39 protein-coding genes and 1 riboswitch (1 of these 40 only partly in view) are annotated in these 57,671 nt (G+C 39.2%); of the genes, 21 read left to right on the top strand and 18 right to left on the bottom strand.

Annotated elements, in window-relative coordinates; all coding sequences use genetic code 11:
* The first annotated feature begins 732 nt into the window (after positions 1–732).
* The 4 genes from ACH30E_RS15035 (at position 733) to ACH30E_RS15020 (ending at position 7,357) form a co-directional block, all read left to right on the top strand.
* Positions 733–1,707, top strand: a complete 975-nt coding sequence (locus ACH30E_RS15035; protein WP_490825483.1) for a TolB family protein — start codon at positions 733–735, stop codon at positions 1,705–1,707.
* Between the two features lie 311 nt (positions 1,708–2,018).
* A complete protein-coding gene (locus ACH30E_RS15030; protein WP_490825482.1) occupies positions 2,019–5,078 on the top strand; it encodes a SusC/RagA family TonB-linked outer membrane protein in 3,060 nt (1,019 codons plus the stop codon).
* Positions 5,079–5,094: 16 nt separating this feature from the next.
* On the top strand, positions 5,095–6,570 hold the full coding sequence (locus tag ACH30E_RS15025; protein ID WP_490825481.1) for a RagB/SusD family nutrient uptake outer membrane protein: 1,476 nt from the start codon (positions 5,095–5,097) through the stop codon (positions 6,568–6,570).
* Between the two features lie 73 nt (positions 6,571–6,643).
* Positions 6,644–7,357, top strand: a complete 714-nt coding sequence (locus ACH30E_RS15020) for a hypothetical protein (RefSeq protein WP_490825480.1) — start codon at positions 6,644–6,646, stop codon at positions 7,355–7,357.
* Between the two features lie 28 nt (positions 7,358–7,385).
* Here ACH30E_RS15020 and ACH30E_RS15015 read toward each other — a convergent pair whose 3' ends face one another.
* Together ACH30E_RS15015 and ACH30E_RS15010 are read right to left on the bottom strand one after the other, a co-directional pair.
* Positions 7,386–8,102, bottom strand: coding sequence for a LytR/AlgR family response regulator transcription factor (locus ACH30E_RS15015; protein WP_294996615.1), 717 nt, complete (start codon positions 8,100–8,102; stop codon positions 7,386–7,388).
* Positions 8,089–9,147, bottom strand: a complete 1,059-nt coding sequence (locus tag ACH30E_RS15010) for a sensor histidine kinase (RefSeq protein ID WP_490825479.1) — start codon at positions 9,145–9,147, stop codon at positions 8,089–8,091. The genes ACH30E_RS15015 and ACH30E_RS15010 overlap by 14 nt, the downstream gene beginning before the upstream one ends.
* A 498-nt stretch (positions 9,148–9,645) precedes the next feature.
* Between ACH30E_RS15010 and ACH30E_RS15005 the strand changes: the two genes are divergently transcribed.
* Genes ACH30E_RS15005 through ACH30E_RS14995 form a run of 3 tightly spaced genes read left to right on the top strand, consistent with a single transcriptional unit; the run spans position 9,646 to position 14,472 of the window.
* Positions 9,646–12,084 (top strand): glycoside hydrolase family 2 TIM barrel-domain containing protein, encoded by a 2,439-nt coding sequence (locus ACH30E_RS15005; protein WP_490825478.1) that lies wholly within the window; start codon positions 9,646–9,648, stop codon positions 12,082–12,084.
* Positions 12,085–12,101: 17 nt separating this feature from the next.
* Positions 12,102–13,280 (top strand): alginate lyase family protein, encoded by a 1,179-nt coding sequence (locus tag ACH30E_RS15000; RefSeq protein ID WP_490825477.1) that lies wholly within the window; start codon positions 12,102–12,104, stop codon positions 13,278–13,280.
* Positions 13,281–13,299: 19 nt separating this feature from the next.
* Entirely contained in the window at positions 13,300–14,472 is a 1,173-nt protein-coding gene (locus tag ACH30E_RS14995) for a glycoside hydrolase family 88 protein (protein ID WP_490825476.1), read from the top strand.
* 6 nt (positions 14,473–14,478) lie between these two features.
* Here ACH30E_RS14995 and ACH30E_RS14990 read toward each other — a convergent pair whose 3' ends face one another.
* A complete protein-coding gene (locus ACH30E_RS14990; RefSeq protein WP_490825475.1) occupies positions 14,479–15,486 on the bottom strand; it encodes a LacI family DNA-binding transcriptional regulator in 1,008 nt (335 codons plus the stop codon).
* A 141-nt stretch (positions 15,487–15,627) separates the two neighbouring features.
* On the opposite strand from ACH30E_RS14990, the gene uxuA reads away from it, so the two are divergent.
* The 10 genes from uxuA (at position 15,628) to ACH30E_RS14940 (ending at position 33,952) form a co-directional block, all read left to right on the top strand.
* Complete coding sequence (gene uxuA, locus ACH30E_RS14985) at positions 15,628–16,806, top strand: mannonate dehydratase (RefSeq protein ID WP_490825474.1); 1,179 nt, start codon at positions 15,628–15,630, stop codon at positions 16,804–16,806.
* Entirely contained in the window at positions 16,796–19,744 is a 2,949-nt protein-coding gene (locus tag ACH30E_RS14980; protein WP_490825473.1) for a triple tyrosine motif-containing protein, read from the top strand. The genes uxuA and ACH30E_RS14980 overlap by 11 nt, the downstream gene beginning before the upstream one ends.
* 190 nt (positions 19,745–19,934) lie before the next feature.
* The gene (locus tag ACH30E_RS14975) at positions 19,935–23,072 is read left to right on the top strand and encodes a SusC/RagA family TonB-linked outer membrane protein (RefSeq protein WP_490825472.1); all 3,138 of its coding nucleotides are present in this window, start codon (positions 19,935–19,937) and stop codon (positions 23,070–23,072) included.
* Between the two features lie 12 nt (positions 23,073–23,084).
* Positions 23,085–24,740 carry a RagB/SusD family nutrient uptake outer membrane protein gene (locus ACH30E_RS14970; RefSeq protein WP_490825471.1) on the top strand — a complete coding sequence of 552 codons (1,656 nt, stop codon included), beginning with the start codon at positions 23,085–23,087 and terminating at the stop codon, positions 24,738–24,740.
* Between the two features lie 17 nt (positions 24,741–24,757).
* The gene (locus tag ACH30E_RS14965; RefSeq protein ID WP_490825470.1) at positions 24,758–25,267 is read left to right on the top strand and encodes a hypothetical protein; all 510 of its coding nucleotides are present in this window, start codon (positions 24,758–24,760) and stop codon (positions 25,265–25,267) included.
* Between the two features lie 161 nt (positions 25,268–25,428).
* Positions 25,429–27,168, top strand: a complete 1,740-nt coding sequence (locus ACH30E_RS14960) for a cellulase family glycosylhydrolase (RefSeq protein ID WP_490825469.1) — start codon at positions 25,429–25,431, stop codon at positions 27,166–27,168.
* A gap of 4 nt (positions 27,169–27,172) precedes the next feature.
* Positions 27,173–29,815, top strand: coding sequence for a glycoside hydrolase family 2 TIM barrel-domain containing protein (locus tag ACH30E_RS14955; protein ID WP_490825468.1), 2,643 nt, complete (start codon positions 27,173–27,175; stop codon positions 29,813–29,815).
* 22 nt (positions 29,816–29,837) lie between these two features.
* The gene (locus ACH30E_RS14950; protein WP_490825467.1) at positions 29,838–31,349 is read left to right on the top strand and encodes a hypothetical protein; all 1,512 of its coding nucleotides are present in this window, start codon (positions 29,838–29,840) and stop codon (positions 31,347–31,349) included.
* 177 nt (positions 31,350–31,526) lie between these two features.
* Positions 31,527–32,882 (top strand): Gfo/Idh/MocA family protein, encoded by a 1,356-nt coding sequence (locus tag ACH30E_RS14945; RefSeq protein ID WP_490825466.1) that lies wholly within the window; start codon positions 31,527–31,529, stop codon positions 32,880–32,882.
* A gap of 5 nt (positions 32,883–32,887) precedes the next feature.
* Positions 32,888–33,952 (top strand): phosphotransferase enzyme family protein, encoded by a 1,065-nt coding sequence (locus tag ACH30E_RS14940; protein ID WP_490825465.1) that lies wholly within the window; start codon positions 32,888–32,890, stop codon positions 33,950–33,952.
* On the opposite strand, the gene ACH30E_RS14935 is transcribed toward ACH30E_RS14940, so the two are convergent.
* Positions 33,947–34,987, bottom strand: a complete 1,041-nt coding sequence (locus ACH30E_RS14935) for a sensor histidine kinase (RefSeq protein WP_294996627.1) — start codon at positions 34,985–34,987, stop codon at positions 33,947–33,949. The two genes, ACH30E_RS14940 and ACH30E_RS14935, sit on opposite strands and share 6 nt — an antisense overlap.
* A 147-nt stretch (positions 34,988–35,134) precedes the next feature.
* On the opposite strand from ACH30E_RS14935, the gene ACH30E_RS14930 reads away from it, so the two are divergent.
* On the top strand, positions 35,135–36,601 hold the full coding sequence (locus ACH30E_RS14930; protein WP_490825464.1) for a M28 family peptidase: 1,467 nt from the start codon (positions 35,135–35,137) through the stop codon (positions 36,599–36,601).
* A 59-nt stretch (positions 36,602–36,660) separates the two neighbouring features.
* Here the strand turns inward: ACH30E_RS14930 and ACH30E_RS14925 are convergent, their stop codons facing one another.
* The 4 genes from ACH30E_RS14925 to ACH30E_RS14910 form a co-directional block, all read right to left on the bottom strand.
* Positions 36,661–37,923, bottom strand: coding sequence for an alkaline phosphatase family protein (locus ACH30E_RS14925; RefSeq protein ID WP_490825463.1), 1,263 nt, complete (start codon positions 37,921–37,923; stop codon positions 36,661–36,663).
* A gap of 66 nt (positions 37,924–37,989) precedes the next feature.
* Complete coding sequence (locus tag ACH30E_RS14920; RefSeq protein WP_490825462.1) at positions 37,990–38,592, bottom strand: phosphatase PAP2 family protein; 603 nt, start codon at positions 38,590–38,592, stop codon at positions 37,990–37,992.
* Between the two features lie 62 nt (positions 38,593–38,654).
* On the bottom strand, positions 38,655–39,911 hold the full coding sequence (locus tag ACH30E_RS14915) for a homoserine dehydrogenase (RefSeq protein WP_294996639.1): 1,257 nt from the start codon (positions 39,909–39,911) through the stop codon (positions 38,655–38,657).
* 4 nt (positions 39,912–39,915) lie between these two features.
* On the bottom strand, positions 39,916–41,097 hold the full coding sequence (locus ACH30E_RS14910) for a trans-sulfuration enzyme family protein (RefSeq protein ID WP_490825461.1): 1,182 nt from the start codon (positions 41,095–41,097) through the stop codon (positions 39,916–39,918).
* Between the two features lie 187 nt (positions 41,098–41,284).
* Positions 41,285–41,401, bottom strand: a riboswitch (SAM riboswitch).
* A gap of 189 nt (positions 41,402–41,590) precedes the next feature.
* Between ACH30E_RS14910 and uvrA the strand changes: the two genes are divergently transcribed.
* Positions 41,591–44,470, top strand: coding sequence for an excinuclease ABC subunit UvrA (gene uvrA, locus ACH30E_RS14905; protein ID WP_490825460.1), 2,880 nt, complete (start codon positions 41,591–41,593; stop codon positions 44,468–44,470).
* A 24-nt stretch (positions 44,471–44,494) separates the two neighbouring features.
* Here the strand turns inward: uvrA and ACH30E_RS14900 are convergent, their stop codons facing one another.
* Entirely contained in the window at positions 44,495–44,944 is a 450-nt protein-coding gene (locus ACH30E_RS14900; protein ID WP_490825459.1) for a GNAT family N-acetyltransferase, read from the bottom strand.
* A gap of 101 nt (positions 44,945–45,045) precedes the next feature.
* Between ACH30E_RS14900 and ACH30E_RS14895 the strand changes: the two genes are divergently transcribed.
* Positions 45,046–46,527, top strand: a complete 1,482-nt coding sequence (locus tag ACH30E_RS14895) for an NAD(P)/FAD-dependent oxidoreductase (protein WP_490825458.1) — start codon at positions 45,046–45,048, stop codon at positions 46,525–46,527.
* A 186-nt stretch (positions 46,528–46,713) separates the two neighbouring features.
* Here ACH30E_RS14895 and ACH30E_RS14890 read toward each other — a convergent pair whose 3' ends face one another.
* The 9 genes from ACH30E_RS14890 to ACH30E_RS14850 form a co-directional block, all read right to left on the bottom strand.
* Positions 46,714–48,033, bottom strand: coding sequence for a Gfo/Idh/MocA family protein (locus ACH30E_RS14890; protein WP_490825457.1), 1,320 nt, complete (start codon positions 48,031–48,033; stop codon positions 46,714–46,716).
* Positions 48,034–48,051: 18 nt separating this feature from the next.
* Positions 48,052–48,999 carry a formylglycine-generating enzyme family protein gene (locus ACH30E_RS14885; RefSeq protein ID WP_490825456.1) on the bottom strand — a complete coding sequence of 316 codons (948 nt, stop codon included), beginning with the start codon at positions 48,997–48,999 and terminating at the stop codon, positions 48,052–48,054.
* Positions 49,000–49,067: 68 nt separating this feature from the next.
* A complete protein-coding gene (locus ACH30E_RS14880) occupies positions 49,068–50,087 on the bottom strand; it encodes an FAD:protein FMN transferase (RefSeq protein WP_490825455.1) in 1,020 nt (339 codons plus the stop codon).
* 191 nt (positions 50,088–50,278) lie between these two features.
* Positions 50,279–51,634, bottom strand: a complete 1,356-nt coding sequence (locus ACH30E_RS14875) for a M20/M25/M40 family metallo-hydrolase (RefSeq protein ID WP_490825454.1) — start codon at positions 51,632–51,634, stop codon at positions 50,279–50,281.
* Between the two features lie 220 nt (positions 51,635–51,854).
* The gene (locus ACH30E_RS14870; RefSeq protein WP_294997138.1) at positions 51,855–53,132 is read right to left on the bottom strand and encodes a replication-associated recombination protein A; all 1,278 of its coding nucleotides are present in this window, start codon (positions 53,130–53,132) and stop codon (positions 51,855–51,857) included.
* 28 nt (positions 53,133–53,160) lie between these two features.
* Entirely contained in the window at positions 53,161–53,700 is a 540-nt protein-coding gene (locus ACH30E_RS14865) for a hypothetical protein (RefSeq protein ID WP_490847353.1), read from the bottom strand.
* Complete coding sequence (locus ACH30E_RS14860) at positions 53,681–54,619, bottom strand: transglutaminase family protein (protein WP_490825452.1); 939 nt, start codon at positions 54,617–54,619, stop codon at positions 53,681–53,683. The genes ACH30E_RS14865 and ACH30E_RS14860 overlap by 20 nt, the downstream gene beginning before the upstream one ends.
* Positions 54,620–54,631: 12 nt before the next feature.
* Entirely contained in the window at positions 54,632–55,573 is a 942-nt protein-coding gene (locus tag ACH30E_RS14855) for an alpha-E domain-containing protein (RefSeq protein ID WP_294997132.1), read from the bottom strand.
* Positions 55,574–55,613: 40 nt separating this feature from the next.
* Complete coding sequence (locus ACH30E_RS14850; RefSeq protein ID WP_294997129.1) at positions 55,614–57,071, bottom strand: circularly permuted type 2 ATP-grasp protein; 1,458 nt, start codon at positions 57,069–57,071, stop codon at positions 55,614–55,616.
* Positions 57,072–57,514: 443 nt separating this feature from the next.
* Here ACH30E_RS14850 and ACH30E_RS14845 point away from each other — a divergent pair, with 443 nt between their 5' ends.
* Positions 57,515–57,671 carry the start of a PadR family transcriptional regulator gene (locus ACH30E_RS14845; protein WP_294997127.1) on the top strand. It continues 176 nt past the right edge of the window, so 157 of the gene's 333 nt are visible here — the first part of the coding sequence; the start codon lies at positions 57,515–57,517; its stop codon lies off the right edge, out of view.

Raw genomic sequence — 57,671 nt, 5'->3', positions numbered from 1 at the left:
TCACAATATATCACCTAATATAATTGTTATTTCAGTAATGTGGTAATCTTTTCGCAGTAAATATGTCAGTTGCTTTAATCCAGAAAATTGCTTCGGGTATTTTAAAGTGTCGTTTTGTTTGTTGCATACAAATTTGCAAAATGGGTCAGTTTAATAGACTGATTTGCAGTTTCTTGTCAAGACCTGGTCAGCTACTCAATTATTAAAATTGCTTTTTTTGTGTAAAAAAATTTTCTTCAGTTGCATTAGTTTACTATAAATGGATTGAAATAATGCAAATGATTTCTTTTGCTGTCAATTAAGCAATTGTCTGAAAGCCGTATGCCGGCCATACTCTCGTATATACTTTCTGGTTGTACTTTTTGGGAGCTGGTAGATTTTTATAAATCTCTTTATAACTCGCTTTTACATTTACAGTAATCCAGATAAATATCAACACCACTTAACTGATAAATGCTGGAATAGTACAAGTCAATTTTTCTCATGTGTTTTATAAAAAATGCAAAGCGACCCGGATTTCTATCCGGGTTTTTTAGTAAAAAGCAAAGCAGGAATTGATTTTTATAAAATCTATTTACTAAAACATTGACCACAGAATATGAATAACCTGAATCTAAGTGAGTATTCATTCGGCCGCTGATTTTGGCTTTCGATCTTATGATTACTGTTATTGATGTTTTTTTAGCATAAGCAATAATCGTGAGAGCTATTTTGGATTAAAATCAATGTTGTATGAAATATTTTTATGCTTTTTTACTTCAAGGTATTTTTCTTTTGGCTATTTCTTCTTCTCAGGCACAGGTAAAAATTTCATTTGAGAATCCGCCTCCTGAACCAGCCATATTTTTTCCAGGTGTGATAAGTACCGGATTGGCTGAAAGGGATTTTGCCTTATCACCTGATGAAACTGAAATATTCTATACTATTCAATCACCATTGGGTTATTTCCAAACCATCGTTCACATGAAATTGGGAAAAGACGGATTATGGAGCAAAGCAGAACTGGCACCTTTTGCCGGTAATTATAGTGACCTTGAACCATCTTTTTCTCCTGATGGAAAAAGGCTTTATTTTTCTTCTAATAGACCTGTCAGTGGCGATAAACTAAAGGACTATGACATTTGGTATATTGAGAAGAAGGATGGCATGTGGTCAGCTATCCCTGTTAATCTTGGAACACCTGTAAATACCGAAGCCAATGAGTTTTATCCTTCCTGTACAAAATCTGGTAACCTGTATTTTACTGCATCGTATAAAAACGGAGTAGGAAGGGAAGATATTTTCGTGGCAATTAATGAAGATGGGAAATTTAAGGAACCGGTTGCCCTTGATACTGCCATAAATTCTGTATTAGATGAGTTCAATGCGTATGTATCTCCCGAGGAAAATTTTATTATGTTTACTTCCTATGGTCGGAAAGATGATATGGGCAGAAGCGATTTGTATATGAGCCAGAAAGATGCCACTGGTAAGTGGACCAAAGCAGTGCATCTTCCATTCTTAAATTCGGTAAGAATAGACTACTGTCCTTTTTTAAGCTTTGATAAAAAGAAACTTTTTTTTACAAGTGAACGAAATCAGTTAAAACAAATATTTGAACCAAGAACTTCGCTTGATCAGTTAAAAAAATTATTTGGATCTCCACAAAATGGCACCGGAGATATTTATTGGGTGAATTTTGAAAAGGTTTTGGCAAGTATCAGGTAATTCTTCTCATTGAAATATTTAAAACAGGAGTAATAGCTAAAATTACAGTTTATTACTCCTGTTGTTATTTACCAACTACAGTTTGCTGCGTTTGAAATACAGTTTTTTAGTCAGCAGTGATTTTTACTTCAATTACTTCCTCTTGTAGACAGATTCCTGCTGTTGGTTGAAAAGAAATTTTTTTAAGCAATAGATGGCAAAAATTTACTGTCAACTAAATAATGTCTTGATGTAAAGAATGAACAGCACAGTTCTTCTCATGCATACAAAAGACAGCATGAAAACTATTTTCTGAAACTAAAACTTACTCTATGAGAAAAGGAATTGTTTTATGGTGTTTTGCGCTACTCAGCAGTTTATGCTTGCTTGCGCAAACACGTATCGTCAAAGGAAGGGTTACCGATGAAACGGGTAATCCGATTGCTGGCGCATCTGTTCAGGTCAAAGGTACCCAGAATGGTGCTACTACAGACGGCGATGGTAATTTCTCTATTTCAGTACCGGCTACCGCAAAACTTTTTGTTGTATCATCCCTAAACTTTATCAAAAAGGAAGTTGCTATTGGGAAAGGAACTTCACTAACCATCGCATTAAAATCAAGCGATGCGAGTTTGGAGGAAGTGGTAGTTATGGGATATTCAACTGTTCGAAAGACAAATCTTTCGGGATCAGTTGCAAAAGTTTCAGGTGCAGAAATTGAGAATCGTCCAAACCTGAGTTTTGATCAGGCTTTAACTGGTAAAGCTGCGGGGGTACAAGTAAATACCTCTTCAGGCTTAATTGGTGCACCGGTTAATATTCGTGTAAGAGGAACTTCATCCATTTCTTCAGGTAGCCAACCTTTAATTGTAATGGATGGTGTACCGCTTATTCAGGGTGATAACGGTCAGTTGTATAACCCAACCAATGCATTGGCAGATATTAATCCCAATGATATAGAAAGTGTTGAAGTATTAAAAGACGCTTCTGCAGCATCTATATATGGAAGTCGTGCTTCAGGTGGTGTACTAATGATCACAACAAAAAAAGGTAAATCTGGTGCTCCGCGAATTACCTACAATGCTTATTTCGGATATAGTCAACCATCCCGGTTAATGAAAGTGCTTGATGGTCCTCAGTACACTTCAGTAATTAACACAATGAGAACAAATGCGGGATTAACAGCTTCGGCAGCCAATGGCGACTTTAATGGCGATGGGATAACAGATAATACCGATTGGCAGGAACAGGTTTATAGAAAAGGTATTACACACGATCATCAAATCGGCATAAGCGGGGGCTCGGAAAAAACAACCTATTATGCTTCTTTAGGATTCAATGATTTTGAAAACTATATCATTGTTAACAGACAAAAAAGAGCTTCTGCACGTTTAAACCTAACCACAAAAGTTACCAATTGGTTTGAAATTGGCATTAAAACACAGTTTACCAGAACAACTCTATATGGCTTAGGTTCTGGTACTGGTGGAGCATTAAGTGGCGTTCCTTTTGGTCCTTTAACTGCTTACCCCAATGTACCTGTATATGATGCTACCGGAGCTTATTATGTAGGCAACGGAGGTAATACAGTGGCGCAGAATACACCCAACCCCGTTGCTGTACAAAACCTGAATTATGATACAAGGGATAACAGAAGATTTATCAACAGTGTATATGGTGAGTTGACACTGTTAAAGGGACTAAAATTAAAATCTCAGTATAATACAGATATGCAGATTGGTTTTACCGATCAGTATTGGGATCCTTCAGTAGGTGATGGTCAAGGCCTTGCAGGTTTGGGTCAGACGGTAGCTACAGATTCCAGGGTATGGAGCTGGTTCAACACGCTTAATTATAATAAGAAATTCGGAGACCATGATCTGGGCGTATTAGCTGGTGCTGAATACACTAAGAGCTATGCAACATTTAATTACGCTTTTGGTATTGGTCTGAATGATCCACTAATCAGGATCATCGATCCTGCAAATTTCGCTACAAGTGGTGGTCAGAATGGGATTGATATCAATAATGGGTTGGCTTCCTATTTCGGAGGATTCAATTATGGTTTCAAAGGAAAATATTTGGCGAGTTTTAATATCAGGAGCGATGCTTATTCAGGATTTGGTCGCACCAACCGTTGGGGATACTTCCCATCAGGTTCTGCCGCCTGGAAAATATCGCAGGAAGATTTTTGGAAATCCAGGTTAATATCCGACCTGAAATTACGTGCCAGTTATGGTATTACCGGTAACTCAAATATCGGGAACTATCCTAGTCTTGCAACTTTTGCGCCAACTCAATATGCAAATATTGCATCCTTAAACCTGAACAATCCTGGTAACAGTAATCTTCGTTGGGAACAAACTGGTCAGTTCGATGTAGGGGTTGATTTGGTAATGGGTAAGGGGATCAATATTGTGTTGGATTATTATCGCAAAAAGACCAAGGATCTTATTCTTAATAATCCCATTCTGGCTACCGTAGGATTCCCGGGTAATACCATCACTGAAAATATCGGAAGCATAGAATCATCAGGATTCGAACTTTCGTTGAATGTACCAGTAATTAATAAACGCGACTTTAAATGGGATATCAGTTTTAATGGTGCTACCAATAAAGCAAAAGTTATTTCAACCAATGCTTTTGGAAATGATATACTTGGCGGACAGAGCATTGTACGTCCAGGTTATAATATGAGTGCCTTTTACCTGATACGCTGGGCAGGGGTTAATAGTGCAAACGGGTTACCAACATTCCTTGATGTAAATGGCGTATTGAAGCAATATGATCATGCGGCACCGGCAGCTAACAGGTGGACCAGGGTAAGTGATGGTGCTGTAACCACTGCTATTACGGCTGCTGACCGTGTTGTGTTGAATGATAAAACACCTTATCCAAAATTCTTTGGAGGATTATCGCAGCATTTTAGCTACAAGCAAATGGATCTTTCTTTTGATATGCAATATTCTTTTGGCGCCTACACTTTTAATAATACCATGCAAAACCTACTGCTTATGACGGGTACGCGTAATAAGAGTACAGAGATCTTAAGAGCATGGACAAAAGCAGGTGACCAGACAGATGTTCCCAAATTGTTTTTTGGTGAAAATCAATCAACCCTTGGCTCTACCAGATTTCTTGAGAAAGCTGATTTTGTAAGGATGAGGAATATTCAGCTTGGGTACACTTTACCAAAGAAATTGCTGGAGAAAGCGCATATTTCAAACCTGAGGGTATATGCTCAAATACAAAACGCATTTACCATTACTGGCTATAAAGGTATTGATCCGGAAAGTAATGCGAATGGCAATGTAAATATTGGATTAGGTATTGATGGCTTCAGACCATATCTGGCCCGCACATTCACTTTTGGTATCAACTTAGGACTCTAACATTAAATTTTTTATCATGAAAAAAATCATATTTAATGCATTTTTTGTGGCAACCATTCTTCTGGTTTCCTGTCAGAAAGAAGTGACTGAAATAGTACCGCCTGATCGTTTGTCGTCGGATTTGGCTTTCAGCACAGCACAAAAGGCGGAAGCCTCTGTAATGGGAGCTTATAACGGACTGCAGGATGCAAATTTTCTTTCAGGAAGGGCATTGGTTTATGTTGATCTTTTAGGAAACGATATTTATGATCGTACCAATTTTTTTGGAGATATGCCTCGTTATAACCTGCTTTCCAATACCGGGTTTTCAGCAGGTTTATGGAATGCGGGTTATATTTCAATTGCCACTGCCAATCGTGCCATTGCAGGTATTGCGGCAAATTCTGGCGTAGTAAGTTCAGCAAAAGCAAAAGAATTGACTGCGGAATGTTTGTACGTACGTGCAGTCAGTAATTTTTATCTGGTGAACTTTTTTGCGCAGCCTTATAACTTTACGGCGGGTGCAACGCATTTGGGTATACCTATTGTTACAGAAAATTTCACCAGTAATGATCCTGCAGCTAATAAACCACGCGCCACAGTAGCCCAGGTTTATACATCCATCATTAGTGATTTAACGGCAGCTTTGGCAGATCTTCCCGCAACTTATGGAGCAGCCAATTCTTATGCATCCAAAACAAGGGCTACAAAAGCAGCGGCGGCGGCCTTATTGGCAAGGGTGCATTTGTATAAAGGTGATTTTGCAAATGCAAAATCTGTTAGTCTGAATATTATTAATGGACAATATGGAGCTTTTGCGTTAAACAGTTCTCCATCCGGTGCTTTTGGACCTGGTAATTACCAGACTGCTGAAACTATTTGGAGTATTCCTAATAGTACCACTGATAATCCTAATACCAATAATGCCTTACCGCAACATTATTTCCCGGGAGGAAGAGGTGATTTGGCAGTATCAAATACTTTTCGTGATATTACCACTAATACATATTTCGCGCTTGATGATAAGAGACGAAACATGATTATACCAGGCACTACTTCAGCTACAGCATCTAGCTTTTTCACCAATAAATACCCTGATATAGCCACGAGGTCAGACTGGTCTCCGGTACTTAGATATGCAGAAGTATTACTGACCTATGCCGAAGCTTCAGCACAGGTGGCAACAGGTATTGATGCGGATGCAATTACTAAATTAAACCTGGTACGTGATAGAGCCAGGGTAACTGCAGCGCCATACACAATTGCAAGTTTTACTTCAAAGACCGATCTGATAAATGCCATACTTGGAGAAAGAAGAATTGAACTGGCTTTTGAAGGGCATCGCTTTTGGGATATTATGCGACAGAAAGGAACCGTAACGAATAAATATGATGGTGATGGTGTTACCATATTACCAGCACAGGCATTCGGCGCAAATAAATCTATTCTGCCAATACCACAGGGAGAAGTGGATAAAAGCGCCGGAATCTTGGTTCAGAATCCGGGATACTAAGTGTCATGCTTTAACCCATGCATTTTACAAAAGAGCTGACCTATGGCAGCTCTTTTAAATAAAAGTCACTCAAATGGAACATGAATTAAAAAAACACCTGCATAATATTCTCAAAGAAGCAGGGAATCGGAAAAAGAATATCTGGAAACGACTCGGAGAAATACTGGTAGAAATTCTTATCATCGTTTTTGCCGTTTCATTCGCCGTTTATATGGAAAAGCAAAGGGAGCATGCACATGAAGAAAAGGAAGTAAAAGAATTTCTGATAGGATTAAAAACTGACCTCGAAAATGATATCAAGGAAATGACTGGAGATATATGGGGATATTCAACCTGTTCTACATGGCTGAAATACTTTGTAATGGAACAGCAGGTAAATAAAGATTCTTTAAATAAATACACCTGGGTTTTAATTAGTAAAACACATTTGCTGCCAAACAAGGGTAGGTATGAAGGATTTAAAGCCAGCGGGAAAATGAATACTATTCAAAACCATAAGCTAAGAAACAATATACTTGATTTGTATGAAGAGCGTATAGTAGGACTTACTAATGCCACTAAAGAATATATTGAACTAAAGGGTAAAATGCTGCAGTTATTATATGCTAAAAGAATGGGTATAGGCACAAAATCGGATAACCTGGTAATGGTTTTGAAAGATAATGAGCTTCGAAACTATCTCCTGGCCCTGGCCGATGTGGGAGAAATTATTCAGCGATACCAGTCTGCCATTAAAGAGGTAAAAGGTATTGTTCAAATTATTGATGAAATATATCCGGAGCATTAAAAGAGCCTACAATAAAAAAAGATGCTTATCAGCCTTGTTGATTTTCCAGTAATTGCTGGATAAATTCTTTATACCCTCTGCCAATAGGGATACTTTTGCCTGCAATTTCAACATCGGCGGCACTATAGGCATCTATTTTTTCCTTGGAAACAATAAAAGACCGATGAATTCTAAGAAAGCCATTCTTGCCTAATTCCTGTTCAAGGTAGGAAAGTTGGGTTTTGGTAATGATGGTTTTTCCGTTTGTAGTGAATATTTTCACATACTCTTTTAACCCTTCAATATATAAGATGTTTTCCAGGAGCACACGGATTCTCTTCTTATTGACATTAAAAAATATAGCAGGCTTTTCTGCGGGTAATACCTGCTGAGAAGGTGATGGGGCAGCGGGCTGATGCTGCAATTTGTTAACTGCCAGTAGAAAACGGTTGAATTCAATGGGCTTTAACAGGTAATCGAGTACACCAAGTTCAAACCCCTCTAAAGCATATTCGTGGTAGGCAGAAGTAATGATAATCTGGGGAGGGTTTTTGAGCATTTTTATAAATTCCATCCCTTTAATCTTAGGCATGTGGATATCCAGGAACATCAGATCTATTTTTTCTTTCTGGAGTATTTCCATGGCATATATCGCATCTGAACAAACGGCTACTTTATGTAAGAAGGGCACTTGTTGGATATAATCGCTGAGAATTTCAGCGGCAATTGGCTCATCTTCCACAATTATGGTATTATAACGTTGCATTCCTGGTTAGATTTATCGTAAGTATAATCTTAAATGAATGGGTGGTGACATCAATTTGTAAGTTGTGTTCAGTATATAAGAGTTCTAACTGTCGTTTTACATTCTTCAATCCAATTCTGTCAATTAGTTTTTCACTGGAATCAGGTTTTGAATTCTCTATAATAAATCTAAGAAAGCCATTTTTTAAAATAGTGCTAATCGAAATATAAGATTCAAACCTGGTTTCACTTATGCCATGTTTAAAGGCATTCTCTACAAATGGAATCAGGATCAATGGCGTAATCTGTTGCTGCTGATTGTCGATATCTTCGTGGTAAGTAATATTTAACCGGCTACCATATCGTAACTGCTCCAGTTCAATATAATCTTTTACCACTTTTAACTCATCAGATATATTAATAGATTGATGAGCCGTTTCGTAAAGCATAAACCTGAGTAGTTTGGAAAGCTTCATCACGATTTCAGCTGTGTCGTCTGATTTTTTTCTTGCTAAACCGTAAATATTATTCAGGGTATTAAATAGAAAATGCGGGTTAATCTGCGATTTCAGAAACATAAGTTCTGTGGCTAGTTTTTTCCTGGCTGTTTCTTCTTCCTTTTGCCTGATTTGTAAATTTAGTCGTACCAGTTTAAGGGCAATGGCAATACCACAGATAAATGAAAGTAAAAAGGCATTATAGAAAATGGAGGCAAACTTTATATTGGCAATTTCTTTCGCCGGTAATCCGTATATATTAGGTACTACAACTAAGTCGTTTAACAGAGTAAAGAGTAAAGTGCCTAAAATGATAAAACTGCCCGAAAAACCAAAGGTTTTCAAGCCACCCCATTTTTTTGCATTGAACTGGTCTACAGCATAGAATAAGGTATATACCAACGGAATTTTAATCGTAAGAAATACCAATTGCGCCTTTAGAGATACTAGAATAATTTCAGCCATTGAAACATTTTCTCCGGAAAGAGGATATGCACTAACATTTAGATAGGTTTTGAATGCTACATAAGCAATCCAGAATAATGTATGGTGCAGAATTCGTTGTTTCACAAAGCTTTCATTTAGGCTGACAAGGGCTTGTTTTTAAAATTCATGTAAATCAGTTAATTAATTCAACTAAATATACCAAATTCCAAAAACTATGTCTGAACGACTGATTTTGGTCTATGGGAAGAAAAGCTTCAAGCTGCGAGCTACAAGCTTCAAGCCATTATTTGCGGTTATTTTAAGCTTTCTACTATTGATGGAATAGGTAGTTAGGCCTGCGTTCGATATTTAAAATTAGCTGGTTAAAGAAATATTAGAATGGTGATGAAGTACTATCTGATATTAATCTTCATGATTTCAAGGTTTATCATGATAAATCCTGAAAATCATGAAAATCTGTGTTCCATCGTACGTGCGACTGGCAGCTTGAGGTTAAATTTCCCAGAACAGCAATGCCTTATAGTTGGAAAACACACAACTCAACACCTTACGGAATCGTTTGCGCGAATAGGCGGGCCAAATTTGGAGAAGATGGATAAATTCGTCATGTAAAGTTTTTGCATGCTAGTTTCTAAACGATTGCTTTGGGTTTTATTGTTGCTGCCATCTATGCTGTTGGCGCAGCATAAACAACGTTTAAATGAAGGCTGGGAATTCCTTCAACAAGATATTGGAAGTATTTGGGAGGCAGTCAGACCTGTTGTGAAGGGAGGGGCTGAAAGTGTGCCCATCTGGCAAAAAGTACAATTGCCCCATTGCGTAAATACGAAAGATGCTGTTTCTCCTGATAAACAGTATTACCAGGGACCATCCTGGTATAGAACAAATCTCACAATTTCAAATCCATACGAGAATGGCCGGACCATACTTCATTTTGAAGGGGCCGGACAAAAAACCAAAGTTTATGTGTACACAACCTTAATTGGTGAGCATGTGGGAGGGTATGATGAATTTAGTATGGATATTACTGAGGCAGTAAAAGCTTTTCAAACCAATCCGGTTTGCCAGAAACAATTTAATGGCGCTATCCCCATTTCAATACGTACCGATAATTCGAGAGATGTAGAAATGATTCCTTCCAGCCTCTCTGACTTTAATATTTACGGTGGAATTTATCGATACCTCAATCTGGAATACCTTCCAGCTACTTATACGGGCAAATTGTGGGTTGATACCAGAACTGATATTACCGGAGCAAATGCCCAATTGACTATCAGGACAAACCTACTTTCATTTGAGCAGAGAAAGAGTGCAAGTGCAAATATTCGACTCATAGATCCCAATGGAAAGCTGGTTAAGGAAGAAACAGTACAAATAGGAACCAATTTTCAGGAAATCCTAAAATGGAATATCCCTAAGACTGTATTATGGTCAACAGAAATACCAGCATTATATACCGTTGAACTTAAGATGAATCAGTATTTGCATACTGAGAAAATCGCCTTTCGACATGTTGAATTTGTAAAAAAAGGTCCCTTTAAATTAAATGGCAAAAGACTTTTATTACGAGGTACACATCGACATGAGGATCATGCAGGGGTGGGTGCTGCAATGACGGAGGATCAAATGAGAGAGGAGATGTTACTGATGAAAGAAATGGGGGTAAATTTTATTCGCCTCGGTCATTATCAGCAATCAGCAATTATACTCAATCTATGCGATAGCCTTGGAATATTGGTTTGGGAAGAAATACCCTGGTGCAGGGGAGGTGTAGGCGGAGAAATTTATCAGCAACAAGCAAAACGAATGTTGCGTAATATGATTGAGCAGCATTATAACCATCCTTCCATTATTATATGGGGACTTGGAAATGAAAATGACTGGCCGGGCGATTTTCCTGTTTTCGATACAGTAAAGATTAGAACCTTGATGAAAGAGTTGAATGATCTTTCACATAAGTTAGATCCATCCAGGAAAACCGCAATTAGACGTTGTGATTTTTGTAAAGATATTGTTGATGTTTATTCTCCCTCTATCTGGGCAGGATGGTACAGAGGAATTTATACCGATTATAAAAAAGCTTCTGAAACTGAAATGCAAAAAGTAGATCATTTTTTGCATGTTGAGTGGGGAGGTGACAGCCACGCAGGTCGCCATTCAGAGCAACCTGATAAAGGTTTGCAAGACATTAAAAGCACGGGTAAAACAGATGAAAGAGCCGGTGATGCCTCCCTGTATGGTGGTGCAGCAAGGGTTTCGAAAGACGGGGACTGGAGCGAATCATATATATGTAACCTGATAGACTGGCACCTTAAAGAACAGGAAACAATGGATTGGTTAACTGGAACAGCTCAGTGGCCTTTTAAGGATTTTTCTACTCCATTGAGACCTGATAATCCTGTTCCTTACGTGAATCAAAAAGGGGTAGTAGAAAGAGATTTTACAAAAAAGGAAAGTTATTACCTGTTTCAATCCTATTGGACAGAAAAACCAATGGCACATATTTATGGACATAGCTGGCCTGTTCGTTGGGGTAATGAGGGTGAGGAAAAAATGATTAAAGTCTATTCCAATTGTGATGAAGTAGAATTATTTGTTGACCAGAAAAGTTATGGGACTAAAAAAAGGAATAGCCAGGATTTTCCTGCTGCCGGTTTACGATGGAATGTTCCCCTAAGTCATGGACAGCATATTGCTTATGTTAAAGCAAAAAAACAACAAGTTGTGGTTACTGATACCATTCGATTCAATTATGTCACAACAAAATGGGGTAAGCCTGCAAAAGTAAAATTGGAAAAAATAGCATCAATCAATCAAAAAGATACCTACCAGGTGCTGCTGTTGGATGAAAAAGGAAATATTTGTCTCGACGCTGCCAATTGGGTACGTTTTGGTTTTACCGGAAAAGGAAGACTGCTGGATGATTTAGGTACTTCTAAAGGGTCATCCTATGTTCAATTATACAATGGGAGGGCTGTCATAAGTGTAGAAGCTTATAAAGGAGAGAGTGTATTGAGTGCAACCATCGAAAATTTTCCGGTTGCCATACTTCAATTATAATACAAGATGGAAATTGAATGAAACTTAAAAACTTAATATTATTTTCTTTACTGATAGTCTCATCAAAGATGATGGCTCAGGCAAGTATACAAACTTCCCTGTTCCAGGAAGTAAAGCAAGTATTAAGTAAGACCGTAAATGAAAACGCCAAATGGGCATTAACTCAGAAACCAGTAACCATTACAGCTTATACCTCATCAAGATCTGCTGGTGGAAAACATGATTTTTATAGTGAAGGAGATTATTGGTGGCCAAATCCCAAACATCCGGATAGTCCCTATATACAAAAAGATGGGATGACGAATCCCGATAATTTTGTTGAACACCGAAGGGTAATGATCAGGTTCAGTGAAATTGTCGGAAGCCTTGCCTCAGCTTATTTGCTTAACGACAATCCTGTATATGCAGATAAGATAATTGAACATTGTAAGGCATGGTTTATTGATACGGCTACCCGGATGAATCCGCATCTTTTATTTGCTCAAGCTATTAAAGGCAGGTATACCGGACGAGGAATCGGCATTATAGATGCTGTACATCTGATGGAAGTAGTACAGGCATTACTGCAGGTAGAGAAAAAATCACCTATTAAATACCGGGCTGAATTTGTTGAAATACGGAACTGGTTTCAACAGTTCTTACAATGGCTAACCACGCACCAGTATGGGAAAGATGAAATGAATGCTGCAAATAACCACGGCACTTGCTGGGTAATGCAGGTTGCAGCATTTGCAAAGTTTACCGGAAATAAGGAAGTTCAAAATTTTTGCCGGGAACGATATAAAACAGTGCTCTTACCCAGACAGATGGCGGCAGATGGTAGCTTCCCGCTTGAATTGCGAAGAACAAAACCCTATGGCTACGCAATTTTTAATTTAGATGCGATGGCTACCATCTGCCAGATTCTTTCAACAGACGGCGATAATCTATGGAATTACAAAACTGAAACAGGCCAGTCTATTTATAAAGGGATTGAATTTTTGTTTCCCTATATTACTGATAAAACAAAATGGCCATTTCCTAAAGATGTTATGTATTGGAATAACTGGCCGGTAGCTCAACCATTCCTTGTTTTCGGAGCACTGGCAAATCAGAAAAGTGAGTGGTTAGATATATGGAAAAAATTGGATCACCAACCATCAACAGAAGAAGTTATCAGGAATTTACCTGTAAGAAACCCTTTAATATGGTATTAATTAAAATAACAGTATGCAAATGAAAAAGTACATCATTGTAGCTGCCCTGCTTTTATCTCTGCAGGGAATGGCGCAGTTGAATATCAGTCAGGTCTTTAGTGATGCGGAAAAACAAACAAAAGTATTATTGGATGAACTTGTTTTGGTGAATAAAAACAGGACTGAACCGTTTACTCCACGGACGGTAGAAAATGGGGCATTAAAAGCTATTTCTTCGCGCGACTGGACAAGTGGTTTTTTTCCGGGAGAATTGTGGTATTTATTTGAATATACAGGTGATCAAAAATGGATGGACCTGGCAAAAATGTACACTGCTCCACTCGAAAAGGAAAAAACAAATGCAGGTACACACGATATGGGTTTTAAAGTTTATTGTAGTGTAGGTAATGCATATCGGATTTCAAAAGATCCGCATTATAAAGAAGTTGTAATAGAAGCAGCAAAAACACTTTGCAAAAGATTCAATAAAACCGCAGGTGTTATACGTTCATGGGATCATAATAGAAATGTTTGGGATTATCCGGTAATCATAGACAATATGATGAACCTTGAACTATTGTTTGCAGCAACTGAATTAACCGGAGATTCTTCCTTTTATAAAATAGCAGTTACACATGCAAACACAACTATGAAAAATCATTTCAGAAATGATTTCAGTACTTTTCATGTGGTAGATTATGATACTACAAACGGTACGATCCGTCAAAAAGATACCCACCAGGGTTATGCGAGAGAGTCTGCCTGGGCCAGGGGACAAGCATGGGCTGTTTATGGATATACCATGGCATACAGGTTTACAAAAGATGCCCGTTATCTTTTGCAAGCTGAAAAAGCGGCTGATTTTATGTTGAAACACCCTCGTTTGCCGAAAGACATGATTCCGTATTGGGATTTTGATGCACCCAATATTCCCAACGAGCCAAGAGACGCATCATCAGCCGCAGTGCTGGCTTCGGCTTTATATGAATTAAGTGGTTACAGCAAATCAGGAAAACTATATAAAAGTAAAGCTGATCTTATACTTACATCACTTACCAATCATTACCGGTCTCCGATTGGAGAAAATAAAGGGTTTTTGCTGATACATAGCACCGGTGCAAAACCAGCAAACAGTGAAGTTGATGTGCCCATTTGTTATGCAGATTACTATTACCTGGAAGCTTTGTTGAGAAAACAAAAAATGAAAAAATAAGTCCTGTTATTCAGTTGAGCGTCTGCTGATAATGGTTGAAGGAAAACTTTGTTTTTTTTCACTTTTCAGGAGCGGCTTCTTTTCAATAAGTTTAAATAAAACGGCCGTAGCTTCTTTGCCGATTTCTCTTGCCGGTTGGATAATTGTAGAGAGAGAGGGAGAGAATAAAGATGCTGCAGGTAAATTTGAAAAGCCAATAACTTTTAGTTTGTCGGGTATTTCAATATTGAGTTCCCGGCAAACTTCATAAGTATTAATGGCTAGTTTTTCAACAGCCGCAAATACAGCATCTGGTTTTTTCTTTCCTTTGAGTAATTGCGTAATTATTTTTCTGTTAGCCTGGTCTTCTGTTCCACACTCAATGATCATTGCTTCCTCAGCTAACCCTTTTTTCTGTAAAGCATTGATATAACCAATTTTCCGGTGATTGCTGATGGATAGTTGTTCAGACATTGATAAATAAGCAATACGCTTACAACCCTTTTCCAGTAAATGGGCTGTAGCCATTTCAGCAGATTGCTGGTCGTCTGTTGTAACTTTTGGTACATCAATCGATTCTGCAACCCTGTCGAAACAAACCAGCGGTAGACCGGTATCAGCCAATTCTTTTATATGCTGAAAATCTTTGGTAGTATTCGATACAGAAATCATAAAACCATCCACTCTTCCATTACGCAGCACTTTTAAAATCTCTTTTTCTTTATTATAATCTTCATTTGTAAGATAAATCAACACATGGTAATGCTTCTTTTGTGCAATCTCTTCAACACCCTTCATAGCCTGTGAAAAAAAATGGTTCTCTATTTCAGGGATAATTACAGCGATTGTTTTGCTTTTACTCTGCCTCAGACTACTGGCATAAGCATTTGGAATAAATCCTAATTTTTCGGCAAGATCTTTCACTTTTTTCTGTGTCTCTAAACTGATCTCATGACTTCCCCTCAACGCACGGGAAATAGTGGAAGTAGAAACATTCAATTCCTTAGCGAGTGTCTTGAGTGTAACTTGATCCATGTAATATTAGTTTAGTACTGTACCTGCCTGTAAATATCGTACACGATTGCGTGAAAAAAAATTCAATAGATGTATGTAGCCTTGAAAAAAAAGTACAAATTACTGTCAAATCGTTTAATAACCTGAACCTATTACACATATATGAATTATCATTTTGAACAAACAATGAGGTGGTTTGGTCCTAAAGATCCTGTTAGTCTGTCAGATTTATTACAGGCAGGATGTAAAGGTGTGGTTACTGCGTTACACCATATACCCAATGGGGAGGTATGGGAAATAGATGCTATTGTGGAACGAAAAAACCTCATTGAACAAGCTGGCTTAAAATGGTCCGTGGTAGAAAGTGTTCCAGTGCATGAAGCAATTAAAACGCAAAAAGGTAATTTTCACCGATATATTGAAAATTACCAGAAATCCATACAAAACCTCGGTTTATGCGGTATTGATACGGTTACCTATAATTTTATGCCAGTGCTGGATTGGACCAGGACCGACTTAAGTTTTACCTGTTCGGATGGTAGCAAGGCCCTGCGTTTTGAAAAAGCAGCGGTAGCAGCTTTTGATCTGTGGATACTGAAAAGACCTGGAGCTGAAAAAGATTACACCGAAGAGGAGATTGCGAAGGCAAATAAAAGATTCGAATCAATGTCTGAATCAGAAAAAAAGATATTGCAGCAAAACATTATTGCTGGCTTACCCGGAAGTGAAGAAAGCTTTACTGTAGAACAGTTTCAGCAAGCACTTGATCAGTATAAAGGCATTGATGAGCAGGTATTACAACATAACCTGATCTATTTTCAGTCATGTATTGCACCTGTTGCAGAAAAAGCAAGGGTTAAACTGGCGATTCATCCGGATGATCCTCCTTTTCCGATCTTCGGTCTGCCAAGGGTTGTAAGTACAGCAGCGCATTTGAATCTACTTTTTCAAAAAACACCTATTGAGGCCAATGGTATTTGTTTTTGTACCGGATCTTTTGGTGTAAGACAAGATAATGATCTCCCGGCTATGGTAAATGAGTTTGCTGGAAGAATACATTTTGTTCACCTTCGCAGTACAAAAAGAGATGACGAGGGGAATTTTTATGAAGATAACCATCTTGAAGGAGATGTTGATATGTATCAGGTAATGAAGCATCTGGTGTGTTTGATGCAGGAATATAAACGTAATTTACCCATGCGACCAGATCATGGACATCAAATGTTGGACGATTTGAATAAGAAAACAAATCCGGGTTATTCCGCTATCGGTAGACTAAAAGGATTGGCTGAATTACGCGGATTAGAAGTTGGAATTTATAAAAGCTTTCATGGTCAATAGTGCTTTTTTAAAAAGATTTGGGCTTTTCTGCTTGCTGACTGTTGTTTTACTAACAGTACATGTACAATTATTGTTTGCTCAGAATACCATAGGCATTCCCACCATTATCAATTACAGTCGACAGATGTATGGTGCCGGTAACCAGAATTCCAATATTGTACAGGATAGTAGCGGGGTGGTTTTTTTCGCCAATAACCTTGGGGTATTAAGTTTTGATGGCACCTACTGGAAAACCTATCCCTTACCAAATAAAACGGTAGTTCGCTCCCTTGCTATAGGGCCAGACAATAAACTATATGTTGGTGGACAGGAAGAGTTTGGGTTTTTTGCTCCATCCAATAAAGGTGAATTGGTGTATACTTCACTGAAAACATTACTCTCTAAAGCTGATTACGATTTTGCGGATGTTTGGAATGTATCTGTATTCAGAGAAAAGGTATTCTTCAGATCTAACAGAAGATTATTCGAATACGATGGTAAAAAAATTAAAGTACACTCAAATAAAAACTGGATCTTTTTAGGTGGAACTAACAGGGAATTGCTTGCTTATGAACATGATCTTGGACTGGTATCCTACATCAATGGCGAATGGATTCCAAGGATACGTCATGGGGCATTACCATATCAGGCATTGCCAAGAGCTGCTTTGCAGATTGGGAAAGATAGTATACTACTGCCTACCGTGTTCAGCGGTATTTACCTGATTCATGGTGATACGATCTCAAAATTTAGTACACCGGATATTGAAGTTATTGCTAAAAAGAATATCTCCGGAGCATGTATGCTGGGTGATGGTAAAATTGCCATCACCACTAATATCGGAGGTTGTTATGTAATCAATAAAAAAGGACAATTCATTCTGGGTTATACAAAAGATGAGGGAATACAGAACCACAATATTCTTTCCTGCTTTCTGGATAAAGACAAAAATCTATGGTTTGGCCTCGACAATGGCATTGACCTTGTTGTGAATAGTAATGCCATCAAACATATATTTCCCGACCAGGCTGAACGTAATGCCGGGTATACTTCCATATTACACGATGGCTATATTTATTTTGGTTTGTCCACAGGAGTGTACAGGGTAAAATACAATACACAGGAAAAGATTGATATCAGCATGCTGAAATCAAGATTCGAGTTTGTAGAAAATACAGGTGGTCAGGTCTGGGCACTCTCTGCTATAAACGGATCGCTGTTTGTTGGGCATAATAAAGGAGCTTACCTGATTAGCGGCAATAGAGCGCTTGCTATTGATGACCAGACTTCAGGATACTGGCGATTTCAGCCATTGATGCCTAATCAGGTAAGTTCAACTATTGTAGCCGGTAATTATAATGGGATCAACCTTTTTTATCAGCAAAATGGGAACATCATTAATCCTAACATAGCCGCAAAATTTGAATCAGCGCGCTTTGTGGTAATTCATAACAATGAAATCTGGAATGCACACCCCTACAAAGGGTTATATAAAGTTCATTTCGACGCGCAAAAAAAACCTGTTGTTACAAAATATGTTGACACAAAAAAAATACTATCCACCAATCATAATAAAATTTTCAAGTTAGGTGAAAGCATGGTGCTTACTACCGATAATGGTATTTTTGAGTATGATAATACGAAGCGTGATTTTGTAAGATCTGATCGCCTGGAAAAAATATTTGCAGGTAGGTTGGTTAGTTATCTCAAGCAGGATAAAAAAGGAAATATCTGGTTCTGCCTGGGAAAGAGGTTAGGTGTTGTAGACATGAGTGCCTCGAAACCAAGAATGATATTCATCACGGAAATTGATGATAAGGTGATGGCTAACGGATTCGAGGAAATTAATATCATTGATAGTGCGAATATTATTGTTGCTGCCGAAAAAGGGTTTTTCCATATAAATTATGCACAGTATAAGGATAATAGAATTCCACTCAAAGTATTGGTGCGTTCAGTAACAAGCAATGACCAACAAGCTGGACTAGTATATGGTGGTTATAGTAATTTGACTGAATTACCCGGAATCGCTTATAAAAATAATTCGGTACGTTTTGAGTTCTCCTCTGTGTTGTATGGAAGAAAAGAAAATTTAGAGTATAGTGTTTACCTCAAAGGGTTTGATAAGGGGTGGTCTGGTTGGACAAAAAGAACGGATAAAGATTATACGAATCTGCCGGCAGGTGATTATGTATTTCAAGTAAAAAGCCGGAATAATATCGACAGCGAATCACCGGTTTCAATTTTCAAGTTTAGGATATTGGCACCCTGGTACCAAACCTGGTGGGCCTATCTTTTGTTTACCGGATTTGGTTTTGGGGTGCTTTACTTTTTTTATAAAAGGCAGCAGGAGAAATACCGAAAATTACAGGCTCAGAAATTGCAAGAACAGAAACGAAAATATGCAGAAGAACAGGAACAGTTAAAGTATCGGCATCAATTCGAAATGGAAAAAAATGAGAAAGAAATCATTCGTTTGAAAAATGAAAAACTGCAATCTGAAGTAAGTCATAAAAATGCAGAACTGGCATCTTCAGCCATGAGCCTGGTACGAAAAATGGAAATTCTGTCGAAATTGAAAGAAGATCTGGTTCAGTATAAAAAAATGCCAGACCGGGATAAGGGGAACAAGGAATTTCAAAAGATCATTAAATTGATAGATACCGAACTAAATCCCGCAGAGGAATGGGAGAAATTTTCGATCCATTTTGATACTGTTCATGCCAATTACCTGAAAAAATTACGGGAAACCTGTCCTGAAGTAACTTCTACTGAACTGAAACTTGCAGCATACCTAAGACTTAACCTTTCTACGAAAGAGATCGCGCAACTACTGAATATATCGGTGAGAGGGGTGGAAACCAGCAGATACCGACTTCGCAAAAAGCTTGGTTTGCCAAACGAGATAAACCTTACCGACTACCTGATCCGTCTGGCTGAGTCGGACTCCGAAGCCTGAATTTTAGAGGAATACCTGCGAAAAAAAAGCAAGATTTTTGCCTTTTTTGGCTGGTGTAGTGAATTTATTTTCTAATTAATTGATAATCAATAACATTTTTTCTTTTTGCAGTAGTTTTGACGTAGTGTTTTTTTTGGCTTTAGAGGTGATATTCGAGCAATTTTGAGTCAACAATCAAAACAATTGCCATATGAATGTCCAAGCCATGCGCTTTAGACCACGTAGCCAGTGGTTCATGCGAAGCTCATTTCCCCTCCTTTTTTTAATACTCCAATTTGCTGCTGTTTCGCTTTTCGGACAGTCATCGAAGGTTACCGGAACGGTTCTCGATTCCAGTCGATCCCCAATGGCGGGGGTTACGGTACTCCTAAAAGGTACTGGTACCTATGCCACAACGGATAACAAGGGCCTTTTTACAATCAATGCTCCTTTAGGCGGAACCCTCAGTTTTTCTTACACAGGTTACCTGACCCGGGAAGAAAAAATTACTGCCAACCTGAAAATGGAAGTGGTGCTTTTTGAAAACCCCAACTCATTAGAAAATGTAGTAGTAGTAGGATATGGTAGTCAACGTAAGGCTAATTTAAGTGGTGCAGTAGCTCAGGTATCTGGAAAGGACCTGATCAACAGACCAGTGCCAAATGTAACTGGCGCATTACAGGGTGTATTACCCGGTGTAACGGTTTTACGTGGTAGTGGTAAACCTGGGGAAGAAGGCTACGGAATTCGAATAAGAGGATTTTCTTCTTCCAATGCAGCATCGGCACTGGTATTGGTGGATGGTATGGAGCAAGACCTGAATCTGATCGATCCGAATGATATCGAATCAATTTCAGTTTTGAAAGATGCATCTGCATCTGCAATTTATGGTGCGAGAGCAGCATCGGGTGTAATCCTGGTAACTACCAAACAAGGTGTTGCAGGTAAAACAAGGGTAAACGTAAGCAGCTACTATGGCTTGAATATTACAGCCCGCCAGCCTGAACGATTGAATTCTTGGGATGAACAAACCCTGATTGATGAAGCAAGATTTAATGCTACCGGTACTAGGGAATTCAACGCAGAACAACACGAATGGTTAAGAAATCCGAATTTTTCTTACAGACCGAATCCTAATTCAGACAGATGGGAATACTTTGGTAACACCAATTGGATAAAAGAGGGTATGAGTAAAATTAACCACATGCAGAACCATAGTGTTTCTGTAAGTGGTGGAGAGAGAAATACCACTTATTTGCTCTCAACCAGCTATTACAAAAGAGATGGTGTGCTTAGGTTTGGACCAGATGATAACTCCCGCTATAATATCAAACTAAATGTAAATACTGAATTAAGTAAGTATGTAAGTCTGAAATTAACTGCAGGATATATTGGCTCATTTGTACGTGAAAATTCATTCGGCACTGAACAAATCATCAACAGAATGTATAGAAGTCGTACACGCCAAAACCTGTACACTCCTGCTGAAGATGTTACAGGTCAGCCTTATAATGGTGATTTACAAATTAACCCGATTGATATTCAAAAGAATGCCGGATTAGAAACAAGGGATTATGAAACTTTTACCGGAAGGGTTAATCTTCAGGTAAAGAATGTAGTGAAAGGACTTACACTAGATGTAATTGCCTGGAGAAACCAGAACAATTACAATATGGAAAATAATAGTCGCTCCATATTCTGGTATGGCAGATCAACCAATACCATCAGGTTCCAGATAAATGCGCCAAACAGAATGACCCTTACCAAGAATAAGGCTTATCAGAATAATGCACAGGCATTTCTTACTTATAAATTTAAAGTAAAAGATCATGCATTCACCATTATGCAGGGTGGACAGTATGAAGAATACAGAAAAGATGAGTTACAGGCATCTGCGCAAAGCATGATCAATAACACATTCTTCAGCATGAACTTTGCTGATCCACTTACCAAAACAACCCGTGATGTGGTGCAAACATGGGCATTGGGTTCTGCATTTGGTAGGCTGAATTATAGTTTTAAAGATCGATACCTTTTTGAAGCTTCTTACAGATATGATGGTAGTTCAAGACTAGCGCCTCAAAACCGTTGGCAAATGTTCCCATCTTTCTCAGCAGCATGGAAATTTACAAGCGAGAAGTTTATGGAAAAACTAAGCTTCCTGAATAGTGGTAAACTGAGGTTATCGTGGGGACAATTAGGTAATGGATCGGTGCTTGGTTTATACGATTATATTCCGTTGCTGAACAGTGGTATAACGGGTACCAATAATATCGTTTTCAACGGTGTGCGTACACAATATATTTATCAATCTGCACTGGCATCTCCCAACAAAACCTGGGAAACCGTTCAGCAGTCTAATATTGGTATAGACTTGAGTTTATTGAGAAACAGGCTAAGTATCACCACAGATTATTATGTGAAGCGTAACAAGAATATGCTCGCAACCTTAAACCTGCCTAATATCATCGGCGTAAATGTACCACCATTGAATGTGGGTGAATTAAAAAGCTGGGGTTGGGAATTTGATGTGAAATGGAGAGATAAAGTTGGACGCGTAGATTACCGTGTTGGCTTTAATATTTCTGATAACCAGAACAAACTGGTAAAATACAATGGAGTAAACTCTATCGGTAATGGAGGTGTTGTAGGCTTGTTGGAAGGCTATCCGCTTAATAGTGTATGGGGATATAAAACAGGTGGATATTTTCCAACTGCACAAGCTGCCAACGATTATAAAACATCTGTATCTTATCCATTTTTCGCCAACTATACTGCAGGCGATATGAAATACCTTGACCTTAATAAGGATGGTATCATTAGTCCGGGTGAAGGTACCCCAGATAAATCTGGTGACCTTGTTTACCTGGGTACAACAAATGCCAGATATACTTATGGCTTAGACCTGGGGCTTTCATGGAATGGATTTGATTTCTCTGCATTCCTGCAGGGAGCATTCTCCAGAAAATTCCTGATCGATGAAGGAACACTTTCTCCAATATTAGGAACAGCGGATATGCCATGGACCATTCATATGGATCGTTGGACGCCGGATAACCTTAATTCATTTTTTCCAAGGATGTACCAAACCAGTGCACATAATTTCAGGCCTTCTGATAAATGGGTACAGAACGGTGCTTACCTGCGTCTGAAAAATGTTCAGATAGGTTATACAATTCCATTTAAGAAAAATATCGTGCGTGAAATGAAAGTGTATATCTCTGGTCAGGATCTATGGGAAACAACCAAAGTGCTGAGAGTATTTGATCCGGAAGTTGGTAATGGAGCAAGTGCAACCGACTATCCTTTTTACCGCACAGTAGCATTCGGTGTTAATATTTCACTTTAATCAATTACTACTATGAAAAAATTGCATATATCACTCTATATCCTGCTGGCGGTACTCTGTATCACCGGTTGTAAAAAACTTGACCGTTTTCCGGAAACGGAATTTACAGATGCCGATTTCTGGAACACTGAAACTGATCTGATGAATGCAGCTAACAGGTTGTATCAGCAACTTGATGCAGAATGGATCGATAACCGTGCCGATGATGCGGTGAACCAGGGAGGTCCAAACCAGGTTAGTAATGGTAATAGGGTAGTGCCAAACCAAAGCGGCGATTGGAATGATCGCTATGACGAAATATTCACCTCCAATAATATTCTACAAAAGGGAGGAAAGGCGAATGTTAGTCAGGCTATAAAAAACAGGTATTTCGCAGAAGCCAGATTTTTCAGGGCCTATGCATATGCCAAACTGGTAAAACTCTACGGTGATGTTCCTTTGATTGTAAAAACACTGGATATCAATTCTCCGGAGTTAACCATGCCACGCACCCCACGTCAAACTGTATTAGATACTATTTATGCTGACCTGGATTTTGCAGCGCAGTGGTTACCCACCAGGGCAAGTTTGCCTGTTGCTCAATTTGGCAGGGTTACCAAGAGTACGGCGCTTGCTTTGAAAGCACGTGTGGCACTTTATGAAGGTACAAGGGCTAAGTTTCACAACGATGCCTCTTCAAACTGGCAGAACCATCTGACGCTTGCAGTGAACGCTGCACAGGCGGTAATGGGTGAAGGCCACGCTTTGTATAATAATTATGGAAACCTGTTTTTGGCAGCAGGCGAGGGGCCAACAAACACGGAAAATATTTTTGTAAAAATTTATGGTGTTAGCAGTACCAATATAATTCTGGCACATAATAATTCAAGGGACCTTGAGAATGGAAGAATGGCCCCAACCAGAAATTTATTGCGTCAATATTTGTATAGCGATGGTTTACCAGCCTGGAACACAGATAATACAAGGTCTACAACTACTTCGTCTTTCTTCGTACCTGAAGGAAATGAGCCGAGCTATAATACCATTCTCGATAACAGAGATCCTCGTGTTGGGTTTTCTTATTACCGCGTAGGTGAAGCTGCTTATCAGGGACCATGGGTTCCGAGAACATCTTTAGGAGCAAGATCAGCCTTTGCAACCAAAAAAGGATTTAGTCTGGTTGATCAGGTCTTGAATGGCGCAACAGTAGATAGAATCTTAATGCGCTATGCGGAAGTATTACTTACTTATGCAGAAGCTAAATATGAACTAAATGGCTCTATATCCGATGCAGATCTTAACCTCACCGTAAATGCATTAAGAACAAGGGTAGGATTTGCGCCTCGCTTAACAAATGCTTTTGTTACCGCTAATAACCTGAGTATGCGCGAAGAAATAAGAAGAGAAAGAACAGTAGAACTGGCCTTGGAAGGATTTCGCTACGATGACCTGATTCGCTGGAAGATGGCTGAAGTTTTATTACCACAAGAACTACTTGGAGCAAAATTCATCGCATCAGAATGGGTGGGAACAAATGCAAACACTTTAAACCTGAATGCAAACCAGGTATTGATTGTAGAGACTGCTGCCAACAGAGCATTCAAACCTAACCGCGATTATCTATACCCGGTACCTATTAATGAAATAACCCTTAGTGGCGGAAAAGTAGTTCAAAATCCTAACTGGTAATATCAAAACATTATAGTATGAAATCATTAAAATATATCATAACTGGCATTGCAGGCATCTTCCTGTTGGCCTCTTGCGAGAAAACAGATTATCCTAAAGGTGATGATGCATTGGCACACCATTACTATGCCATTTTTGTACCGAACAATAATTCTGCCGTTACGGTTTCAAGATCACAGGCTGCATTATTAAAATTCCCCGTACAATTTTATTCCACTTATACCAGAAGCTATGATGCAGTAGCTAAATACGCTGTTTCTACTTTCGGAATAAGTAATCCGGCACAACGTGGGGTAGATTTTAACATCGTTGATAAAAATGGTACAGTAATTCCATCGGCTGATACTACCTATAGCATTGTATTTCCAAAAGCGGTGCAGGCAATGGATACTATTTATATCAAACTCTTGAATAATCCCGCTTCTGGTTCCAGAAGAATGGAAATCCAGATGATGGATAATATAACAGACCAGTTCAGGGTAGATATTTTTTCTACCGCTTACAGACGTCCTGTTACTATAAATTAAGACAAGCATTATTTACAGTTTAGGTTATAAGGCAAGCTTCTTTATTGAAAAGTGAAACCGGAATCAACCGGTTTCCTTTTCAATGAGTAGCAAATATTTGGAAAGCTTAATTATAGCAGGAACAACGCTATCTCAGTTCCTCCCAATTCATACTACCGATTTTGAAAAAAATTTACTTCATATTATTGTTATTCTCCTGGTCAGCAAGTCCCGCTCAATGGTTGAAAACCAATGGGACAGACATTGTGGATGATAAAGGAGAAAAAATAATCATTCGGGGTATGGGATTGGGCGGTTGGATGTTGCAGGAAGGTTATATGCTGCAATTATCTTTTCTTGGTCAGCAGTATCGGATCCGTGAAAAAATAACCGATGTTGTCGGTAAAGAAAAAGCTGCAACATTTTATGCGCAATGGTTAAGTAGACACACAACCAAAGCAGATATTGATTCATTGGCGTCATGGGGTTTTAATGCGGTTCGTTTGCCAATGCATTATAATCTCTACACACTATCGGCTGAAGAAGAATCAATCAAAGGGAAAGATACCTGGTTGGAAGAAGGTTTTACCCTGACCGATAGCCTGCTTAATTGGTGCAAGGCAAATAAATTATACCTAATTCTTGATTTGCATGCTGCACCTGGTGGACAAGGAAATGATCTTCCCATTTCAGACAGAAATGCAGCTAAGCCTTCTTTATGGGAAAGTGAAGCCAATCAGGCAAAAACAATTGCACTCTGGAAAAAATTAGCCGCTCGTTATGCAAATGAGCCGTGGATAGGTGGTTATGACATCATTAATGAACCTAATTGGGGCTTTGAAGATCCTGTAAAAGATACCAGGGGTACGGCTGAAAAAACAAATGCTCCTTTAAAAGCCCTAATGGTAAACATTACCGAGGCAATCAGGGAAGTTGATAAAAAACATATCATCATCATTGAAGGCAATGGATTTGGTAACAATTACCGGGGCATTCTGCCACAATGGGATAATAATATGGTGCTTAGTTTTCACAAGTATGGCAATTTTAATACAGTTTCTTCCATTAAAGGATTTCTCGACTTGCGTAACCAGTATAATCTTCCTTTATGGTTGGGTGAGTCTGGCGAAAATAGTAATACCTGGTTCCGAGAAGCGATTAAACTGGTCGAAGACCATCATATCGGATGGGCATGGTGGCCATTAAAAAAAATCGGATCAAATAATCCACTGGAAATTAAAAAACCAACGAATTATGAACTGTTAACAGCTTATTGGTCAGGTAAGGCGGATAAACCAACACCAGCAGTTGCATGGGAAATTCTACAGGAATTACTGGACAATATTTCTTTACCGAAAAATATATATCACGCTGATGTTGTGGATGCAGTGATCAGACAAGTGAAAGTTAATACAGCAAAACCTTTTAAGCATCACCTGATAAGTAATCAAACCTCTTTGATACAGGCTGTTGACTATGATATGGGTGCACAAAGAATTGCCTATTATGATACCGACTCAGCAAGGTATCAATACACACCCGGTGTGAATACTGATGGCAACCGTGGGCATGTGTATAGAAATGATGGTGTAGATATCAAAAAGGATGAAAATGGCTACCATGTTTTCAATATTGCTGACGATGAATGGATGCAATACACTATTGAAGTAGCACAATCTGGAAACTATAAAGTGGCAATAGCCGCGGCGTCTGATAGCACTGAAGGACGTATTTCTATGGAGTTGGTAAATACAAAACTGAAATTAGTACAAACTGTACCTGTGACAGGCAGAATGGATCAATGGAAATGGATCAATTTCAACGAAATGGACCTGCATAAAGGTTCCAATACCATTCGCCTGATTGCCGAAAAGGGAGGGTTTAATCTTAAGTACATTCAATTCACCAAGCAAAAAAAATGATCCCTTGAAAGGTATTTTCTCACTACTAGGCTTTTTTTTATTGACAGGAAGTTTAGTCGCACAAAAGTCGGTTACCAGTATCAATAAAGGATGGAAATTTTCAAAAGCAACGATTCCTCAGAAAGAATCTGATTGGGAAAATATTGACTTGCCTCATACCTGGAACAAAGAGGATGTAATGGACGATATACCTGGTTATTACAGGGGAGTAGGCTATTACCGGAAACAACTTTATATCGGTAAACTTAAAAAAGATCAGCAGCTAAACTTATTATTTGAGGGCGCGAATCAGGTAGCCACCATTTTTGTAAATGGAAAGAAAGCTGGCGAACATATTGGTGGTTATGCAAGTTTTTATATTCCTATTACAAACTTTGTTCAACCGGGCAAGCAGAATGAAATAATAGTTAGTGTCGATAATGCTTACCAGCAGGATATACCACCTCTCACCGCGGATTTTACTTTTTACGGCGGTATTTACCGGGATGTTTGGTTGGTAAAAACAGAACCCGTTCACTTTTCTACCAAAGATGATACGAAGGGAGTATACCTAAGCACCCCATCCGTAGAAGCTCATAGAGCTGTTCTAAAAGTTAAGGCTTCCGTTGAAATTCCTGAAAATGATCAATCAGCCTATCTTATTACCAGTATCTTAAAAGATGCCAAAGGAAATATTGTACATAAAGCATCAACACCTATCAGGCAGGTATTTGCAAGGTCAGATTCAAATTACGAACAGGAATTAACCATTAATAATCCAAATCTCTGGAGCCCTGAGAACCCCTACCTGTATCGCCTCACAACAGCAATCACCAATATTAAAACCGGTAAACTACTAGACCAGGTTGTACAACCAATTGGCTTTCGATGGTTCAGGTTTGATCCTGAAAAAGGCTTCGAATTAAATGGCAAGCCTTATAAATTGGTAGGAACCAGTAGGCATCAGGATTTCAAAGGAATGGGCAATGCTTTGCCAGATCGTTTTGCAAGGAATGATATTGCCTTATTAAAGAAAATGGGAGGTAATTTTTTAAGGGTGGCACATTATCCCCAGGATCCTTCAATTCTGGAGGCATGTGATAGCCTGGGTATACTTACATCCGTGGAAATTCCAGTTGTTAATGAGATAACTACTACCAAAAAGTTTTTTGATAACTGTATGGATATGCAGTTACAGATGATTCGCCAGCATTATAACCATACAAGTGTTATTATCTGGTGTTATATGAATGAAGTATTATTAAAACCTCACTATACGAACGACAAGAATAAACAAATCCAGTATTTTAAAGAGATCAACAAGCTGGCAAAGTCGTTGGATAGCTTAACAAGAAAGACAGATCCTTCACGTTATACCATGATGGCCCATCATGGAGATTATACTAAATATAAAGAAGTTGGTTTGGTCGATATCCCCATGATTGTTGGATGGAACCTTTATTCAGGTTGGTATGGAGGTAAATTATCCGACTTCCCTGTTTTCCTGGATAGTTTTCATGCAAGACATCCAGAAAAAATATTAGTGGTATCAGAATATGGTGCAGATGCTGATCCAAGAATAAGTAGTAATGCTCCGATCAGGTTCGACAAGAGTGTAGAGTATACAACCAAATTTCACCAGTTTTATATCAGCGCAATGTTGAAGCGTCCTTTTGTGGCGGCATCAATGATCTGGAACCTGGCAGATTTTAACTCTGAAACAAGGAATGAAACCATGCCGCATATAAATAATAAGGGATTGATGGAATGGGATAGGACCCCTAAAGATCCCTATTATCTATATCAGGCACTGTTATCGGATAAGCCGGTTTTGAAAATACTTGGTTTTCATCATAAAATTCTGATTGAAGACAGTATTAATAGAAAATCAGCTAGTGCAATTGCACAGGTAGCCACTAATTTGAATGAGGTAGAATTATTCATGAATGGGAAATCTTTAGGAAAAAAACAACCCGTTGAAGGTCTCGCTGAATGGAAGGTCCAATTGAGTAATGGTAATTACCGATTATTTGTATCAGGTAAGAAAAATAACCAGACTATCAGCGACGAATTTTTGCTCAATAGTGAAGTAGTACCCAAACATATTAAGGATATAAAGCAATTTTCAGGTTTAAATATTTTACTTGGTTCAAACAGATATATAACTGATGCCGATAAACTGGTTTGGATACCCACTCCTGTTTATGAACCAGGTGGTTGGGGAGTTGTTGGAGGTAAGCCGTTTAAGATCCCTAATAATAACCGACTGCCTTATGGTACGGATAAAAACATAATCGGAACCAATGATGACCCCGTTTACCAAACGCAACAGGTTGGCATAAAAATGTACAAATTAGACCTGCCCAAAGGTAACTATGAACTTGTTTTACACTTTGCAGAATTACTGGGAGGATCTGTAAAAGAATTGCCCTATAACCTGAATGATCCAGAACGTATTGAACCCAAAGGGAAACGTATATTTAATGTATACGTAAACAAACAATTGTTGCTGGATAATTTCGATATTGCAGCTCAATATGGCACAGCAACTGCCGTTAAGAAAACAACCAACATTACCATTATAAATGATTCAGGTATTGAAATTGTTTTTGAATCTGTTGAAGGTGAGCCCGTTCTTAATGCTTTACAGATTAAGAAAATAGATTGAGTCAAATAATCTCCATGAAAGTATGAATAGAAGACTTATCACGATACTCGCTTTCCTGGTTTGTTTTTTTCAGGTTACTGCACAGAAAACCTGGACTTCTAAATATGTTCAGATTGCTTCTGATGGAAACCTGGCTTACACAAAAGATGAACAGGGTAATACTATCCCTGATTTTTCCGGAGTAGGATTTAAGAAAAACAGGACCAGTATTCCGAAAGCAACTGTTGTAATGACACTGGAGCCTGGCAATGATGACCTGAAAAATATACAAAAAGCGATAGACGAAATTGCTGCATTGCCGCTCGATAATAACGGGTTTCGCGGGGCATTGCTTTTAAAAAAAGGTAAATACCTGATCAATGGTACTATAAGAATAAGAGCAAGTGGAATTGTTTTACGTGGTGAAGGAAGAGAAACTATATTAATAGCAACTTCTCCAAAACAACACAATCTTATCAGTGTGAGTGGTAGTGGGGAAATTAAAGAAATTAATGGCTCCAGACGAAAAATCCAATCAGATTATGTGCCGGTTGGGGCGGTATCATTCCAGGTAAGCAATATCGATGGATTAAAGATTGGGGATAGTATTATTTTATACAGACCGGGAACCGATGAATGGATTCACGCAATTGGAATGGATCAGATTGAAAAACGCGATTCTGCTACAAAACAATGGAAAAGTAGTGAGTACGACCTTCATTATGAAAGAGTGATAACGGATATAAAAGGTAATACCATCTATATCGATAACCCTGTTGTAATGGCAATCGAAAACCAATTTGGTGGAGGGGAAATTTACAAATATACCTTTCAGGGAAGGATACAACAGGTTGGTATTGAAGATATGGTTTGTGAATCAGTGTATAAAAGTGAGGAAGACGAAAACCATGGGTGGAATGCTATTCACATGAATAAGCTGGTTAATGGATGGGTAACAAATATTATTTCTCGATATTTTGGCTATGCCTGTGTAAACCTTGGATATCAGTCGAGGAATATTACGGTGGCAAACTGCCAATTTCTGGAGCCTAAATCTATTATTACCGGAAGCCGACGTTATTCGTTTAACAACGACGGACAACTAAACCTTTTTATGAATTGTGCTGCATCAGAAGGACGGCACGATTATATCACTGGGGCGAAAGTGTGTGGACCAAATGTTTTTTATGCCTGTACTTCTATTAATGCAAAAGCTGATATTGGTCCACATCACCGCTGGGCTACAGGAACTCTTTTCGATAATATTATATCCGACGGAGAACTAAACATACAGGATAGGGGCAACTGGGGAACAGGTCATGGCTGGGCCGGTGCAAATCAGGTTGTATGGAATTGTACGGTTAAATCAGCATCAATTCAGCAACCCCCTGTTTCGGCAAAAAATTATGCCATTGGCCTTAAAGGAAAAAAATCAGAAGGACGATTAAAAGATAGACCAGATGGTGAGTGGGAGGGTAATAACATTCCTGGACTAACACCCAATTCTCTTTATATGGCGCAATTAGTCGCTGCGAAAAAAAGGGCACAAAAATAAAATTTCACAGACAATCTCTTTTTAAGGGTTATTCCATTTTTTCATGGTAAAAAGACCTAAAGCAATCGCTTGCATTAATGTATTGATAATAGTGCATTGGATTATTTCTGCGCATAAATTTTCTTTAGGATGGTTGAATAAGTAATTTCTTTACCTTGTCAGTCCAAAATAATTGCCATGAGAAGAAGATCATTTATCCAGCAAACTGGAATGGCTGCAGCAGGTATTTCTTTATTATCAAGTAGCCAATCCATTGCAAACACCAATGCCAGTAAAGTACGTATAGCAATCATCGGAACAGGTTTAAGGGGGCAAAACCATCTCGATCTCATTCTTCGTAGAAATGATACGGAACTGGTAGCAATTTGCGACATAAATGATACAATGCTGAATAGTGCCAAATCAATGATTGCAAAATCTGGCAAACCCAATCCCCAAATTTTCACAGGCAACGCATATGCATGGAAAGATCTGCTGGCTAAAACAAAGCTTGACGGAATTATTATTGCAACCCCCTGGGAGTGGCATAAAGAAATGATCCTAGGGGCAATCGATGCTGGCATTAAATATATCGGTTCAGAAGTAGTGATCGGAATAACACTGGAAGATCATTGGGAAGTGGTTCGGGCTGCAGAGGCTAAAAAGGCCCATGTAATGATGATGGAAAATGTTTGTTACAGAAGAGATGTAATGGCCATTTTAAATATGGTTCGCCAGAATTTATTCGGTGAATTGATTCATTTACAGGGAGGATATCAGCACGATCTAAGAGAAGTGAAATTTAATGACGGTGTTCATGCATATGGCTACGGGGCAGAATTTGGTGAGAAAGGATTTTCTGAAGCCGCATGGCGTACGGCACATTCTGTAAATAGAAATGGTGATTTATATCCTACTCATGGTATTGGACCGATTGCTCATTATATAAATATCAACAGGGGAAACAGGTTTGTTTCACTTTCTTCTTTTGCTTCAAAAGCAAGAGGATTGCATAATCATGTTGTTAAGATGGGAGGCGCGAATCACCCAAATACAAAAGTGAAATTTAAACTGGGTGATGTAGTTACCACCAATATCCTTTGTGCGAATGGCGAAACCATTTTATTACAACACGATACCAATTTACCCAGACCCTATTCATTGGGTTTTCGTGTACAAGGAACCGAAGGTATCTGGATGGATGTGAACAAAGGGATTTACCTGGAAGGAAAGGCCGCAAAGCCACACCAGTGGGACAATGCCAAAGAGTGGCTCGATAAATATGATCACCCTCTTTGGCAACGCTGGAGCAAAGAGACCGATGGGGCCGGACATGGTGGAATGGACTTCTTTGTAATTCATGCATTAGTGGAATCCATAAAAAATAATCAGCCTACACCAATGGATGTATATGATGCTGCAGCCTGGAGCGCTATTACTCCTTTAAGTGAACAATCTATTGAACTGGGTAATCAGACTGTGCCTTTCCCTGATTTTACTGGAGGTCAATGGATGTATCGTAAACCGGTATTTGCTTTGGACGACAGATATTGATAAGCATGCTTAGTTTACCACCTGAAGAAGTTTTAAACGCCTATGGACTTAATCCAGCGGAAATTTCCATTTCGGTTTTAGGAAATGGCCTCATCAATCATACCTGGAAATTAACTTCTTCAGATAATTCCTGGGTACTGCAAAAAATAAATGAAGCCGTTTTTGGTAATCCTGATGCAATTGCTCATAATATTGAAAAGATTGGCGCTTTTCTTGAAAAGGAATTTCCTTCCTATTTATTTACCAAGCCGATTAAAAGCATAACAGGCACGCAAATGGTTCGCTTCAAGAATGCCTGTTTTCGTTTATTTCATTTTATACCAGAATCAGTTACTGTAAATGTGGTAAGTAATCCTGAACAGGCTTACGAGGCTGCCAGACAATTTGGCTTGTTTACAGCATCCTTGCACAATTTTGATATTAGTGGTTTGGAAACAACACTGGCTGACTTTCACAATCTGGAATTAAGATACCGTCAATTTCAGGAATCCCTGGTGAATGGTATCAGGGAAAGAATAACTGCCAATCAAGACTATATTGATTTTCTGAAGGAACATCAATATATCGTAGAACAGTATAAGGACATTTGTAATGACCATAATTTTAAGCTTAGGGTTACACACCATGATACCAAAATCAGTAATGTATTGTTTAATAAAAGTGGTAAAGGTTATTGTGTAATAGACCTTGATACCGTTATGCCTGGTTATTTTATCAGCGATACAGGCGATATGTTCCGTACTTATCTTTCACCTGTAAACGAAGAAGAAACCAATTTCGCACTGGTAGAAGTACGGGAAGAAATTTACAAAGCGATTGTAGATGGGTATTGCAGTGCTATGCAACCTTATTTATCAGAGATAGAATACAAGTCATTTTATTTTGCCGGACTGATGATGATCTACATGCAGGCATTACGTTTTATGACGGATTATTTGAATGGCGATAAATATTATGCCATCACTTACCCGGAACAAAATCTTAACAGGACTAAAAATCAACTTGCTTTAATGGAACGATACCTGGAGAAAAAAGAGCAGTTAGCGCATTATCTCCCCAACCTTTTATAAAGGCAGACAAACTGACGCGGTAATAAAGCCAGGTTGATTTTCAAGCACTTTAAGACTGGCTTCCTTACCATATAAGAGTGATAATCTTTTCCTTATTTCATCAAGTGCACCAGATTCTGCTTCTACATATGAATGAATGTTCCCATTGCTAATAACACCGAAGCAATGAAGAGTTTCTTTATATTCAGAATATATCTCCAGTTTTGTATGCTCGCTACTACTGTTTATGCCAAATTTGATGGCATTTTCAACCAATGTTTGTATTACCATAGCAGGTACTGGCTGATCCAAAGTATCTTCATCTATCTCATAAAATACCTGCAATTGATCGGAGAACCTGATTTGTTCGAGGGAGATATAGTCTTTCAAAATCGAAAGCTCTTTTTCGAATAGTGTTTTCTCTGCTTTATCAACCTGAATACTGCTTCTCAAGATATTACTGAGCATTGTAATGGCAGACCTTGCCCTCACAGGATCTTCTGTAACCAATGAACGGATACTGTTTAAGGAATTGAATAAAAATTGCGGGTTGATATGCGACTTAATAGTCGTTATTTCAAGTTCTTTCAGCAGGTTTTCCAATTTGGCCTGTTCTACATTTTGTTGCCTGGTTTTTTGAATATAATGGTAAGTGAAATAGAGAAGGTTCCAGATCAATACAAAATGAAAATAGGAAAAGGCAAAACGGATGGCAATATTAAAAAAGGAAAAATCAGTCAGGTTCACAGACTGTATGTTCATAAGCATTTCTGTCGCAACGATACATAAACCGATCAGAAAAGAAAAGAACAGAGACAGAATAGTTAATGCTATTAGTTGTTTCTTAAAATCGAGTAATAATATTTTCGTTTTTTGAATAACAAACCGCATCAAATGGGTAAGCCAAAAGCCAATAAATACATGGGTAAGCAATTGCTCAAAAAAGAAAGGCTGGGGTTCAGACCTGATAGATAAATAAAAAAATATATATATAAGACAGTAAAGTGCCCATCCTGCAACCTGAAAAATCCAGTAATTTTTTTTGTGATTACTCATTAGGGACTAAGATATTAAATATGCTATTATACTTCGCATATAGTGTATGTACGGTAATTGAATAATTTTTATCGGTGAGTATATGGTTGAATTTTGGGGAATTCTTCATGAATTATCTATAAATTTCGAGTTCAATAACCAACCACCATGAAGAAATTACTTTGCTTTTTATTATTGACAGTTCTGGGTTCTGCAATTACCTACGCTCAGGTAAAAGAAGAATGGAATACGATATTCCGGTCCATAAATGAGGAAGTCCAGAAAAATTCAAAAGCCTATGCTACTTTAAAAGAAGCCACTGAAACCATTGGGCATAGACTTACCGGCTCAAAAAATGGAGAAAAGGCAGAAGCTTATGCTTATCAGTTACTTAAATCTTATGGCTTTAAAAACCTGCGCTATCAACCTTTTGAAGTCGAAAGCTGGAGTAGGGGAACCATTCTCGTTGAAACAGGGGCAAATATGAATGCATTGAAAGAGGTAAAATCGGTTACGCTCGCACATTCTCCGGTATCAGCCGATATTAACCTTGAAGTAGTAGACATGGGAAATGGATTGGAAGAAGATTATCAATCTAACCCTGGAAAAGCGGAAGGTAAAATAGCGCTTGTTTACCTCGGTGTATTACCCGGATCAAAACCAGGAACAAGGAGTTTACATCGTTCAGAGAAAACAGCTCTTGCTACCAAATATGGTGCAAAAGGTATCATCATCATCAATACTGCAGATGGCGGTATTCTATTAACCGGAACAGCTTCGGTTACAGGAAAATTAATTCCTATACCAGCAGTATGTATCGGAAAAGAAGATGGTATGGCATTTAAAACAGCCGTAGCTGCGGGAAAACAATATGCCCATATTAAAATGACCAACTTCTCCGGCATGATTAAAGCAAGAAATGTAGTTGCTACGATTAAGGGTAAATCTAAACCAAATGAAAAGATTGTAGTTGGCGGCCACTTAGATAGCTGGGATCTTGCAACCGGCGCAATTGATAACGGAATAGGTTCATTCTCCGTTCTCGATATGGCCCGCACATTTATGGCATTAAAACTACAACCTGAAAGAACGGTTGAATTTGTAATGTTTATGGGTGAAGAAGAAGGCTTACTCGGGTCAAAAGCTTATGTTCAGGCAGCAGTGAAAGATAAGAGCATCGATAATATTCGTTACATGCTTAATTACGATATGACCAACGATCCAAAAGGATATTCAACAACTGCAGAAGAAAGTCGTGAATTATTCCAGGGCATCGGCGCAATTGCCAAAAGTATAGATACCAGTTTTACCAACCAGTTCAGAAGTGGTGCAGGCTTGCACAGCGACCACCAGCCATTTATGTTACATGGTGTACCTACTGGTGGTGCAGCAGGGGGTCGATTACCTAATAATGCCGGACCATGCTATCATGCAGACTGCGATGGGTTTAAACTGGTTGATGAACAAGGAATGAAAAATACTGTTCGATTCAACACCATGCTCTTATTTGGTATTGCAGATACTGATGTACTCAAAGCCAAACATTTTACGGATGCTGAGACAAGAGAATTTCTACTTAAAAGCAACCTGAAAGAACCGCTTAAGATTGCGGGTGAGTGGCGTTGGGAAGACTAGAGAACAGAAGAATAATGAATGTCCGATTTTGAATTTTGAATTTTGAAGTTGGACATTCATTATTTGTTATTCAATATTTGCTTCAGCACTTCAATCCTGCCATCAATTTTTTCGGGGTCATAGGTTAGGCCTAGTATAGAAGCGATGATTGGGTAAACGTGGATGTTTTCGAATCCATCAATTTTCATTCCTTTCTTAAATGCGGGCCCCCATGCCTGAAAGCTTGCCCTCATGTCTGGGATCGTTGGATCATAACCATGTTTCCCCGGACTGGTCCACTTGCCATCCTTGCTGAATATTTTAGGCAGCTTTGCAATTAGTATAATATCTCCAATACGGTTATGCCAATCGTCTGATACACTGTAGTGGAACTTTTTCGGCATGTCTTTTTTCCGATAAACATCATAATCTTTTGCAGTGTTGCTTAATTCCTTAAACATGGGTTCAATGTCTGCTGCATCTTTTGCATACAGTTGAACTACTGCACTTCCATTACTGATATCGAATTTTTTTCGATCAATCGAAGAGGGATAAGGCATTGTATTTTTATAATCAACTTCAGCCATTCCATGATCAGCTACAAAAATGAAATTTACCGGTAACCCTGATGCCTCGGCTACTTCCTGTAGTTTGCCAATGCTTTCGTCTACAAACTGCACAGCATCGGCAGCTTCTTTACTCTCTGGTCCATATTCGTGGGCGGCATGGTCTACTTCGGGGAAATAAAAACTGATAAAATGCGGCCTTATATCTTCCGGTAAGGCAAGCCATTGTCTTACTTTTTCGATGCGATCAGTTATGCTGATCTTTTCATTATAAATAAAATGGTAGGTTGGAAATGTATTTTGAATAGGTGCTTCAGATGCTACCCAATAGAAACTCGCTGAGACCATTGATTGCTTTTCTGCTAATACCCAGATAGGCGTGCCACCATACCAGTAAGGGTCTGGAACCATTTTTTTATTACTCATAGAATAAAACTCGGTTCTGCTTCGATCGTAAAAGCTATTATCTACCAATCCATGATGTGCAGGGTATAGACCTGTTACAATAGTATAATGATTTGGAAAAGTAAGGGAGGGAAAAGAAGGCGTCATATAATCCGCATAAGCTCCTTTTTTACGGAGAGACAACAAGTTTTTTGCCTGGTATTTTTGTGCAAAATCAGCCCGAAAACCATCGGCAGATATCAGTATAACATAAGGTTTTTGCTGCTGTTCAATACTATTCTTTCTTCCTTCGATGATTTGCTCGGTAGTGTCCTGAGATTTTACTGTACAGAATATTGCCAGCAAACAACAGGTTAGCAACAGCTTTTGCATTATAAAGGTTTTATGCAAAGCTAAGCACCAATGTTGGGATTCAGGTATCCGGATATTAGCAAATAATCAATTTTTACCCCATTTATGTTGCAGATACAGCGATATATAAATGGTAATAATGGCAGATAACATGCCACCGGCCAGATCAATGGGAAAATGTTGTGCCAGGTACACCCTTGAATAAGCAGCAGCCACTGCAATTAATAAACCAATTGGCATGATCCATTTTTTCTTAATAAAGAAACAGCCAAGCATGAAAACGGTAAAAACTGTGGTAGTATGGCCAGAGGGGAAACTGTTTAAGGTATGTAATGTTACACTTTCAACATGGTGAAATAATGTGTTGTCTGATATCGCAAGTGAAGGACGTGGGAAACCTTTAAAAAAGACATTCTTGCTAAGTTGGGCAATCAGTGTGGAAACAATAATAGCTGAAAAAGACAGTATCCAATAATCTCTTCTAAAGAAGAGTATACAGAGTGTTACCGGTACCCATATTATTCCATCACCTGCATAAGTCAGGTATTTGAAAAACTGATCTGCCACAGTTCCCAGATCGGCATTGAGCAATAGAAAAGCGTTTTCCTTTCCATACCACAAAGAAAAACCAAACAATAGGGCACTTAACATTAAAGTAATGCCAATTGCTCTTGATAGGTTTTGGGGCATATGACGCTTTGAGGAATTCACAAAGCGAAGAAAAGGAAAACGCTGCTAAACTGCAATTATCTTTATGCCACACCTGCCAGTTCCAGGCTTTTTTTCTTCAGCTTAACCACATCAAGGTTGTCGATTATGGGGTCCGCAGTAAGAATCAGAGAGCTGTTGTTCTCTTTCCACCAATTACTGTTGATTAGCTTGCTTACATGTAAAACACCAACCAGGTATTTTCTCTCTGCTTCTGCATGCCATTCTTCGATCCATTCAAATTCTTCCCTTGGAATATATTTCCAGTCATCAAAACTGATATATACTTTAAGGTAAAAATCATTGGTTAAAGTATGTGGTGTATGGTGGTATAATTTTTTATATTCATACCTGTAATTATACCTTAATGCGGCAATATCACTCAGTACAGCAGATGCAGTAGGGAAGCTACCTGCTCCTTTACCATAAAAGAATTGCTTATCGGCAAAACCACTTTCTATTACAACTCCATTGTATTCATTTTTAACAAATGATAATGGATCATCCTGTTTAACGAATTGTGGTAAAACGAAAGCCGCTACGGTACCGTTTTTAAGCTTTTTGGCCTGGGCAATTAATTTGATATCCAGATTTTTTTCTTTAGCTACAAGGGCATCGCTCAATTGAATATTTTGTATGCCGCTAAATAAAAGTTCTTCCGGTGTTGAAACAATACCATACGCATGGTTCAGTAATATAACCCATTTGTTCAAAGCATCATATCCTTCAACATCCAGCTTAGGGTTACTTTCCGCAAAACCGAGTTGTTGCGCAAGTAAGAGTGCCGATTGGAAATCGAGCTTATCCTCAAACATTTTGGTGAGTATAAAATTGGTTGACCCGTTCACAATAGCTTTGATGGAATGGAGAAGATCATTGTCATAATATTCTTCCAGGTTCCTGATTACGGGAATGGAGGCACAGGCAGATGACTCATATAAAAATGACTGGCCAGTTTGTTCCTGAATTTCCAGTAGTTCCTGTAAATGTTCTGCGATCATTTTTTTGCTTGCACTTACTACAGCTTTTCCATTTTGTAAAGCGGTAGATACAATTTCAAAGGCCGCATTGGCATCGTCGATTACTTCAACAATCACATTAATTTCAGGATCGTTTAAAAGTATTTGCCTTTCCGTAGTAAATAAATCGCCAGGGGCATCTCTTTTTTTATCGGCGTTTCTGATACAAACTTTTTTGATTGTTGCTTTCAGGGAAGGGGTTTGTTGTAATACTTTGTACAAGCCTTCTCCCACTACTCCAAATCCAAATAATCCAATTGTTAACTGTTTGTGTGCTTCCATTAGTTTATGCTATTGTTTGTGTTGAATATTTTGATTGTTTGTTTTTTATCCGGTCAAAACTCTCTTTAAGGTCATTGATCAGGTCTTCTGTTTCTTCCAGGCCGAGTGATAGCCTGATCAGGCTATCTGTTACGCCGGCTGCTCTTCTTTTTTCTGCCGGAATAGATTTGTGTGTCATATTAGCGGGATGAGATACCAGGCTTTTAATGCCACCCAGGCTTTCTGCGAGTTTGAATAATTGGGTGCTGGTAACAAATTCAATGGCTGCTTCTGCTGTATCTTCTTTGAGTGAAAAAGAAATAATACCACCAAAATTTTTCGCCTGTTTTTTCGCAATCTCATGATTGGGATGTGAAGGAAGCCCGGGATAATACACTTTATCAACCGCAGGATGTGTTTCCAGGAATTCAGCTACAGCCAAAGCACTATAGCAGTGCTGACGAATGCGTAGGTGTAATGTTTCGATACCACGAATAACCAGCCAGCTATCAAATGGCCCCAATATTGCACCGCATGCATTTTGAAGGTATTTAAGTCTTGCCCCGATTTCCTTGTCCTTCGCCACCACAATTCCAGCAATAAGGTCACTATGCCCACCAAGGTATTTGGTTGCACTATGAACTACAATATCAGCTCCCAGTGAAAGAGGTTGTTGAAGGGCGGGTGTTGCAAAAGTATTATCCACGCAAAGTAAACAGGCATTAGCTTTCGCAATTTTTGCTATTGCAGCGATATCTGAAATTTTAAGGGTTGGATTGGTAGGGGTTTCCAGCCAGATCAGCTTTGTATTGGGGGTAATTGCATCTACAATATTGGCTACATCAGTGGTATCTACATAATGCACTTTTATTCCAAACTGTTCGTAAACATTGTTGAATAACCGGAAAGCGCCTCCGTAAATATCATCAACCGCCACAATTTCATCGCCTGTCTTTAATAATTTTATTACGGTATCAATGGCTGCCAGTCCGCTTGCGAAAGCAAGTCCAACTTCACCTTGCTCCAGTTCAGCAATCAATTTTTCAAGTGTGGCCCTGGTTGGGTTTCCGCTGCGGGCATAGTCGTACCCTTTGTTTACACCTGGTGCATCCTGTACAAAAGTGGATGTTTGGTAAATGGGTACTGCAATAGCACCTGTCAGTGGGTCTACGGGAATACTGTGGATCAGTTTTGTTGCGTTGCTCATTGTTAAACAGTTTGCTCCTTTCAGATGAAAGGAATGATGAATGTTGTTAGTCAGTGTTTTTTTCGAAGCAACGAATCGAGAAGGAGAGCAGACTTACCGGGAGAGCATAAAAAAAGCTCACCTGGTAAGTCAGATGAGCTTGAACTATGTAGAACGGCGAACCGTTTAAAAATCAAACTATTACTCTGACTTATCTCTTTCCGCCTGGGGCGGAATCGGATTTGGCACCTTCGTACCGCTGAGTAAGCGATATGGGTTGCCAAGGCATCATCGGGCCAATTCCCTCTGCCTTTCTTGATAAGTTGTTGTGAAAAGAACTGATGCAAAAGTAGGGTAGCGGGAGCGAGATTACCAAATCTGTTTGGGAAATTATTTTGTTAATTCTCTGTAACCCTTTCCTGTAAAGCATTCGAACAAATAAAAAAATATTACTAACGACTGTTCAGGTGCAACATAATAGCTGCCCGGATGTTCCTATCTTTACTATTCAGCTATGGCAAAGAAGACGTTAAAAGAGACTAAAAAGGAAAATTCGCAATTACAGGATGATCAGATTGCGGTTTTTGGAGCGAGGGAACATAACCTTAAAAATGTTGACATCCAGATTCCTAAAAACAAACTGGTTGTATTTACAGGTGTTAGTGGTAGCGGTAAATCATCACTTGCATTTGATACTATTTACAATGAAGGCCAGCGCAGGTACATGGAAAGTTTCAGCGCCTATGCCCGTCAGTTTTTGGGTGATATGGAGCGCCCAGATGTAGATAAAATTACCGGGCTATCTCCCGTTATTTCCATCGAACAAAAAACTACCAATAAAAATCCACGCTCTACTGTAGGAACAGTTACTGAAGTGTACGATTTTATGCGATTACTCTTTGCAAGAATTGGTGAAGCATACAGTTATAATACTGGAAAAAAAATGACCAAATTCAGCGAAGAAGAAATCGTTGAAAACATCTTCCAGAAATTCAAACAAAAGAAAATCACTTTACTGGCGCCATTGATTCGAGGTCGTAAAGGACATTACAGGGAACTGTTTGAAGACATCCGTAAAAAAGGATACCTCAAGGTTCGGGTTGATGGTGAAGTAATTGATCTTACTCCAAAGCTTCAGGTAGACAGGTATAAGATTCATGATATTGAAGTTGTTATCGACCGCTTACAGGTAACGGATGATATGCGCGTAAGACTTAGTCAAAGCGTGCAACAAGCTTTAAAAATGGGAAAGGACCTGATGTTCCTACTCATAAATGATACCCATAAAACGGTTCAATATTCAAAACAACTGATGTGTGAGGAAACTGGCATCAGTTACGAAGAACCTTCTCCAAATGCTTTTTCCTTTAATTCTCCTTATGGTGCATGTCCAACCTGTAAAGGATTGGGAAATGTATATTCCGTAAGTATGGAGTCGGTTATACCAGACAAAACACTGAGTATTAAAGAGGGTGGAATTGCCCCTTTAGGCGAACAACGTGATGCCTATATGTTTCGTAATGTGGAAACACTGGCAAAAAAACATAAGATCAGCTTAGATAAACCGATTAAAGACCTGCCCGAGAAATCGCTCAATATATTATTGTTTGGTAATCCAGACGGTATCACGGAAGAAACCATCGACATGGAAGAAGTGTCTGGAGGAACACCTTATGATGGTGTTTTTGAAGGAATCGTTCCCATGCTTAAACGTTGGTTCACCGGAACAGGAAGCAGCGAATCGTTGCGGGAATGGGTAGAACAATTCATGGAACTAAATACCTGTCATGAATGTAATGGAGCGAGGTTAAAGAAAGAAAGCCTTTGGTTTAAAATTGACGATAATAATATTGCAACACTCAGTAACCTGAACCTGGATAAACTCTACCACTGGTTTGAGGGAATTGAAAAAAGATTGGATAAAAAACAAAATGTCATCGCAAAAGATATCCTGAAAGAAATCAGGGAAAGGCTACAATTTTTACTTGATGTTGGTTTAACCTATCTGTCCTTAAACAGACCTTCCAGAACCCTTAGTGGAGGCGAGTCGCAGCGTATCAGACTTGCAACTCAGATTGGATCTCAATTGCAGGGGATAACTTATATCCTCGATGAGCCCTCAATTGGTTTGCACCAGCGCGACAATCACCAACTCATTAAAGCCTTACAGAATCTGCGTAATATCGGTAATACCGTTCTTGTGGTGGAACACGATAAAGACATCATGCTGGCTGCCGATCATTTGGTGGATATTGGTCCAAGGGCCGGAACCTATGGCGGACAAATAGTAGCAGCAGGAACGCCCGCTGAAGTATTGAAAAGCCATTCAGAAACGGCTCAGTACCTTAATGGACAAAAACGCATTGATATACCATCGGAGAGAAGAAAGGGAAATGGTAAAATACTTGAACTAAAAGGCGCAGCGGGTAATAACTTAAAAGAAGTTAGTGTGCAGTTTCCATTAGGTAAGCTGATTGTAGTAAGTGGTGTAAGCGGAAGTGGAAAATCTACGCTCATCAATGAAACACTATATCCACTCTTATCAAAACATTGTTACAATAGCAGAGTGAGTCCTATGCCATTTAAAACCGTAAAAGGGTTAGAGCATATTGATAAAGTTATCGAGATTGATCAATCTCCCATTGGAAGAACGCCAAGAAGTAATCCTGCCACCTATTGTGGCTTCTTTACGGAAATAAGGACATTGTTTGCTTCTGTTCCTGAAGCGAAAATTAGGGGTTACAATGCCGGACGATTTTCTTTTAATGTAAAAGGTGGCCGTTGTGATATGTGTGAAGGAGGAGGAATGCGTGTAATAGAGATGAACTTTCTTCCGGACGTATATGTGCATTGCGAGAAATGTAATGGTAAACGATACAATCGGGAAACGCTTGAAATTCGATACAAGGGAAAATCTATCAGTGATGTATTAAACATGACGGTCGATGAAGCCTGTGAGTTCTTTCAACCTGTGCATTTTCTCTACCGTAAAGTAAAAGTGTTGCAGGATGTGGGATTGGGTTACATAACACTTGGTCAGTCTGCAGTAACCTTGAGTGGAGGAGAAGCACAGCGTGTGAAACTCGCTACAGAACTGGGAAAAAAAGATACCGGTAAAACTTTCTATATACTCGATGAGCCAACAACTGGTCTTCATTTTCAAGATATCCGTCACTTATTGGATGTATTGAATAAACTGGTAGAAAGAGGAAATACAGTATTGGTAATTGAGCATAACCTGGATGTAATTAAAGTAGCTGATCACATCATTGACCTCGGACCTGAAGGAGGTGATGGCGGCGGTCTGATACTCTTCGAAGGCACCCCCGAAGAAATGGTGCACAACAAAAAAAGCCACACAGCTAGGTTTGTAAAGGAGGAATTGGGACTATAGACCATAGACCATGGTCTATGGTCATCAAGCCCTAACCATTTCCACGTGCTCAATGCCATCTTCCAGGTACATTTCGCTTGCCTGAATAAAGCCGAGTGACTCATAAAACTTTTTCAGATATAACTGAGCCCCGATTCGAATGGGTTGGGGACCGAATAATTGGTGAGACTTTTCAATTGCATGATTCATCAGTTCCTTACCGGCTCCAGTGCCCCTGTAAGCAGGGGAACTAACAACCCTCCCAATCGAAATCTCTTGGAAGGCAAGTCCTGCAGGCAACAGACGGCTATAAGCTACCAGCTTATCTCCATCCCAACCAATAAGGTGCCAGGAAGAATAGTCTTTCCCATCGGGATCCAGGTAGGGGCAGTTTTGTTCTACTACAAATACTTCACTTCTGAGCTGCATAATAGCATACAGTTCATGTGGGGTAAGCTCATCAAAGCTTTTACATTGCCAATTATAAGCGCTCATAAAGGAATATCTGGTTGATCCGGGCAAAAATAATGGTAGTACCATATTTATTTCACAACTTTGGCCCGCTAAGAATAATTTATTTTTTGTACGAAAGGAATATGAAAAAACGAATAGCCATAATTGGCGCAGGCCCGGCAGGTTTAACTGCAGCCTATTTATTAGCCAAAGACGGACAATCAGTAACTGTTTTTGAGAAAGATCCTCAATACGTTGGAGGTATTTCCAGAACTGAATCCTATAAGGGGTATCATTTTGATATTGGCGGGCATCGGTTTTTTTCAAAATCAAAAGAGGTAGAAGACTTTTGGACAGAAATACTGGGCGATGAAATGCTGGAAAGACCCAGAAGCTCCCGCATTTATTATAACCATAAATTCTTTTCATACCCACTTGTTGCGTTTGAAGCTTTGAATAAGCTTGGAATTATTGAAAGCGGACTTTGTGTATTGAGTTACCTCAAAGCAAAATTGTTTCCGATTAAAAATCCTGCAAATTTTGAAGACTGGGTAACCAATCAATTCGGGAAAAGACTCTTTAATATTTTCTTTAAAACTTATACCGAGAAAGTTTGGGGAATACCCTGTAATGAAATAAGTGCTGATTGGGCAGCTCAAAGAATTAAAGGGTTGTCACTAAGCAGTGCCATCTGGAATGCACTCGTAAAACCTTCTAAAAAAGCTGGAGATAAAGATAAAGTAATCAAGACCCTGATTGATTCTTTCCGTTATCCTAAACAAGGACCAGGAATGATGTGGGAAGTATGTGCCGAGAAAGCCAAAGCAAATGGCATGGTGCTTGAAATGAACTGCGGCGTTCAGCAAATTCAGTATGAACAGCAAAAATGGTCAGTAGTAACGAATAATAAAGGTGTGTTCTCGGATTTTGATTATGTACTTTCTTCCGCACCCATGCGTGAACTTGTTGCAAGCGTATCACCTGCATTTGCGCCATCAGTGCTAAAATCTGCTGCATCATTAGGTTATCGCGACTTTTTAACAGTAGTATTAATTTGTCGCGATGAAGACGCATTTAGCGATAACTGGATTTATATTCATGACCCAAGCGTTAAAGTGGGAAGAATACAAAACTTCAAATCATGGAGCCCATACATGGTTCCCGATCCTGAAATGGCCTGTTACGGATTGGAATATTTCTGTTTTGAAGGAGATGGTCTCTGGACGAGCAGTGATGAAACGCTGATTGAACTTGGGAAAAAGGAAATTGAAAAAATTGGTCTAACCAATGCGACCTCTGTAGTGGATGGTTATGTAGTACGTCAACCTAAAGCTTATCCGGTATACGATCAGGAATACAAATCTCATGTGGAAAGCATTCGTCAGGCTATAAAAGCTTATCCAGGCTTATACCTGGTAGGAAGGAATGGTATGCACAAATACAATAACCAGGATCATAGTATGATGACTGCAATGCTGGCCGCAAAAAATATTATTGCAGGTGAAGAAATTTACGACCTGTGGGAAGTAAATGAAGATGCGGAATACCATGAGGGCGGCAACAGGGGAACAGGCGATCAGGTAGCAGGAGCGGGGAGAATGATACCGCAAAAAGTAAACAACTGATAAAGCTTAAAAAGCTTGAGATTAGCTGCGAGTTTAGCGTAGGATAGAACACGGATTTTCATGATTTTCAAGATTTATCATGATAGATCTTGAAAATCATGAAAATCCGTGTTCTATTAAGTTAATAGCAGTATACTCGAAACAAGCACCCATCAAGGCTTGTAGCTTGCGGCTTGCAGCCTGAAGCTAATATCTAGTTACCCCCGGAGTAGCGATGGGATAAAATCCATCTGCATTAGGTACTACAGGAGGCATGGCATCCCATGCATAAGTTTGAGGTGATAAATTCAATCCTGAATTAATGGCCTTGTCCCAGGTAATTACCTGACCACTATAAGTAGCCATACGACCAAGAATGGAAGTCATGGTGCTTTTAGCACCGTTTTCTGCATCATGGAATTTGTATTCACCTTTAGCGATGGCAGCAAATAGTTCATCATGTTCGGTCTGGTATGGATTATTCTCCGTTTTTTTATCAAACTCATACAATACTTTTCCTTTGCCATCGGTAATATTCGCTTTACCAAATGCGATCCTTCCTTTTGTGCCGATTAATAATTCATCAACACGACTCATAGTGCCAGGAATATGTCTGCACTGGCTATTTAGTATGGTTCCGTCAGCATATTCAAATTCTACAAAATGGTGGTCGAAGATTTCACCATGGTCTTTTCCTTTGCGCACCTGTCTGCCACCCATTCCCTGTGCTTTAACAGGGTAGCCATCCTTGAACCAGTTAATCACATCCAGGTTATGTATATGTTGCTCGGCAATATGATCGCCACAAAGCCATACAAAATAATACCAGTTACGCATTTGGTATTCCATTTCTGTTTGTCCGGCTTTACGAGGTCTTACCCATACACCATCATTGTTCCACCATGCTTGGGCGGAAGTAATATCACCAATCATATCTTTTCGGGAAAACAATTCACGGTAAGAGTTTTGGTAACGTCTTTGTAATCCAACCACTACATTCAATTTCTTTTGTTTTGCGATGGCAGCGCTTGCCAACACTTTCTGAACCCCGGCAGGATCTGTCGCTACCGGTTTTTCCATGAACACGTGTTTGTTCTGCTTAATGGCTTCTTCAAAATGTATAGGACGGAAACCGGGAGGAGTTGTTAGAATAACTACATCCGCTAATGGGATAGCTTTAGCATAAGCATCGAAACCGGCAAACCTTCTTTCTTCCGGTACATCAACTCTTTTTTTGGCTTCTTCTGTTAATTCATCAGACATAAGATTTTGGTAACACTTGTCTACATTGTCCTTAAACGCATCGGCCATAGCAACCAGCTTAACGTTTTGTTTACTCATTAATGCCTGCATGGCTGCACCAGTGCCGCGACCACCGCAACCAATCAATGCTACTTTAATTACATCATCTGCGCCGGAAAAATAATTGGCTTTGGATAATAGAGGAGCAGCAATTAATCCACCTGCAAGTAAAGAGGATTGTTTCATGAAATCCCTGCGGGATTTTTGACTGGCATCGTTGTTCATGGTGAGTAGTTTTAAGGATTATATACCAAGATAGGAAGTGAAAAATTGATTGATTTCTTCCGCTGAGGGTTGTTTTAATGGTCTTACAATTCGGAACCCTACGGTTCTTGCATCCGTAAGCCACCATTTACTTTTAGGAATTTGAGGATCCCTTCTGTTCCAGGACGGAGCTGATTGATACCGCCTTGTAATACTTAAGTCAGTAGCAGATTCAGTAAAACCACCGCCACGCAAAACCTTTGGATAGCGACTGCTGTTAGGCGCAACCACCGGATCTGTTTTTTGTATGGTTTCATACCGCTTTTCTTCATAGTGATCTAATGTCCATTCCAAAACATTGCCAAGCATATCATATAAACCCCAGGCATTGGGCTTTTTTTCTCCAACCTTATGAAACTTGTCGCCACTGTTTTTTTCATACCAGGCATAGTTCTCTATTTGTGAACTATCGTCCCCGAAATAATACCTTGTTGTTGTACCTGCCCTGCAGGCATATTCCCATTCTGCCTCAGTTGGTAATCGATAAAAGATACCAGTTTGCTGATATAACCATCTGCAATACATCAGGGCAGCATGTTGCGACATACTATTGGCAGGATATCCGCCTTCTTTTCCCATGCCCCAACTGAAATCAATGTACTGTGGACTTGGACGTGTTATTGCATCTACATCTGAGTTTTGGCTAGTTTTTTCATCTTTCAGGAAAACATCAAATTCATCCCGGGTTACTTCATAGGCAGACATCCAGAATGCTGAAATATGAATTTTTTGTTGGGGACCTTCATTTGTATTGCTGCTCTTATCGGATGGCTGGCTTCCAATGATAAAATCACCCGCTTTAACAGGAACCATTTTAAACCGGAAAGCACTACCCGGAATTTCCTGCTCGTATGTGTTGAAAGCTGGTTGTCCTATCAAGGAAGAAGTTAGAATCGATACAACAATCAACAAGCCAATTTTTTTCACGCGCAATACATTATTTAGGATAGGGAAGATAATTTTTTATCAAAAGAGCCAGACATTTTTGGGTGAATTTATTTCCAGTAACGGTAAAAATTTTTAGAAGCGTGGGTGATTACCCGCCCATTCGATACTTCTGTGATTAAAATAGCCGCATTCATAAATTTAACCAGCTTTAAGGCTTCCTTTATTGATAAGATACTGCATGCGGTAGCCAGCCAGTCTGCATCCTCTCCTGAACCAGCTATCACCGTTACATTTCTTGGGGTTTGAATGCCATAGCCAGTCCGCGGATCTATGATGTGGGAGTATTTTTTCCCTTCATGCTCAAAATATTGATAGATGCTTCCTGATGTTGCAATGGCCTTGTATTCCAGCGTAAGTTTTTTTTGAAATAATTGATCGGTAGTCTCTGGTAGCACAATTCCTATTTGCCAGCCCTTTGTTCCTTCAGGAGCTTCGCCAACTGCTATATCTCCGCCGGCATCAATCATTACCTGTCTGATACCTTTTGAATAAAAGAGTTCGAGTAGCTGATTCGCCATGAATCCTTTACCAATTCCGCCAAAGTCGATCGACATACCCGTTTTTTTTATCCATACAGTACTTTTTACTCTATCTATATAAACAAGTCCAAAATTCACCAGCTTTTTCTTTTCTTCAATCTCTGTAGTTGGAAATATATTTTCTTTCCTTGCTTTACGCCATAGCTTACTCAATGGTCCGATACTGGCATCAAAAGCACCCCTGCTATGGTGATGTGCCATTCCTGCATGCCACATGAGTCTGAGTAGGAGTGGAGACACAGTGATTGGCTCTGCTGAACCCGATGAACTGTTTAATCTGCTAAGCTCACTGCTTGTATCGTAATCGCTGATGATGGCATTAATGCTATCCGTTAGTGCATATGCTTGTTTTGCCAGCTTAGCTGCTTTTGCAGAATCGTCACACATCATTATAATGCGTAGGGGAGATCCCATTTTCTCGGCTTCAAAAACATATTTCTTTAATTGAGCATTAACTGAATTAGTGGTACAGATGAGCAGTAGGAAAAAAATAAAGAAGGGTAAAAATCTAGGGCAGTTTTTTCTCATGTTGGTAGCCTGCAATTTGATTAAAGTTCTGTTTTTTTATTGATTTATTTATTACTAAAAGCAGGTCAATAAAGAAAGCCATCTGTATTTGCAGATGGCTTTCTTGTATTTAATCCGACACCAATCTCTATGATTTGCCAGTATTAGAGTTGTTGATTGATGGTATAAATTTTATTCTAGCATTGGTATAACTATCTTGCAACCCCAGGCACTACTGCCAGACTCTCATTTCCTGTTTCGTTAACCGATTGAACGGCATAGAAATAGTTGTCTTTGGAGAAAGGTAAATTATAACTGGTATCAGTAGTAAAAAACTTCTTTTGCCAAACCGGACTGGTTGTTTCTCTTACAAGCACATAATATCCTTTTGTTTTACCCGTTTTCGGAGCTTTCCAACTGATCGAACTGTAGTTGGTAAGTCTTCCAGCTTGGATCTTAACATCTTCTGGCATTGCTGGTGCTTTTGATAAGTTGGCAAGGTTACTGAGATTCATGGCAGTATTCTTACGCAGGTATTCAAAATCCATAAACTCAGGAAGGTCGCCGTACTGGATACCATTTTCAACACGAACATTCTGGTGCTGATGATAATAATTTTCATTCATTTCTGTAAAACGAACTGCAGCATACCCCTGTTCAATAAATGAAGTATGGTCACCACCACGAAGGAAACGGTCATTTCTATAAATCATTACTACTTCCAGATTGTCCACATAGCGTTCGCCAATCTCTTTTGCATATCGTGCCAGTTGACGTGCTTTTCCATCATTCTCTAAACCTAATTGACGGATATTGCGAATATTCTTTTCTGTTTCATAAGCAGGAATTCCTTCACTAAAAACACGTATACGGGTATTATCAATAATATTTGTTTCACTGGTATTATTACTACCCATGATATCATTATTCAGCACCGCTTCAATATTCCAGCCCTCGGTTTTTGCTTTGGTAGCCATGAATTTTGCACCTAATAAACCTTGTTCTTCGCCACTCACGGCTACAAAGATGATCGTTGCCGGAAAACTGCGCTGGCTCATAACCCTTGCACTTTCAATAACGGCGGCAGTTCCGCTGCCATCATCATTAGCACCAGGTGCATCACCTACACGATCCAGAACACTGGAGCGCATATTGTCGAGGTGACCACTAATCACAAAAATTCTTTTATCAGCCGTATCGGTTCCTTTCAGAATGGCCATTACATTACCTAACAGAATGGTGGTATCAACCCTGCCGCCTTTCTGAAGAGTAGTAGTATCAATATAAGCGGTTAACCTGCCATTCGATTTTTTAGCGAATTCATTAAACTTTTGCAGTACCCAGTTTCTTGCTGCACCAATACCCCTGTTAGGGTCTGATTGTGTACTCAGGGTATTTCTGGTACCGAAACTTACAAGTTTGTAGATATAGGCTTTCAGAGAATCGGCATTTACTTCTTTCACCATTTTCTCAATCTCAGGGTCACGTTGTATAATGGTTTGAGCGTGTGTAGTAGTTGTAAGGGCTACAAAACCAGTAACAATAATTAAGCGTAATATATTTTTCATAATGCAGAATTGGGTATTAAATCTATGAATAACATGGCTCATTACCATTTGTTTAGTGGATGAGTCGGTAAAAGAGGTGTTCGTTAGGGTGAAAATGTCTTAAACATATCTCTGCGTAAACTCCCTGTCCTCTTGTTCTCTGCGGTGCCTTTCCTATCGTTACCTTGAAGAAGGAAAGGCACCGCAGAGAACAAGAGATAACAGCGTTTACGCAGAGGAGTTAGTAATTGTATTTATCCTTCCATCTTTCTTTGAGGAATTTGCGGAGTTCCTGTTCTCTCGCGTTATTGCCCGGCTCATAAAACTTGGTTCCGGCTATTTTATCGGGTAAATATTCCTGCGGAATAAAATTACCTTCTCCCATATGTGAGTATTGATACCCTTTTCCATAATTCATGTTTTTCATGAGTTGGGTAGGGGCATTGCGAATATGCATGGGAACAGGCAGATCCCCCTGCTTTTGAACTGTGGCAATAGCCATATCAATTGCAACATAAGCTGCATTACTTTTAGGGGAAGAAGCGAGATAGGTGGCGCATTGTGAAAGAATGATCCGGCTTTCCGGGTAACCAATTTTATTTACCGCATCAAAACTGGCATTGGCCAATAGTAGTGCATTAGGATTAGCATTACCAATATCTTCACTCGCAAAGATCACCATTCTTCGAGCTATAAATTTCACATCCTCTCCTCCTTCAATCATCCTTGCGAGCCAATAAACTGCACCGTTGGGATCACTGCCACGCATACTTTTGATAAAGGCAGATATAATATCGTAATGCTGCTCACCCTGTTTATCGTAAAGCGCAACTTTCTTTTGCGCTACTTCCATTACCAGTGAATCGGTTATACGAATATCTTTTGTGTTTTGTTTGAGGCTGGCTGTTTGTACCACAAGCTCAAATAAGTTCAATAATTTTCTGGCATCACCTCCGGAAATATTGATCAGGGCGGCAGTTTCTGCCAGTTCAATTTTATAAGCTTGTAACAAGCTGTCTTTGGAGGCAACCTCCTGTAACAACCTGATGAGATCCGCATCTTGTAAAGCTTTCAACACATATACCTGACACCTGCTTAATAAGGCACTGTTAACTTCAAAAGACGGGTTTTCGGTAGTTGCTCCAATAAGTGTAATGATTCCTTTTTCAACAGCGCCTAATAGTGCGTCCTGCTGGCCTTTGTTGAAGCGATGAATTTCATCTATGAATAATACCGCACCCGGACGATGTTTCGCTTCTTCAATAACTTCTCTTACATCTTTTACTCCACTGCTGATGGCACTGAGTTGAAAATAGGGAGCAGCTAGAGTATGGGCTATAATATTGGCGATAGTCGTTTTACCAACACCTGGTGGGCCCCATAAAAGCATAGAGGGTATCCTTCCATTTTCAATGGAAGTTCTCAAAATACTTCCTTTGCCTGTCAGGTGTTCCTGTCCAACAAGGTCGTCCAATACTACCGGACGCATTCTTTCTGCTAATGGAGCTGCCGTATTCACTATTGAAAATTACGAAAAAGAAATGAGGCTATTGTTGTGCGGGAGGCATAAACAAGTGTGCGAATTTTTTTAACATACCCAATCCAAGTATCACATGGGTTAGTATAATCACACTTGTTACAAGCATAAAACCTGCTACACCTTTCAGCATGGAAACCAGTAAATCCGGATCCATACCTTTTGGCAAATTAGGCTGGGAATCGATCATTTGAGTAACAAGGTCGTTTAAAGCGACCGGACCAAGGGATAATATGCCTATTGAATTCACCAAAAACATAGAACCCAATGCCAGACTAACATATGCATTTACTTTAACCCAATCTTTAAGTGAGGGCTTACACCTTGCATTGCGTTCGATGCCTGATCTTAGAAATTTCAGGGATGAAAAAGTATAGATTACAATACCCGCAAACAGAAACAGCATTAACCACATGGCTGGATTAGCCATAGCCGGAATAAGCAGCAGTAAATCCAGCAATCCAAAAAAGCAGGCAATCGGAACCAGTACATAAGTGAGTATTCGAAATATTTTAAGTGCCAGCATAGCGTTATTGTTGTTGCCCCGCAAATGTATCAATTATAATGGCTGGTACCTGTGTATTTTGTTGTTCTAAATAAACATCATTCAACTCTTCAAATTTGGCTCCGTCTTCATAACCTACGGAAACATATACAGATAAAGATTGTTGGGCCGGTCCTTTAAAAGTGCCTTTTACCGGGCTGCAATCATTAAAATCGCGACCTACGGCAAGCTTTACGTGATGCTGTGTAACCACTACATTATTTGTTGGGTCAACACCCAGCCAGCCATATGCGGGTACATAGGCTTCTACCCAGGCATGGGTTGCACCTTCACCGCGCATGCCATTTTTATTGGGGCAGATATATCCGCTGACATACCGGGCTGGTATATTCATTCTTCGCAATATCTCCAGCATTACATGGGCGAAATCCTGACAAACACCTGCTTTTTTCTCCAAAATTTCATCCACACTAGATTCAATCGTAGTAATACCTTTTATATAGGTGAAATGAGTATACACAAACTCGCAACAATCTTTGATGATCATTGCTACTTGCTTGTCCTGATGAAAAATAGCAGCAGCATAACGTTGTATTTCCGCTTCAGCAAGAATGGGCGTTGCAGTGCTTAGGGATAATAAGTGCATATCCTGTTCGGCAACAGTAGGTAAACTGTCTGGTAAACTGCCAGGAATTGCTTTTGTTGTCCAATCAGCCGTTTTGATTTTTAACCTGCTGTCGATGATCAACTCTTTATGTGGGGGTAGCAGGTTAAAACTTCCTTTCTTGTTGTTCCAGTAATCATAGGAAATAAAAACTTCGGGATTGCCGGTGATAAAAATATCGTGTTGTAATATTTCCTGGTGCGCATCAACATAAGGATATATCTTGATTTCATTCACACTCTCTTTTACAGGCCTGTCGTATTGGTATTTGGTGATATGTTGAATCGTGAAAATGGGCATGAATAAATTACTTTATGCGTACGAAAAATAGAGCTGACCAAACTGTCTGGTAAACTCATTTAAATGTTGCCTTACCTGTAACAGAAAATTGTCAAGTCCTGCTTCTGCTACAGCCTCCAGATCAGAATACCTAACGTAACTATTAGTTCTTCCAAAAGATCGTGTAATGGCAGCACTCCCTTCAATTGGATTTGAGATCGCAATATCCGATAAATATTTATGCGCACGTTCTAAAGCATAATATAAAGACCTCGGAAAATGTTTGTCGAATAAAACCTGTTTGGCAACATTATAATTATGGTGTTGGTTGCTGTAATTTTTCAGGTGATGTTCGTAGCCGGATAAGGCGAGTAATAATCCACGCCAGAAAAGAATATCCTCTTCCTGCTGTAAATTATAGTTTGTTTTTTTGAAGAAATTATAGGTGAATTCAACCGTTAACAAACATCTTTCTGTGTATTTACCGAGGTTCATATAGTTCCATCCCTGCCCCCTGGGCATGGTGCTGTCTGTGATGCCACAAAACTGATCACTTTGGTTAATAAAGGAATCTATCACGAGTATTGCATCTTTGCCCTTCAGTTTTTCCTGTGTGGAAGGATGGTTGATCAGGTGGTATATCAGGTTGATTTGTTCCCAAACTTCTTTGGTAATCTGATCCTGCACGCCTCTTGCATTTTCGCGTGCACGGGTAAGGATCACTTTTAGGGAATTCTGGTTACTGGTGTCGAGCAGTAAATATTTTAGTGCAGCGGCATTGTCTTTTTTTAAGATATTGATTTCATCGGGAGGTAAACTGGTAAATATTTCTAATGCTGGTTGCCATGTTATCGCACTTGTTTGAACTTTATCGAATGAAAGGATATAACTGGTCTTAAGCAGTCGAAGCAAGCCATCTGCTCTTTCCATATATCTGTGGAACCAGTATAAAGAATCTGCTATTCTACTAAGCATTTTATTTCAAAATTGACTTTATAAATAATTTTATCACGACCTAATCATTTTCGGGTATATCTACTACCCAGGTATCTTTACTACCACCTCCCTGCGAAGAATTGACCACCAGTGATCCTTCACGAAGCGCAACGCGGGTAAGTCCACCAGCGACTATTTCTATGCCGTTAGGAGAACACAATGCATAAGGACGAAGATCAACATGTCTTGCGCGTAATTTACCGTCAATCAAACAGGGTACGGTAGATAATTGTATGATGGGCTGTGCAATAAAATTTCTTGGGTTAAGCAGTATAGCGGCTTTTGCTTTTTCAAGTTCAGCTTCACTTGCTTTATTACCCATAACCATACCATAACCGCCCGATTGGTTGGTTTCCTTAATGACCATTTGATCCATGTTCGCGAAAACATATTGTCTTTCCTCTTCATTTTTTAATTGATAGGTAGGTACATTAGGTATGATGGGTTCTTCATTCAGGTAATAACGTATCATAGCAGGCACATAGGCATAAACTGCTTTATCATCAGCGACGCCATTACCCAGGGCATTCACGATCGCTACATTGCCTTTCCTGTAAGCACTCATCAACCCGGGTACTCCCAATGCACTGTCTGGCCTGAATACAAGTGGATCAAGGTATTCATCATCAATTCTCCGGTAAATGACATCAACCTGTCGGAGTCCTCCGGTAGTTTTCATATAAACCTTGTGGTTATCGACCAGCAGGTCCCTTCCCTCTACTAATTGAATGCCCATTTGTCGGGCCAGGAATGTATGTTCAAAATAGGCGGAGTTAAAAACCCCGGGTGTAAGTAATACAACCATAGGGTTGTCTACTTTTCTGGGCGACATGGCAATCAGGTTGTCATGTAGCAAAAGGGGGTAATTATTAATCATCCGAACATTACTCTGCGCCAGTAAATCGGGGAATAATCTTTTGGTGACTTCCCTGTTTTCAAGCATATAAGAAACACCTGAAGGCGTACGCAGGTTATCTTCCAGGATATAAAAACTACCATCTGCTCCGCGAATCAGGTCAATGCCGGCTATATGCACATAGATATCATGTGGTACATTAATGCCAAAAACTTCTCTGGTAAAATGGGGACAGGAAGCAATAAGCGATGCAGGGATGATACCATCTTTTAATATCTGCTGTTCATGGTAAATATCTTTCAGGAATAAATTGAGTGCCTTTAAGCGCTGTTTTATACCTGTTTCAATTTGCTCCCATTCTTTATTGGTGATTACTCTTGGGATGATATCATAAGGAAAGATTCTTTCGATACCCTCATTGTCGCTGTATACGGTAAACGTAATACCCTGACTCATAAAAAGTTCAGCGGCCATTTTATCTTTTTGCTCGAGTTCGGTTAAGCTTAAGCTGCTGATTTCATGGCAAATTGAGTGATAAGGTAGTCGTACGGCATCCATTTCCTTCATCTCATCCCAGGATCCCGGTCTGGTTTGGTATTGCTTGAATAAGTCTTCATGCATAGGCAGTTATTTGTCAGGTATAAACAAAAAAAGTTGCATTCCCTACAATGGGGAAGCAACCTAGTTGAAGATACAGAAATAAAATGGGGTCTCCAAAAGCGAGGGGATTAATGTCTGATGTCTGATGTCGGATTTGAGGAGGGCACTTTTGGAAAGTTTTAGAACTTTCCAAAAGTTTGAGTTTAGGCGGGTTCACAATTTAGTTAGTTGCTCCGGTGGCGTTTGTTTAGCCACAGATTCACAGATTAATCATTTATAATCTGTGAATCTGTGGCTTATATAAATCAACCTTAATTTTTCAGATCCAGTTTAATTTGTAACTCGTCAAATTGTGGTACATCAATGCTGCTTGGCGTCTGGCATCACACAGGGTTCAAATTAGGGTCTAAAAAACAGATACATAACTTTCTTAGGTATATTCCAAATTGTTGTATTTTTATTCTATGAATAAGACCGCACTGTATAAGGGTTGCCTTGAACCGATTATCCTGCAAATGCTTAAAGAAAATGGGAGAATGTATGGATACCAGATTACCCAGCAGGCCAAGGAGATAACCAAGGGACATTTATCGATAACTGAAGGGGCTTTGTATCCGCTAT

It is taken from the genome of Sediminibacterium sp. FW305-C-61 (genome assembly GCF_058231065.1).
Note: the sequence above shows the minus strand (reverse complement) of the source record. Positions and strands in the feature narration are given on the sequence as shown.

Coding starts and splice junctions, on each gene's coding strand:
- ACH30E_RS15035 (WP_490825483.1), top strand. CDS start 733: ATGAAATATTTTTATGCTTTTTTACTTCAAGGTATTTTTCTTTTGGCT.
- ACH30E_RS15030 (WP_490825482.1), top strand. CDS start 2,019: ATGAGAAAAGGAATTGTTTTATGGTGTTTTGCGCTACTCAGCAGTTTA.
- ACH30E_RS15025 (WP_490825481.1), top strand. CDS start 5,095: ATGAAAAAAATCATATTTAATGCATTTTTTGTGGCAACCATTCTTCTG.
- ACH30E_RS15020 (WP_490825480.1), top strand. CDS start 6,644: ATGGAACATGAATTAAAAAAACACCTGCATAATATTCTCAAAGAAGCA.
- ACH30E_RS15015 (WP_294996615.1), bottom strand. CDS start 8,102: ATGCAACGTTATAATACCATAATTGTGGAAGATGAGCCAATTGCCGCT.
- ACH30E_RS15005 (WP_490825478.1), top strand. CDS start 9,646: ATGCTAGTTTCTAAACGATTGCTTTGGGTTTTATTGTTGCTGCCATCT.
- ACH30E_RS15000 (WP_490825477.1), top strand. CDS start 12,102: ATGAAACTTAAAAACTTAATATTATTTTCTTTACTGATAGTCTCATCA.
- ACH30E_RS14995 (WP_490825476.1), top strand. CDS start 13,300: ATGAAAAAGTACATCATTGTAGCTGCCCTGCTTTTATCTCTGCAGGGA.
- ACH30E_RS14990 (WP_490825475.1), bottom strand. CDS start 15,486: ATGGATCAAGTTACACTCAAGACACTCGCTAAGGAATTGAATGTTTCT.
- uxuA (WP_490825474.1), top strand. CDS start 15,628: ATGAATTATCATTTTGAACAAACAATGAGGTGGTTTGGTCCTAAAGAT.
- ACH30E_RS14980 (WP_490825473.1), top strand. CDS start 16,796: ATGGTCAATAGTGCTTTTTTAAAAAGATTTGGGCTTTTCTGCTTGCTG.
- ACH30E_RS14975 (WP_490825472.1), top strand. CDS start 19,935: ATGAATGTCCAAGCCATGCGCTTTAGACCACGTAGCCAGTGGTTCATG.
- ACH30E_RS14970 (WP_490825471.1), top strand. CDS start 23,085: ATGAAAAAATTGCATATATCACTCTATATCCTGCTGGCGGTACTCTGT.
- ACH30E_RS14965 (WP_490825470.1), top strand. CDS start 24,758: ATGAAATCATTAAAATATATCATAACTGGCATTGCAGGCATCTTCCTG.
- ACH30E_RS14950 (WP_490825467.1), top strand. CDS start 29,838: ATGAATAGAAGACTTATCACGATACTCGCTTTCCTGGTTTGTTTTTTT.
- ACH30E_RS14945 (WP_490825466.1), top strand. CDS start 31,527: ATGAGAAGAAGATCATTTATCCAGCAAACTGGAATGGCTGCAGCAGGT.
- ACH30E_RS14940 (WP_490825465.1), top strand. CDS start 32,888: ATGCTTAGTTTACCACCTGAAGAAGTTTTAAACGCCTATGGACTTAAT.
- ACH30E_RS14935 (WP_294996627.1), bottom strand. CDS start 34,987: ATGAGTAATCACAAAAAAAATTACTGGATTTTTCAGGTTGCAGGATGG.
- ACH30E_RS14930 (WP_490825464.1), top strand. CDS start 35,135: ATGAAGAAATTACTTTGCTTTTTATTATTGACAGTTCTGGGTTCTGCA.
- ACH30E_RS14925 (WP_490825463.1), bottom strand. CDS start 37,923: ATGCAAAAGCTGTTGCTAACCTGTTGTTTGCTGGCAATATTCTGTACA.
- ACH30E_RS14920 (WP_490825462.1), bottom strand. CDS start 38,592: ATGCCCCAAAACCTATCAAGAGCAATTGGCATTACTTTAATGTTAAGT.
- ACH30E_RS14915 (WP_294996639.1), bottom strand. CDS start 39,911: ATGGAAGCACACAAACAGTTAACAATTGGATTATTTGGATTTGGAGTA.
- ACH30E_RS14910 (WP_490825461.1), bottom strand. CDS start 41,097: ATGAGCAACGCAACAAAACTGATCCACAGTATTCCCGTAGACCCACTG.
- uvrA (WP_490825460.1), top strand. CDS start 41,591: ATGGCAAAGAAGACGTTAAAAGAGACTAAAAAGGAAAATTCGCAATTA.
- ACH30E_RS14900 (WP_490825459.1), bottom strand. CDS start 44,944: ATGAGCGCTTATAATTGGCAATGTAAAAGCTTTGATGAGCTTACCCCA.
- ACH30E_RS14895 (WP_490825458.1), top strand. CDS start 45,046: ATGAAAAAACGAATAGCCATAATTGGCGCAGGCCCGGCAGGTTTAACT.
- ACH30E_RS14890 (WP_490825457.1), bottom strand. CDS start 48,033: ATGAACAACGATGCCAGTCAAAAATCCCGCAGGGATTTCATGAAACAA.
- ACH30E_RS14880 (WP_490825455.1), bottom strand. CDS start 50,087: ATGAGAAAAAACTGCCCTAGATTTTTACCCTTCTTTATTTTTTTCCTA.
- ACH30E_RS14875 (WP_490825454.1), bottom strand. CDS start 51,634: ATGAAAAATATATTACGCTTAATTATTGTTACTGGTTTTGTAGCCCTT.
- ACH30E_RS14860 (WP_490825452.1), bottom strand. CDS start 54,619: ATGCCCATTTTCACGATTCAACATATCACCAAATACCAATACGACAGG.
- ACH30E_RS14855 (WP_294997132.1), bottom strand. CDS start 55,573: ATGCTTAGTAGAATAGCAGATTCTTTATACTGGTTCCACAGATATATG.
- ACH30E_RS14850 (WP_294997129.1), bottom strand. CDS start 57,071: ATGCATGAAGACTTATTCAAGCAATACCAAACCAGACCGGGATCCTGG.